We start from the raw sequence: 47,807 nt of genomic DNA on the forward strand, positions 1-47,807 counted from the left end.
ATTGTGAGCCATTAGCTCAGTTGGTAGAGCACCTGACTTTTAATCAGGGTGTCCCAGGTTCGAGTCCTGGATGGCTCACCATTTATTTTTATTGTGCGGGAGTGGCGGAACTGGCAGACGCACCAGACTTAGGATCTGGCGGTTTTAACCGTGGGGGTTCAAGTCCCTTCTCCCGCACCAAGCGGAAGTGGCTCAGTGGTAGAGCATCGCCTTGCCAAGGCGAGGGTCGCGGGTTCGAATCCCGTCTTCCGCTCCAGTTTTTTAAATTTTTATTTATTTTGCTGAATTAGTGCCAAGACAAGACTTCGGTCATATTAGGTCTATTCGGCAACCCTGGTTATAAATTGAACCCCAACCGGGGTTTACCTGTATTTATATATAATTTTGCAGGAAAAGAAGAGTTTTTAGCGAAATAGTAGTTATCTTCCAGTCCCAGGTTAAAATGGAGTGGTACTTCTGGGAAAACTAGGACATATAATAAACAAATTCGAAGGATTGAGGTGGTAGTATAAATGAAATCAAAGCTGGAAAAAATAGAGAAGAATCGCGCCTTAATGGAAGTAGAAGTCGAACCGGAAGAACTAGATAAAGCTTTGTGGCAAGCTTATCGTAAAGTAGTCAAAAAGGTGAATATACCCGGTTTCCGTAAAGGAAAGGCTCCCCGACGTTTGGTAGAAAATTATGTAGGAAAGGAAACCCTCCTGCAGGAAGCTTTGGAGATAGTTATTCCCCAGGCGTATACAGAAGCTGTAAATGAAACCCAGATAGAGCCTATTGACTATCCTCGGTTGGAGGTAGTTCAGGCTGAAGAGGGGAAGCCGTTAATTTTTAAAGCTGAGGTAGATGTAAAACCGGAAGTTCGCCTAGGCCAGTATAAAGGTTTGGAAGTTGAAAAAGAAGAGGTAAAAATTGAAGAGGAAGATGTACAGCGTTATCTGGAAAATATGCAGCAGCGTTATGCTAAACTGGTCTCGGTGAATGACGGGGCGGTAGAAGAGGGTGATGTAGTAACTATTGATTTTGAAGGTTTTATTGAAGGCAAACCGTTTGAAGGGGGGCAAGGGGAAGATTTTACGCTTGAAATAGGAACGGGATTTTTTATCCCTGGGTTTGCCGAGCAATTAGTAGGAGCAAAAGTTGACGAAGAAAGGGAAATTAACGTTACTTTCCCTAGCGATCATCCAAATAAAGACTTGGCGGGCAAAGAAGCTGTTTTTAAAGTTTTGGTGAAAGAAATTAAAAGGAAAGAGTTGAGTCCTCTCGACGATGAGTTTGCTAAAGATGTAAGTGAATTCGAGACCTTGGAGGAATTAAAAAACGATATTAGGAATAAACTGAAAGCAACGGCAGAGCAGAGAGCTGAAGAGGAGTTCCGCCGTAGGGTAGTCGAAAAAGCGGTGGAAGCAGCAGAAGTGGAAATACCGGAAATACTGATTAAGCGGCAGCTGGAAAGTATAATTCAAGAAATTGAACGAAATTTAAAATACCAGGGACTTACTTTAGATAAGTACCTGGAGATGTCCAATCTTACCTTAGAAAAATTGCAGGAAAAATACCGTGATCAGGCTGTAAAAAGAGTTAAATCGGATTTGGTATTGGAAGCCATTGCTAAGGCAGAAAAAATTGAGGTTACCGAAGAAGATGTAGACGAGGCTGTTACCCGGCTGGCAGAAAGTTATAAACAAGATCCCAAGGCTGTTAAAGCGACTTTAGCAGCTCAGGATAATTTGCAGGACCTTAAGTACAATTTGCTTCTGAAAAAAACCGTGGACTTCTTGGTGAACAGTGTTAAAAGTGCCTGATAACGGGGAAGGATATAAGAGAGAGGTGGGCAAGGATGAGTACTTTAGTTCCTATAGTAGTAGAGCAGACTAACCGCGGAGAAAGGGCCTATGATATTTACTCCCGTCTGCTGAAAGATCGCATTATCTTTATAGGCAGTGCTATAGACGACCATATTGCTAACTTGGTTATTGCACAAATGCTTTTCTTGGAAGCTGAAGATCCGGAAAAAGATATTCACCTGTACATCAACAGTCCTGGTGGATCTATTACAGCAGGAATGGCTATATTTGATACCATGCAGTACATTAAACCCGATGTTTCTACTATTTGTGTAGGCCTGGCAGCAAGTATGGGAGCGTTCTTGCTGGCGGCAGGCACTAAGGGAAAGCGATACGCTTTACCTCATAGCGAGATAATGATACACCAACCTATTGGCGGCACCCAAGGACAGGCAGTGGACATTGAAATCCATGCTAAGCGAATTATACGGGTGCGGGATACGCTGAACAAGATTCTATCGGATATCACTGGGAAACCGTTGGAAGTAATCCAAAAAGATACGGACCGGGACTTCTTTATGTCGGCCGAAGAAGCAAAAGAATACGGCCTGGTTGATGAGGTGATATCCCGGAGAGATGCTCCCTTAAATAAGAAATAGTGGGGTGAAACCATGTATAAATATACTGACGATAAAGGGCAGTTGAAATGCTCTTTCTGTGGAAAGTTGCAGGATCAGGTGAAGAAACTGGTAGCTGGCCCCGGCGTGTATATATGCGATGAGTGTATTGAACTGTGTAATGAAATAATTGAGGAAGAACTTAACGAGGACATCAGTTTGGATATAGGAGATATTCCTAAGCCTAAAGAAATTCGTGAAATTCTGGATCAATATGTTATTGGCCAGGAAGAGGCTAAAAAGACTCTATCGGTTGCGGTCTACAATCATTATAAAAGAATAAACATGGGCATGAAAATTGATGACGTGGAACTGCAGAAGAGCAACATTATCATGCTGGGACCGACCGGTAGTGGTAAAACCTTGTTGGCCCAGACCTTGGCGCGCATTTTAAATGTTCCTTTCGCTATAGCAGATGCTACTTCTCTTACCGAAGCCGGGTATGTAGGAGAGGACGTAGAAAACATTCTCTTGAAGCTTATTCAAGCTGCCGATTATGATATAGAAAAAGCAGAAAAGGGCATAGTTTACATCGATGAAATCGATAAAATCGCCCGCAAATCTGAGAACCCATCTATTACCCGGGATGTTTCAGGAGAAGGGGTACAACAGGCTTTATTAAAAATCCTGGAAGGTACCATAGCCAGTGTTCCCCCGCAGGGCGGTCGTAAGCACCCTCATCAGGAGTTTATCCAGTTGGATACTACTAATATTTTATTCATATGCGGTGGGGCATTCGAGGGAATAGATAAAATAATTCAAAATCGTATTGGTAAGAAGTCCATGGGATTTGGAGCTGAAATTGGAAGCAAGAAGGATGAAAACTTGGGAGAGGTATTGAAGCATATCTTGCCCCAGGACTTGTTGAAGTATGGTTTAATACCGGAATTTGTAGGTAGACTGCCGGTGATTGTAACTTTAAACCCACTGGACGAGGATGCATTGGTACGTATTTTGACGGAACCTCGCAATGCGCTGGTCAAGCAGTACAGTAAGCTGTTTGAGTTGGACGGAGTCACTTTAGAATTCAAGGAGGACGCTCTCCGGGCCATAGCTCAGGAAGCAATTAAGCGTAATACGGGAGCTCGTGGACTAAGGGCTATCATGGAGGAAATAATGCTTGATGTAATGTATGACTTACCATCCCGTAGGGATGTGACCAAGTGTATCATAACTAAAGATGTAGTATTGAAGAAAGAAGAACCTCTGTTAGTAACTGTAGATCGGAAGAAAAAAGAAGAATCCGCTTAAATGACAGGGCAACCTGTCGTTTTTTTCTTTGTTGATTAATTCAATAAATATCCCCCAATAGAATAGAAAAACGTTTCAAGGTAATACTATAACAAGATGATTTCGGGAACTGTGAAAGGAGTTGGCAGGTTACGTGTTAGATTACGCTGCCGGTATTGGGGGATTTCTTGGTTTTGTTCAGATTTTCTTCGCCATCGTTATTGGCCTGTATTTTTGGAATTTGCTTAAAACTCAACATGTCAATAAAATAGCGGTCGATAAAGAATCTAAAAAAGAGTTGGAAAAACTTCAGAAACTGCGAAAGATTGCTCTTACAGAACCTCTTTCTGAAAAAACCAGGCCGACCAAGTTTGAAGAAATTATCGGGCAGGATGAAGGTCTTAAAGTGTTGCGGGCGGCCCTTTGCGGCCCTAACCCTCAGCATGTAATCATTTACGGGCCACCAGGGGTAGGAAAGACAGCAGCTGCCCGCTTGGTCTTAGAGGAGGCGAAAAAGAATCCTAAATCACCTTTTAGAGAAGATGCTAAGTTTGTGGAGATAGACGGGGCCACGGCACGTTTTGACGAAAGGGGTATTGCCGATCCATTGATCGGATCAGTCCATGACCCTATTTATCAGGGAGCCGGTCCCTTAGGTATGGCCGGAATTCCTCAACCCAAGCCCGGTGCCGTGACCAAAGCTCACGGAGGAGTATTGTTCATAGATGAAATTGGAGAACTTCATCCTATTCAAATAAACAAACTTCTTAAGGTTTTAGAGGATCGGAAAGTAATCCTGGAAAGTGCTTATTACAGCTCCGAAGATACAAATATTCCCAACCATATACATGATATCTTTCAAAATGGTCTACCGGCTGATTTCCGGTTAATAGGGGCAACTACCAGGATGCCGGAAGAGATACCCCCGGCTATTCGCTCACGGTGTATGGAAGTGTTTTTTCGCTCCCTGCGGCCGGAAGAGATTGCTATCATAGCCCGTAACGCGGCGGATAAGATGGAGTTTTCCATCGAAGATAAAGGTGTAGAAGTAATTAGTAAATATGCTACCAACGGACGTGAGGCGGTGAATATTGTTCAAATTGCCGGTGGGATAGCTCTGACTCAAGGTAGAAGTTATATAAGCACCGAAGACATCGAGTGGGTTGTTAACAGTGGCCAGTACTTGCCTAGGCCAGATAAAAAGATTCCCAGCCAACCTCAGGTTGGATTAGTCAACGGGCTAGCTGTTTATGGCCCTAACATGGGTACGTTGGTAGAACTGGAAGCCTCGGTAATACCGGTAGCCAAGGGAAGAGGGCAGGTAGTGGTTACTGGTGTGGTAGAAGAAGAAGAAATGGGTGGTAGTAGCGGCAGAAAGATGCGACGGAAAAGTATGGCCAAAGAATCGGTAGAAAATGTGATTACAGTACTGCGTCGTCATTTCGACGTTGACCCCAGGGATTATGATATTCACATCAATTTCCCCGGCGGTATTCCCATTGACGGTCCGTCAGCAGGGGTCGCCATAGCTACTGCTATTTATTCGGCAATAACCGATGTTCCGGTGGACAACACAGTAGCCATGACCGGGGAAATTTCTATCCGGGGTAACGTGAAACCGGTAGGAGGTATAGTGGCCAAAGTAGAAGCCGCCCGGCTGGCGGGTGTGAAAAAAGTAATCATTCCCCAAGAGAACTGGCAGGAAATTTTTCGTGAATTAAATGACATCGAAGTAATGCCAGTAGAGAATTTAGAAAAAGCAATTAAACATGCTTTGGTACCCAAAGAGAAAAAGGTTGCCTCCGGTACACTTTCCGGTCAGGTTGACTTATTTACTGCTTCAAGGCTATAATGAAATAAAAAGAGCCCTGTAAAAGGGCTCTTCTTCCATGTGAAGGAGAAAGTATGGAGGGCAAGTGAGCTCGTGCGGCAAGTTGATATAAGAGCGATATAGATGGAGGTGTACGAATGAAAGGAACGGCTGAGTCGCCGCTACGAACGATTCCTTTGTTACCCCTGCGGGGGGTTCTGGTATTTCCGTATATGGTCATTCATCTGGATGTAGGGCGGGAGCGTTCAGTTAAGGCTATTGACCAGGCTATGATTGAAGATAGACAGATATTCCTGGTGATGCAAAAAGAGGCGCAGACTGATGAGCCTACTGAAGAGGACATTTACCGCATAGGTACTATAGCTGAGATCAAGCAACTTCTAAAATTACCCGGTGGAACTATCAGAGTATTAGTAGAAGGGGTCAAGAGAGCTAGAATCAAAAAATATTTGGCTTATGATCCCTATATCAAAGTGGAAGTCGAAGAGCATGTAGAAGACACGGAAATCACTCCGGAGATAGAAGCTCTAATGCGGAACTTGGTGAACCACTTTGAACAATATGTTAAAGTGAGTAAGAAAATACCGCCGGAGACAGTAGTTTCGGTAGTTACTCTTGAGGAACCGGCGCGTCTGGCTGATGTTATTGCCTCTCACCTAGCCTTAAAGCTTACCGATAGACAAGCAGTGCTAGAAGCCCTTGATGTCAAGGAACGGTTGGAGCTTTTAGCCCGCATATTGAGTAAGGAAATGGAAATTCTCGAGTTGGAACGCAAAATCAACATGCGGGTACGTAAACAGATGGAAAAAACCCAGAAAGAATATTATTTGAGGGAACAGTTGAAGGCCATTCAAAAGGAGTTAGGAGAAAAGGACGAAAGGGTTGCGGAAGGAGAGGAACTGCGGGAACGGATTAGAAAAGCAAAGTTGCCGAAAGATATCCGGCAGAAGGCGCTGAAAGAAGTTGAACGACTGGAAAAGATGCCACCTATGGTAGCTGAGGCTACAGTGGTAAGAAATTACCTTGACTGGTTACTGGCTCTTCCTTGGAATAAAGAAACCAGAGACCGGTTAGATATAGGCGTTGCCGAAGAGATCTTAGACGAAGACCACTACGGGCTCCGGGAAGTGAAAGATAGAATTCTGGAGTACCTGGCCATAAGGAAACTTGCCAAGAAGATGAAAGGCCCTATTCTGTGCTTTGTAGGGCCTCCAGGAGTGGGCAAAACGTCTTTGGCCAAATCTATTGCTCGAGCCTTGCAGCGTAAATTTGTCCGCATGTCCTTGGGCGGGGTGCGGGACGAAGCAGAAATTCGGGGTCACCGCCGTACCTACGTGGGAGCAATGCCGGGAAGAATTATTCAGGGGATACGGCAGGCAGGTTCCAAGAATCCGGTATTTCTGCTGGATGAGATTGACAAAATGAGTATGGATTTCCGCGGAGATCCCTCGGCGGCTCTACTGGAAGTACTAGATCCGGAACAAAATAGCAGTTTTAGTGACCATTATATTGAGGTGCCTTTCGACCTTTCTAAAGTACTGTTCATTACAACGGCCAATGTTCAATATTCTATTCCCCGTCCCCTACTGGACCGGATGGAAGTAATTTATATCTCAGGGTACACAGAGGAAGAAAAAGTAAAAATAGCCCAAAACTATTTATTGCCCAAACAGCTTAAAGAACATGGACTAAAATCTAAACAACTGCAACTGTCGGAAAATGCTATCCGGAGGATAATACGGGAATATACTCGGGAAGCAGGAGTAAGGAATCTAGAAAGACAAATTGCTACCATCTGTCGTAAGACCGCTAGGGACATTGTGGCGGGGAAGACAGAACGGGTTACGGTTAACATGAAAAACCTAGAAAGTTTCTTGGGTATACCTCGTTATCGTTATGGAGCAGCAGAAAAGGAAAATGAAGTAGGAGTGGCTACTGGACTTGCCTGGACCCAAACCGGGGGCGACGTTCTCAGTGTGGAGGCTACTATTCTGAAAGGTAAAGGTGGTCTTACTTTGACCGGCAAACTGGGGGAGGTAATGAAAGAATCGGCTCAAGCTGGTTTCAGCTACATTCGTTCCAAAGCTGGCGACCTAAATATAGAAGAGGGTTTTCATGAGAAATACGATATTCACATTCATGTTCCCGAGGGAGCTATTCCTAAAGATGGACCTTCGGCGGGAATTACTATGGCTACAGCGTTGGCTTCCGCCCTGACTGGCCGGCCGGTTCGAAGAGATGTGGCTATGACGGGTGAGATAACCTTACGAGGCAGGGTACTGCCGGTAGGAGGAATCAAAGAGAAGGTGCTGGCTGCTCACCGGGCCGGAATTAAAACTATTATCTTACCCCGTGAGAATGAGAAACAGTTGGAAGAAATTCCGCCGCATGTCAGGAGGAAATTGCGCTTTGTTCTGGTAGAGCATATGGATGAAGTTTTATCAACAGCTTTGGTGCAGGAGGAAGCATGAGGATACAGCAGGCTGAATTTGTTACTTCGGCCATGCGACGGGAACAGCTTCCCCGGGAAGAACTCCCGGAAATAGCCCTGGTAGGCCGGTCCAACGTTGGCAAATCATCGCTAATTAATAAAATATGTAACCGCACCGGGTTGGCCCGGGTAAGTCGGCATCCGGGAAGAACGAGGACCATTAATTTTTACCGTATTAATAGAGCCTTTTTTCTGGTTGATCTACCCGGGTACGGTTTTGCCAGGGTTTCGGACCAAATGAAACGACAATGGGCCGGAACCATCGAAAGTTATCTAAAAAACCGTTCTGTTTTACGGGCGGTGTTGCACATAGTGGATATACGTCATCCACCGACGGAGGATGACGTGCAGATGTACCACTGGCTTAAACATTATAATTACTCTACTCTAATAGTTGCTACGAAAGCGGACAAAATCAGCAAGGGGAAATGGCCTCAATATATCTCCCAAATTCGGCGTATCCTTGTGGTTAAGGAAGAAGATAAAATAATACCTTTTTCGGCCAAAACCGGCCAGGGGAAGCAAGAAATATTGCGGGAACTGGCAAAGTACGCCGGTTTACCCCACTAACTACGATAACCACCCTTTTCTCTCCTGTTGGTTGACCAGGTTGGTAACGCCGGGAATAATTCAGTTTTTCCGGCGTATTTTGTTAAAGAGAGGAATTTGAGTCGGAGGAGGGGTAAAAGGGTGGGGAAGAGAAATTACGGTGCGGTTTTATATGGGTTCGCTATTACCTTCCTTATTTTAGTAGTCGGTATTTTGCTGAGTGTTATCTTCGTTTTCTTAACTTCCAGTCGTTTAGTTTATGTCGCGAATTACTGGAAACTGGTAACTTTTATTAGCCTGATAGCTGGAGGGACGGTGGCCGGGTGGCAGGATGCCCGTAATGGTTTTTTAAACGGCAGTAGAGTAGGGATGGTATATGCTTTCTTATCAATACTGGTCACCGCCATATTTATACCCCAAATCCTATCCTTCAGAGGCATTTTATGGAGATTAGTTTATGTACTCATTTTGAGCGGTACGGCAGGAATAATTGGTGCCAATTTCCGGATAATTTCACGACATAAAAGTAAATTTAGTCCGGTTAAAAGTAAATATAATAATTAAAATTTTTCTGAAAAAAAGGAAAATTAAATTCTACAGCGAAAGTAAAATCATTAATAATTTTAATTGAATATTTTAACGAAGAAGATTGATAACAGGTGGTGTAATTTTGGTGAACTTGGTTGAAGAAGTATTAGCAGGTCATCGCCGGGCCATTGCTAAAGCAATTACCTTGGTAGAGAATGGAGCGGAGAGTAAAGAGAGTTTATTAGGACAACTTTATGCCTACACTGGGAAGGCTTATGTTATTGGTGTTACCGGCTCCCCCGGCGCAGGCAAGAGCTCGCTGGTGGACCAGTTCACAGGAGAGTTGAGGAAAAGAGGTTTAACGGTAGGGGTAATAGCTGTTGATCCCACCAGCCCGTTCAGTGGAGGAGCTTTGTTAGGAGACCGCATCCGGATGCAGTCTCATGTGCTTGACGATGGAGTGTTCATCCGCAGTATGGGAACTAGAGGAAGTTTGGGAGGGCTTTCTCGGGCTACCAAAGAAGCAATCAAGATTTTAGATGCGGCCGGAAAAGACATCATTTTGGTGGAAACTGTAGGAGTGGGACAATCGGAACTCGACATAATGAATGCGGCGGATACTACCATCGTGGTGTTAACTCCCGGAGCGGGAGATATTATTCAAACTTTAAAGGCGGGCATAATGGAGATTGCCGATATCTTTGTAGTTAACAAGGCCGACCTGGAGGGAGCTCAGAGAACCATTACGGAAGTGGAATCCATGTTAGATTTAGATAATGACCCTGAGTGGCGGCCTCCGGTAGTACCTGTGATTTCCCTTTACGGAAAAGGAATTAGAGAATTATATGACGCGGTTCAGTCTCACCGGAAGTACTTAGAGGAGAGCGGGAAATTGCGAGAACTGAGGGAAAACCGTATGCGTTCCGAAGTAATAGAAATTGTTTTGGAAGAATTGAAAAAACTGATAACCGAACGTTTCAAGGTTGCCGGCGAGTTTGAGGACCTGCTCAGCCAGGTAGTTGAAAGAAAGGTCGATCCTTACGCTGCTTCCAGAAAGATATTAAGAGAAATTACCCAACGAACTTCCTCGCTAACAGGATCGGTGTAGTAAGTTTTAAGACAGGGAGGCGAGAGAATATGAGTGAAACTCTAATTATGGAAGCCCGAAATAAAGCTGGAAACTATTTCAGAGAGGGATATAATTGCGCCGAATCTATCTTTTTAACCTTTAGGGAGCTCTTGATGCCTGAATTGGATGCTAACCTGGTGAAACTGGCTTCTGGTTTAGGCGGAGGGCTGGGCCATGCCGGTTGCAGTTGCGGAGCTCTCACCGGTTCGGTTGTGGTACTGGGATTGCTGAGAGGCCGGACTTCTACAGATATGGCGGGGCGGGATGCAATTTATGAATTATCCCGGGAGTTTCATGACCGGTTTAAAGAAAATTTTGGGAAAACCTGCTGTCGGGTTTTGAACCCTTATGAATATGATACTAAAGAGCATTTGCGCCACTGCTTGAAGATAACCGGAAACACCAGTAAACTGCTTATGGCTTTCCTGCTGGAAAAACAAATCGTTTCAACTGAAAATCACTTATCTTAAGGGTTGATAAATTTAGGCATCCTGGTTTGTATTTTTATTGTTTAGGAGAAAATAAAGCATGGGGTGAAAAACTCATGCTTTATTTTGTTCCCAAATTGGTCCTTATGAACCGGCAAGCCCTTGAGTATCCTATGGGTAGTAGATTGATGAAGTGCTTGCAAAAAGAAGGTATCCAGATAAGATTGTTCGATAAAAAGGTTCCTGTTATATCTCGTGGTTCTTTTACCAAAGACTTTTTCTTTGCTAAACAAACTATGGTTGTTACAGTCTGGCGAAGGCGAGAATTTCAAACGTGTAGGCCGTCGGCTCATTACCAACTCCCCCTAGTTTCCGGCTGCCCAGGAATATGTGAATATTGTTATTTGAACACAAATCTCGGGCGGAGACCGTTTATAAAGGTCTATGTGAACTTGGAAGAAATTTTTGCCCGGGCTGAACAATACATTAAGGAGAGAAAACCGGAACTTACCCTTTTTGAAGGTGCTGCTACTTCCGATCCTGTAGCCGTTGAAAGATGGACCGGTTCTCTTCAAAAGGCGATAGAGTACTTTGCCCGCTTTGAAGAGGCGCGGTTTCGCTTTGTAACTAAATTTATTGACATAGACAGCCTGCTGGGGGTAGAACATAAAGGCCATACTGAAATTAGATTCAGTATAAATTGTGATTATGTAGTCGAACGGTTTGAAAAGTTAGTTCCTTCCAATCGAGAAAGGCTTGAAGCGGCTAGAAAAGTAATGGAAGCTGGCTACCCTACAGGGTTTCTGATCGGACCAATTATGATTTTTGATAGGTGGCGCGAGGAATATGGAAAGTTGTTTGAAATGCTGAAGGAATATATGCCAAGAGATACCTCGCTTACGTTTGAACTCATTACTCACCGCTTTACTCCCCGGGCCAAGACTATAATCCGGCAGGTATACCCGAGAACGGAAGTGCCTTTAGATGAAAGTAAGCGAAAGTTTAAGTTCGGGCAGTTCGGCTACGGAAAATATATTTATATGGACGATGACATGACTGAACTCAAAGATTATTTCTCAAGTCAAATAACTAGAGTCTTTCCAAAAGCGAAGATACTTTACTTCGTATAGTTCGCCAACAAATGTCAATGAGGTTGACAGAAATAGTACGGGCAGAGTATTATATTTAATAAATTAATAATTGACGATATTGTAATAAAGTCCCTAAAATTTAAGGCGTTGAAGGGGAGGAGTATCCTGGATACCCCCAACAGAGAGAGAAACTCGTAGGCTGAGAGGTTTCTCAGGAAATGGTTCCAGGAGAAGGTCGCCCCGGAGTCGTTAAGCTGAAAGGTACAGTAAGCTTAACCGGGTAGCCCGTTATAGCTTTAGAGAGTCCTACGCCTTCGGTTCGATCGTATGCGTAGGAAACTAGGGTGGTACCACGGAAGAGCTTCTTCCGTCCTTAGGGGGGAAGAAGCTTTTATTTTTTGGTTGAAAAGATACAGAGGCTGAAATGGGGGGTAGAAAGTAGTGCAGGAAATTTCGAAAACCTATGACCCGAAAAAAGTAGAAGAGAAATGGTATCACTACTGGAATGAACGGAATTACTTTTATGCTCCGGTAGATGAGGAGAAAGAGCCTTTTTGCATCGTGATGCCGCCACCTAACGTTACCGGTTCCCTGCACTTGGGACATGCTCTGGACAATACGTTGCAGGATATTTTAATTCGCTGGAGGCGGATGCAGGGATACAACGCCTTGTGGGTGCCGGGAACTGACCACGCAGGAATTGCCACCCAGGCCCGAGTGGAAGAGGAGTTAGCCAAAGAAGGATTAAGCAAATATGATTTAGGCCGGGAAAAGTTTCTGGAAAGAGTTTGGGACTGGAAACACCAGTACGGAAATAAAATCACCAGCCAATTGCGCCTGCTGGGATCTTCTTGCGACTGGAGTCGCGAAAGGTTCACCATGGACGAAGGCTGTTCCCGAGCGGTACGAGAAGTTTTTGTGCGTTTGTATAAAAAAGGATTGATTTACCGGGGCAATTATATTATTAACTGGTGTCCGAAATGCCAAACTACTATTTCGGACATTGAAGTGGAACACCAGGAGCGGGAAGGCAATCTCTGGCATATTCGTTACCCGGTAAAAGACAGTGATGAATACATTGTAGTTGCTACTACCCGTCCGGAAACTATGCTGGGGGATACAGCCGTTGCCGTTCACCCGGAGGATGAAAGGTACCAACACCTGATTGGTCGTTCTGTTATATTGCCAGTGGTCGGCCGGGAAATCCCCATTATTGCTGATGAGTACGTGGATCCGGAATTCGGTTCCGGTGCAGTTAAGATTACGCCGGCCCATGATCCTAACGACTTTGAAATTGCCTTAAGGCACAACTTACCTTTTGTCGTGGTGATTGATAAGAATGCCCGCATGACGAAAGAAGCCGGCAAGTACCAGGGGATGGAGCGCTATGAATGCCGCAAGCAGCTGCTGGAACAGCTTAAAGAAGAAGGTTTCTTGGTCAATGTGGAAGATTATAGCCACGCAGTAGGACAGTGTTACCGTTGCGATACAATTATCGAACCGCTGGTTTCGGAACAATGGTTTGTCAAGATGAAACCGCTGGCAGAACCGGCTATCCGGGCGGTAAAAGAAGGAAGAATACGTTTTGTGCCGGAACGTTTCACCAAAATTTACCTTAACTGGATGGAGAATATCCGAGACTGGTGCATATCGCGCCAATTGTGGTGGGGTCACCGTATCCCCGTATGGTACTGCCAGGAGTGCGGAGAAATTATTTGTGAAACCGTAGATCCTGATAAGTGTTCTAAATGTGGCAGTTCGGAATTAGTACAGGACCCTGACGTTTTGGATACCTGGTTCAGCTCTGCTCTATGGCCTTTTTCTACTTTGGGTTGGCCTGAAAGAACTCCCGAGTTAAACTATTTCTACCCTACCAACGTTCTGGTAACAGGGAGGGACATAATCTTTTTCTGGGTGGCCCGGATGATTTTTATGTCCCTGGAATTTATGAAAGAGGTACCCTTCCGGGAGGTATTTATTCACGGGCTGGTGCTTGACGCTCAGGGACGTAAGATGAGCAAGTCGTTAGGTAACGGTGTCGACCCTATTGAAGTTATTGACCAGTACGGGGCGGACACGCTGCGTTTCATGCTGGTTACGGGTAATACTCCGGGCAATGATTTGCGCTTCCATTTTGAAAGACTGGAAGGAGTTCGCAACTTCTGCAATAAAATTTGGAATGCCTCCCGCTTTGCCGTTATGAACCTTAGCGACTATGAAGAACCAGAAGAAGTATCCCGGGAATATACCTTGGCGGACCGCTGGATTTTAAGTCGTTATTCTAGGACGGTCAAAGAAGTGACGCGTCTTTTGGAAAAGTATGAACTAGGGGAAGCTGCCCGCATTCTCTACGAATTTATCTGGACTGAGTTTTGTGACTGGTATATAGAACTGATTAAACCCCGCTTGTACGGTAAGGAAAGCCCGGAATCCAGGAGAACTGCGCAGTATGTACTTAATTATGTTTTAGGCGGGACTATGAGACTTCTTCATCCCTTCATGCCGTTCATTACGGAAGAAATTTGGCACCACCTACCTCAAGATCGAGAGAGCATTATGATAGCATCTTGGCCTGAAGACGAGCCTGAGAGGGAGGACAGAGAAGCGGAGCAGAAAATGGAACTGCTCATGAACGTAATTCGTGCCGTGCGAAATCTCCGCAGTGAAATGAACGTGCCGCCGAACCGGCAGGCAGAAGTGATCTTGGCAGCTAACAGCGCAGAGGCCTTGAAAATATTGGAGGAGGGTATGAGCTATCTAAAGAACTTAGCCAACGCTGCGCCGGTAACCCTCCGGGAGAGGATAGAGGAAAAACCAGCAAAAGCTGCTACTGCGGTTGAAAACGGGATAGAAATCTTCATGCCTCTGGAAGGGCTTATCGATATAGACCGGGAGGTAGAACGTTTAGAGAAAGAGTTGGCAGAAGTGAAACAGGAATTGGAAAGAGTTAAGAAGAAGTTAAGCAACGAAGGTTTCCTGTCCAAGGCGCCGCGGGAGATAGTTGACAAAGAAAAAGCTAAGAAACTAGAATTTGAAAGAAAACAACAGATACTCGAACAGCGGTTAAGCATGTTGAAGGGTTAGAACCTAAAGGGAGAGGGAAAAAGCATTGAACTACCGGGAGTCCTTAGAGTACTTACAGCATCTTACTAAATTTGGTTTTAATTTTGGTCTTGATCGCATAAAACATTTACTGTATATGTTAGGAGATCCTCATAAAAGTTTAAGAGTAATTCATGTAGGAGGAACCAACGGGAAGGGGTCTACCGTAGCTATGATTGCCAAAGTATTGGAAGAAGAAGGCTACCGGGTAGGCACCTTCACCTCTCCACACCTACATTCTTATTGCGAGCGAGTCCAGATTAACGGAGTGCAAATTGCTCCCGAAAGGTTTGCCGAGATTATAACCAGGCTTAGACCTCTTCTGGACCGGATGGTGGTGGAAGGGCACGAACACCCGACGGAATTTGAAGTTATTACTGCCCTTGGTTTTCTGTACTTTTTTGAAGAAAAAGTGGATTTTGTGGTACTTGAAGTAGGGCTAGGGGGAGCTATAGATTCCACCAATGTAGTGGTCCCTTTAGTGAGTGTCATTACCAACGTTGGGATGGATCATATGGATTATCTAGGCAGTACGATAGAAGAGATTGCGCGGGTTAAGGCAGGTATTATCAAGGAGAAAGGATATGTAGTGACGGCAGCCGAGAATAAGGAAGCCCTAAAGGTTATCAGCGATGTCTGTCGGGAAAAAGAGGCCCGGCTCATTCGGGTCGGTAAAGAGGTTACCTTGGAAGAAATTGAATGCAATTTAACCGGGCAGCGCTTTCATGTCCGGGGGATGCGACAGGAGTACCGGGACCTTTTTATACCTCTTTTGGGAAGGCACCAATTGACTAATGCAGCTACAGCGATAGCCGCCCTGGAAGCGCTGGGATTTCATCATATTGTTATTTCCGAACGAGCTATTAAATCCGGACTGGCTAAGACCTCCTGGCCAGCTCGGTTGGAGATCTTAAGCAGAACCCCATTGATTTTGATTGACGCTGCCCATAATGTCGACGGCGCTTTATCCCTGCGCCGGGCCTTGACCGAACTTTTTCCATACCGTCGTTTAATATTGGTTATGGGTATGCTAGCTGACAAAGAGAGGGAAAAGGTGATAGGTTTACTGGCACCGTTGGCGCAGGCGGTGGTGGTCACGAGGCCTAACAGCCCCCGGGCGGGGGACTGGGAATACCTGGCTGAGGAGGTAAAGAAGATAGTCCGGGACGTTTACATGTTTCCCTCGATAACGGAGGCCGTTGATAGAGCCTTACAGTTGGCTCTGCCGGAAGATCTGATTTGTATTACCGGTTCCTTTTACATGGTGGCAGAAGCGAGAGAATATTTGTTGAGAAATTTAGGAAAGGGTAGTAATATCCGGTTGTAAGAAATTTCATGAGAAAAAGAGGATTTTGCTGGTATTTATCGTACTTATTTAGGAAAGGCTCTTGTAGTATTTTGTAGAATTTGGGAGCTAATGTCAGAAGCAGCCTGGGGTAGTTGAGGAAGAAATCGAGGAGGAAAATTGAGTAGGGGAGGAATTCCTGTGAAGACGCTTAAAATACCGGAAGCAGCTATAATGCGCCTATCTGTGTACTCGCGTTATCTTTCACAATTGGACCGCCGGGGCGTTGTTACTGTTTCTTCTAACGACATAGCCGAGGGAGTAGGTGTAAGTCCGGCGCAAGTACGGAAAGACTTAGCCTACTTCGGGGAGTTTGGTACTCGCGGAGTGGGTTATAATGTTAAGGATCTTCATCGCCATATTATGAAAATACTGGGACTAAACTATCAGTGGCCGGTTATTATTGTAGGAGCAGGAAATTTGGGTACGGCTCTCTGTATGTATGCCGGTTTCAGGGAACGGGGTTTCAATATAGTTGGTATTTTTGATAATGATCCTAACAAAATAGGCCACCGGTTGAACAACGTGGAAGTATACCCCATGAGCCGGTTGAAGGAGGTAGTTGAGGAAGAAGACGTGAAAATTGGCATCATAGCTGTTCCCGCCGATCATGCCCAGGAAGTGTCCAATCTCTTGGTAGAAGCGGGGGTTAAAGCGATTTTGAATTTTGCTCCTAAGGTTCTTAATGTACCTGCAGAAGTAGAATTAAGAAATGTTGACCTGTCGGTGAACTTGGAAATACTTACTTTCAATTTGAGCTATCGTCGAAAATATTATTAACAATGGCGCCGTGGGGGGCGCTTTTTTTATAAGTAGCACCCAAAGGCAGGAATTTTGTTATGCCATAAGGAAACGATAGCTACTAGGGTAGCTTACCTTAGGAAAGGAGGTGCACCCGGTTAACCCGGGAATTATCTTGCAGATAGTTCTAGCTTCGGCTTCCCCACGCCGGCAGGAGCTTTTAAAGCAAATCGGCCTTGATTTTAGAGTAATGCCGAGCCATGTGACCGAGGATAAAGAATTGCTCGGAACGCCGTCAGAATTGGCATGTCAACTGGCTATGGCTAAGGCTTTATCGGTCGGTGAACAGCTACGTGATAGTCTGGTTTTGGGGGCAGACACTCTGGTGGTACACCGGGGTACTGTTCTGGGTAAACCCCGTACCAAGGAGGAGGCGGCAAGAATGTTGTTGCAACTGCAGGGAGACATGCATGAGGTTATCACCGGAGTGGCTTTAATACATTTGGAGAGCCGCAAAAAATCAATTTTTCATGTTACTACCAGAGTTTTTTTCAAACCCCTTACGGAAAGAGAAATTTGGGCATATGTAGCTTCTGGAGAACCGATGGATAAAGCGGGAGGCTATGGGATACAGGGTTTGGGTGCGGCGTTGGTAGAGAAGATTGAAGGATGTTATTTTAACGTAGTAGGGTTACCCTTAGGGCGACTGGTAGAGGAATTTAAAAAATTCGGAGTTTATGTTTTAAAATAGACGGAGGGAAGCTGATGGTCGAGGAATTGGATTATCGGTTGACTATAAAAGAATTGCCGGAGGAGTTGCGTCCCAGAGAACGTATGCTACAGGTAGGTCCGCAGGCCCTTTCTAATGCCGAACTGCTGGCCATTTTAATCCGCACCGGATCTGCCCGAGAGACTGCTTTGGATTTGGCTCAGAAATTACTCTGTAGGCCGAACGGCCTCCGCTATTTGGTCGAAGCTTCCATCGAAGAACTCAGCAGTATTAAGGGAATGGGATTGGCGAAAGCGGCCCAGATCAAAGCAGCGGTAGAGCTGGGGCGAAGGCTAGCTACTTCTAGTTCGGAGTTAAGACCGTGTATACGTTCTCCCGAAGATGTAATCAGGCTGGTTATGGAAGAAATGCGCTATCTTGACCGAGAGCATTTTCGAGCTATTTCTTTAAACACCAAGAATCAGGTTATTGCCATGGACACTGTATCTGTAGGCAGCCTCAATTCTTCGATTGTTCATCCCCGGGAACTTTTTAAAGAGGCTATCCGACGCAGTGCTGCTGCTCTGGTATTGGTCCATAATCATCCCAGCGGTGATCCCACTCCCAGTCAAGAGGATATTGACGTCACTCGCCGTTTGGCGGAAGCGGGCCAAATTTTGGGTATCAAGGTTCTTGATCATGTGATTATCGGGGACGGAAAATATCTGAGCATGAAAGAAAAAGGCTTAATTTAAGGGTTGTGGGGCGGAAAATGTTTCCCTTGCTAGGAATTTTGTCGCTGTAATATAATGTTGGTATAGGACATGAGGAGGAAAAACGGACATGATTTTTGCTAAAGATTTGGGAATAGATTTAGGTACAGCCAATACTTTAGTACATGTTAAGGGCAAGGGAATAGTTTTGCAAGAACCTTCAGTAGTTGCTATCCGGCAGGATACTCATGAAGTACTTGCCGTAGGAGAAGAAGCAAAACGCATGATCGGAAGGACCCCGGGGAATATTGTCGCTATTCGTCCTATGAAGGACGGCGTAATTGCCGATTTTGACATAACCCAAAGCATGTTGCGCTATTTTATTAATAAAGCTTTACGCCGTAGAACCTTCTTATTTAAGCCTCGGGTAGTGGTATGCGTACCTACCGGGGTTACGGCGGTAGAAGAGCGGGCGGTACGGGAAGCTGCCCGTCAGGCAGGAGCCAAGGAAGCATATTTAATTGAAGAGCCCATGGCTGCGGCTATCGGGGCCGGTCTGCCTGTTCATGAACCCACGGGGAATATGGTAGTAGACATAGGTGGTGGTACAACAGAGGTTGCTATCATCTCTTTGGGCGGCATTGTGACCAGCAAGTCAATTCGAATTGGCGGCGATGAAATGGATGAAGCTATAGTTCAGCATATAAAACGAACTTATAATTTGATGATAGGAGAGAGAACTGCGGAGGAAATAAAGATAACTATCGGAGCAGCCTTTTTTGGAGATTCGGAAGCAGATCAAGAAAGAAGGCATAAAACTTATGAGGTTAGAGGGAGAGACTTGGTTACAGGCTTACCCAAGACTATCAGCATAACGGCGGAAGAAGTTAAAGAGGCCTTGTCTGAACCTGTTACTAGTATCTTAGATGCCATCAAGATATGTTTGGAGAAAACCCCCCCTGAACTGGCGGCTGATATTATGGATAGAGGTATTGTTATGGCTGGAGGAGGCTCTTTGCTATGGGGGTTGGATCGGCTGGTAAGTGAAGTAACGGGTATGCCAGTACATCTGGCGGAAGACCCTTTAGCTGCCGTAGCCAATGGAACCGGTAAGGCGTTGGAAAATATTGAAGTTTTGAGGAAGGTGTTAATCCCTACTGCTCGTAAATGGGGATAGAAAGGCGTGGTCTATTTGCCCCGTTTTAGTTCGATGAGAAATCTGTTGGCAGGAGTACTACTGATAATACTGGTTTTTTCAATCATGAGATGGACTTCTGTAGAACGACCTGCTTTGACTTACGTCGAGGTTTTGGTCCGAGATTTATTAGCCCCGCTGCAAAGCGGGGCTACGACTGTTTCCCACAAGATTAACGAGTTCTTTGTTTATTTCAAACGGGTTAAAGCCTTGGAATTGGAAAACCAGCGGCTGAAGAAGGAAATTGGCCAACTGCGAATTTTAAACTCCCGTCTGCAGGAATACCGTTTGGAAAATATTCGGTTGAGGGAACTGCTGAAATTAAAGGAAACTTCCAGCCGGCAGTTTGATTATATCAGTGCGCGGGTCATTGGTCGGGAATTAAAGAAATGGTACCATACGATCACCGTTGACCGGGGGCTGCGAGACGGAGTAACTAAGGATATGCCGGTCGTAACTTATCAGGGGCTGGTAGGTCGGGTGGTAGCAGTCAGTCAAAATACGGCGGAGGTCCTGCTGTTGCTGGATCGAGAAGGAGCAGTTGGAGCTATGATCCAACTTACCCGGACACCGGGAGTTGTAGAGGGTTTGGGAGATGACAGCGGAATGCTGCAAATGATTCATCTACCTTTTGATGCTCCCGTTCGGCCCAACCAGACGGTAATAACTTCAGGGCTGGGGGGCATCTTCCCCAAGGGACTGAGAATCGGGTATGTGACCGAGGTTATACCTTTGCCTAATCAGTTGATGAAAAAGGCCATGGTTCGCCCCTTTGTAGATTTTGACCGCCTGGAGGAAGTTATGATTATCAACAGGGTGTACGAAGGAGACTAAAGGTGCGAGTGATTTTGTTAATTGTTCTGGGTGTCGTGTCTATAGTTTTAGAAACTTCGCTGCTTAATTACTTAGCTGTCTTTGGTGCTAAGCCGGATATTCTATTGCTTATAATAGTGTTTATGGCCATTTTTTATGGATCAAAGACCGGAACTTACATAGGAGTTATTTACGGCTTGATGGAAGATCTTGTAATAGGCAGATATATTGGCTTAAATGCCTTGGTCCGGGCATTCACCGGGTATCTCATTGGCCTGGGAGAAAAAAAGTTTTATAAAGACAACTTGTTGGTTCCATTTGTAGCTCTTTTTTTAGCTACGGTTGTAAACGAAACCCTTTGCCTGTTGCTACGGAGTTTGGTGAGCGCAAGGGTAGAATTTCCCGGGGGCTATTACTTACTGGGTCAGGCTTTATATAACAGTTTTCTGGGGCTTATCCTTTATGGGAAATTTTACGCTTCGGCTACCCGGGGATGGCTGAAAGGTCTTAACACCAAATGATAAAAGGGGAAAAATTTATGGCTGATAAAGCAATAGAAAGAAAACTTACGGTTTACCTAATTTTGATAATTTTGATGTTTATATTTCTGGTAGCCCGTTTGTTTTTTTTGCAGGTAGTACAAGCCCAAGAATTTGAAATGCAATCAAGAGAAAATCGGATACGCTCGCTACGAATTCCAGCTCGACGAGGGGATATATTGGATCGGAATGGGCAGGTATTGGCTACCAGCAAACCGGTTTTTTCGGTTTCCATTTCCAGCAGCCTTCGAGGAGAAGAACAGGAAGAAGTGATAAGAAGGCTGGTAGAGATACTCAATGATCCCAAGATTACCGTAGAAACGGTGAAGGCAAAGGTGAAGGAACACCGTCCCCGCTATGAACCGGTGGAAATAAAGCGGATACCTTGGGGAACCGAGGCTTGGGAAGTTATAACCCGCATAGAGGAACGCAGGGCTGAGTTACCGGGAGTCATTATTGAAGCAGCACCCATGCGCTATTATCCTAACGGTTCGTTGGCCGGTCACATTTTGGGTTTCATCGGCCAGATAAATGAACAGGAACTGGAGACCTACCGTGAGTACAATTACGAGTTAAACGATAAAATAGGTAAGACGGGGCTGGAAAAAGTATTTGAATTGTGGAAAGATGAACCGAGAATAATCGGCCTGAGAGGAAGAAAAGGGTTCCGACAGGTGGAAGTTAATGTTAGAGATCAGATTGTACGGGAATTGCCCGGTGCCATAGCCCCGGTCCCCGGAGATAGTCTGATTTTGACTTTAGATATTGATCTCCAGCGGGTTCTGGAAGACGCTATGGATGAGGTTATTGCCGATATAAAAGAGGAGAATCCCAAGGCTGGTGCGGGAGCTGCCGTGGTGTTAGATGTTCGTACTGGGGCTATTTTAGCCATGGCCAGCAAGCCGGAAATGAATCCTAATGATTTTGTAGATGGTTCGTACCAGGAGAAGAAGAGTTACTATAACGATCCTAAATTAAGGCCGGCTTTTAACCGTGTCGTCCAGGGGACTTACCCTCCAGGGTCCACTTTCAAACCAATTACTGCTATGGCTGCCCTGGAAGCGGGCCTTGATCCTTCTTTTACCGTCAACTGTACCGGACGTTACTGGCGTCCCCCTTATATTAAATGCTGGAAACCCCACGGGATAGTTAATTTGTACCAGGCTATCGCTGTATCCTGTAACACTTATTTTCAGGAGGCCGGATATCGTACGGGTATTGATAAGATTGTTCAAGTGGCCCAAGAATTCGGGTTAGGTAGCAAGACAGGTGTCCAGGGAATATTAGGTGAAGAGGCAGGAATTTTGCCCAGCCCGCAATGGAAGGAAGAAGTAGTTGCCCGTACTATTCAACAACGTTTTCAAGAACGAAGAAAAAAATTAGAAGAAGTATACACTCAAAAATTAATGCAGGCAACTACCTATGAGGAGCGGGACAGAATTTTGGAGGAACAAGAGCAGAGAATGCGGCAACTGAATTTGGAATATCAGATTCAGTTGAATTGGGAAAAAAAATGGCACCCCTACGATACCTTTAATACAGCTATCGGACAAGGGGCCAACAGTTATACTGTTATCCAACTGGCCAATTATGTAGCCACTTTGGCCAATGGTGGCAATCGGTGGAGGCCGTATTTAGTGCATCAAATAGTTTCTCCGGAGGGGAAGGTTATCAAAACTTTTGAACCTGAACTGTTGGGACAGGTTTCTGTATCTCCGGAAACCATGGCTCATGTACGACGCGGCATGCGCGCTGTGACAGAACCGGGGGGAACAGCTTATTTCCTGTTTAAGGATTTTCCACCAGAACTGGCTGTGGCAGCCAAGACAGGGACGGCTCAGACCGGGCGCTCGGGCGATGATCCGAAAAAAGATTTCCATGGTTTATTTATAGCTTTTGCTCCGGCTGATGCTCCTGAAATTGCGTTCGCTGGAATAATTGAATACGGGGGAAACGGTAGCAGCTCAGCAGGAAAAGTTGCCCGGGCGGTTTTTGCCGAGTATTTTGGATTGCAGTTAGAAGAAAATGTAATGACCTCTGATGTTGTTTCCGAATAAATCCGGATCATTGACGATCCGGACTTTTTGACGCCGGGAGCAGGATTTAAAAGGTTTGCGTAGAACTTTCTAATAGTTAATTTTTCCCGTTTTAGGTAATAAAGGAAAGTTATTAAGGGTTGGCGAGTAGCTCCTTGGGAGGAGATTGAGGTGAAAGAGTTATACGGGCAACAGGAATTAGGAGGACTATCTGTCAAAAAAGAATCCTATGAAATCAGGACTGAAGATTATGTTACAGAATACGATACTATTTTGGTTCAGCGTACTCTGCGCTCCGGTCAGAGTATCCATTATCCGGGACATGTGGTCATAATGGGAGATGTTAACCCGGGAGCAGAAGTAGTGGCAGCAGGTAATATCGTGGTGATGGGCTCGCTCAGGGGTATGGCTCATGCCGGTGCAGCAGGTAACGAAAGAGCGATGGTTATCGCTTTCCGGTTGAAACCAACTCAGTTGCGCATAGCCAATCATATTACCCGAGCGCCCGATGGAGAAGAAAAATTAGAACCAACGCAACCGGAGGTGGCAAGGATTAAAGGCGGAAACGTCGTAATAGAAAGATACTTCCCTGGCGGCGAACGGCAATCAGGATAAATTACTCGATCTAAATTAAGAGTAAGAGGAGGAACCTGCATGGGCAAAGTAATAGTGATCACGTCAGGCAAAGGTGGCGTAGGCAAAACCACTACCACGGCCAATATCGGTACCGGTTTGGCCAGTTTAGGGGAGAAGGTAGTTTTAGTTGATACCGATATCGGGTTAAGAAATTTGGATGTTGTTTTAGGGCTGGAAAACCGTATAGTTTATGATCTGGTCGATGTGGTTAACGGTCACTGCCGGTTGAAACAGGCGCTAATTAAGGACAAGAGATTTGATGAAAATCTGTTTTTACTTCCGGCGGCTCAAACCAAAGATAAAACGGCGGTTACGGCGGACCAGATGAAAGAACTTTGTCAAGCATTGCGGGAGGAATTCGACTACGTGATTATTGACTGTCCGGCTGGTATTGAGCAGGGATTCAAAAATGCTATAGCCGGAGCGGAAGAAGCTATTGTAGTTACTACGCCTGAAGTTTCAGCGGTGAGAGATGCCGATCGTATTATTGGCCTTCTGGAAGCTGCAGAACTACGGAACCCCAAGTTAATCATCAACCGTATACGTCCAGATATGGTTAAAAAAGGTGATATGATGGATATCGATGATATGATAGAAATTCTGGCTGTAGATCTCTTGGGGGTTGTTCCAGAGGACGAGACCATTGTTGTTTCTACCAACCGGGGAGAGCCGGCAGTTTTGGACAATCATTCTCGAGCAGGTCAGGCTTATCGCAATATTGCCCGACGGATTAAAGGGGAACAGGTGCCCTTGATGAATCTTGAAGCAGAGCAAGGTTTTATGGCTCGTTTGAAAAAGCTGATCGGCATGAAATGATAATTTGATGAGAGGGGGCGAAGATGTTGCTTGAATTCCTGCAGCGCTTTTTTGGACGGGATACAGCTAATTCCAGCAAACAAGTTGCAAAGGAACGGTTACGGTTGGTTTTGGTACATGACCGCACTAGTATGTCTCCGCATATTCTGGAAGCATTAAAAGAGGATTTGATAAAAGTTATTTCCAACTATATGGAAATAGATGAAAAGTCGTTGGAAGTCAGTCTTAACCGGGAAGCGGATTCAGTGGCACTGGTAGCAAATATACCTGTTATTCGCTTAAAACGAAGTCCCAACAATTAAGCTTTGGGCAATTTCTTCACAGGGCCTGTTTCTTAGAACAGGTTATTTTTTTTTGTAAAACCGTATTTTACTTATAAAAAGGTTAGTTTTGGTTAATAGGCAAAAGGGATCCCTTGTAGTATAATGAAAGCGGAAGGGGAGACCGATGCTTGAGCGGAGATTGCTGCGCAATCTGGATTATTTGTTCATAGGCAACATCATTTTTATTTTAGCGGCCAGCCTGGTAGTTTTAACTAGTGCTTCCTCGAACGTAACCAGCGACCCTTTATATTTTGTTAAGAAACAACTGGTATGGATAATATTTGGAATTTTCGCGGCGGGAGTAATGGCGGCGATAAATTATGCTCAACTGGTGAACTATACGCGGTTTCTATATGTAGCCAATCTATTAATGCTTCTGGCGGTATTGTTTATCGGAAAAGAGGCCAAGGGAGCGGAACGCTGGATCCAGCTCGGCCCTTTTCTTTTCCAGCCTTCGGAATTTTCTAAAATAATACTCATTGTTACTCTGGCTCATTTCCTTGAACAGAGAAAAGGCAAATTAGAGCGTTTAAGAGATCTTCTCCCGGCTTTTGTCCATGTAGGTATTCCGATGCTTTTCATTATGAAGCAGCCCGATTTAGGGACTTCTCTGGTACTGATGGCTATTCTGTTTGGCATGTTATATATAGCCGGGGCCCGGCCTGCTTTGCTGATTGGTATAATAGCCGCCGGTATAGCGGTAATTTTGTTGGCCTTATTTCTTCACTATCAATTTGGTTTACCCATTCCGTTAAAAGATTATCAATTGATGCGCTTAGTGGTTTTTTTGAACCCCTATAATGACGGGCAAGGGGGACGCGGTGCCGGTTACCATATTATTCAGTCTCAGGTAGCCATCGGCTCGGGCCATATTTGGGGTAAGGGATGGAACCGAGGTTCTCAAGTGCAACTTAACTTCTTACCAGAACACCATACGGATTTTATTTTTTCAGTTGTAGGCGAGGAATTCGGTTTTATAGGAGCGGTCTTTCTGCTGTCGCTGTATTTTTCCCTCCTTTACCGGGCCATGAAAATTGCTTTAAACGCTAAAGATGTCTTCGGTGTTCTGCTGGTGACGGGTGTAGTATCTATGTTTGCTTTTCACATCCTGGTTAATGTGGGCATGACTATAGGCGTGATGCCTATTACCGGTTTACCTCTCCCCTTATTCAGTTATGGAGGGAGTTCCATGCTGACCAATATGCTTGCCTTAGGTCTCGTTTTAAGCGTGAATTTACGAAGGCAGAAAATAGTGTTTTAGATTTTGAGCCAACGGAAAGTTGGTTCTTTTTTTATCAGTCATATTCCCATAGATTTATTAATATATCTAGTACAAAGCTTGCATGTCCAGGGAGGGTAACCGGTGAAAAATAATTGGGGGCGGGGGGGAAGACAAAAATGGCGATTGAATTTGTTTTTAAGCCGGCGAAGGTTGAAGCGAATCGCAGGAACAATCATTTTCTTCCTTATAGTGTTTACTATCTTTGGTATTGAACATCCTGCACTCAAAGAATTTCAACGGGCGGTGAAATTTTATTTGACTTCACCGGCAGCCGACTGGGGGCCCTGGTTCGAGCAGGTGGCCAGCCGAAAAGTGTGGCAGGATAGCTTTGAAGAAAAAGTGTTCCAGGTTATGACTTCTTTAAACAAGGATGAGGATATGATACCCGTGCCCGTTTCAGGAGAGACTGTTCGCGCCTTTGGCTGGGTGGAAGTCAAAGGACACCCTCGTTTTCACCAGGGAATAGATATTAAAACTCGTGTCGGGGTTCCGGTGAGAGCAGTTTTGCCAGGACGGGTACTTAAAGTTGATAACCATCCGGCTATGGGCCGTCGGATAGAAATAATGCATGAGAACGGTCTCAAGACTATTTATGCAGGTCTGGGAGAAATATTGGTAGGCCGCGGCGACCGGGTAAAAAAGGGGCAGATAATTGCCAAAACATCATGGGCAGAAGAAAAAGAATTTACCAATATACATTTTGAAGTGCGCAAGAATGATCGGCCTATTGACCCGGTAATTTTACTAATAGGAACCGGTGCGAAAATATAATTTCAGGGATTTCTTTAGATTGCTCTGAAACCTCAGGGTAATTTTATAACTATAACATTTAAAGGAAATTATAAGGCGGTTGTCGAAAGAACAAAGCAGAATAACGGGTATAAACGGCGGCAATTTATTCCAATACTAACGGTAAAAAATCGAGGGGGTAACAAATGAGGGATTGGGTTACGGAAAAGATTCTGCCAAAGGTAGAAAAACCGACGCGCTATCTTGGGACCGAGTGGAACGCAGTACATAAGCCTTGGGACGATGTAGCCGTAAAGATGGCTTTTGCCTTTCCCGATGTTTATGAGGTAGGCATGTCGCATTTAGGCCTCCGCATTCTCTACGGCTTGGTGAATGAGCAAAAGGACATGCTCATGGAGCGGGTTTTCGCTCCTTGGGTGGATATGGAGGAAATGCTTCGCCAATACAATTTGCCTTTGTTTACCTTGGAATCCTACCGTCCTTTGTCCGAATTTGATGTGGTTGGATTTACTCTCCAATATGAAATGAGTTACACCAATGTCCTCAATATGCTGAACTTGGCAGGCATCCCGTTGCGGTCAATTGACCGAACTTCGAAACATCCCTTGATCATAGCAGGAGGCCCATGTGCTTTAAATCCAGAACCACTGGCGGACTTTATTGACATTTTTCTTTTGGGAGAAAGCGAGGAACTACTGCTTGAAGTACTGGCGGTTATTAAGAAAAATAAGAAAAACGGCCTGAGAGCTGACCGGGACCGAGTTATGGAAGAAGTAGTCAAGATACCCGGTGTCTACGTTCCGGCCTTTTACGATGTAACTTATCAGGAGGGAAAGTTCAAGAAAATTGAGCCTAACCGGCCGGGGGTTCCGAAACGGATTAAAAAAAGAGTGGTAGCCGATCTGGACAAAGCGTACTTTCCCACAAATCCCATAGTTCCGTTCATGGAAATCGTACATGACCGGATAATGCTGGAGGTTTTGCGGGGTTGTACTCGCGGCTGTCGTTTTTGCCAGGCCGGTATAATTTACCGACCGGTGAGGGAGAGAAGCCCACAGACGCTTTTAAAACAAGCAGAAGAACTGGTGCGGAAGACAGGACATGACGAAATTTCCCTTACTTCTCTCAGTACGACGGATTACAGTTGCATAGAACCTTTGATAAATAGGCTGGTTAATATTTACGGGGAACAGGGAGTAGGTATTTCTCTGCCTTCCCTTAGAGCAGATGCGTTTTCGGTAGGTTTGGCTGAGGAAATTCAACGGGTCCGAAAGACAGGGCTCACTTTTGCTCCTGAGGCAGGAACCCAGCGTTTACGCGATGTGATTAACAAAGGCGTGACTGAAGAAGCTCTCCTAGAAGCCGCCCAGGCAGCTTTTAGCGCCGGCTGGACCAGTATTAAACTTTACTTTATGATTGGGTTGCCTACCGAAACGGAGAAGGACCTGGAAGGGATTGCCGAATTGGCCCGGAAAGTAGTGGAATTGGGCCAAAAGACACTGAAAGAACAGGGTGTCCGAAAGAGAGTGAAAGTTACCGTTAGTGTTTCTTCTTTTGTTCCTAAACCTCACACTCCGTTACAGTGGGAACCTCAAGATGAAATCGAGGTGCTGAAGAAAAAGCAATCTTACTTAAAATCACTTCTCCGGGACCGGCATATAACTTACAATTGGCATGCGGCAGAAGTAAGCTTTCTGGAAGCCGTTTTCGCCAAAGGTGACCGCCAGCTTGGAAAAGTTCTGGAAGCTGCTTGGCGAAAAGGATGTAAATTCGATAGCTGGACGGAGCATTTCCGCTTTCAGAGCTGGCTTGATGCTTTTAAAGAATGTAATGTAGACCCTGGGTTTTATGCGCATAGGAAAATAAAATATGATGAAGTTCTTCCTTGGGATCATATTGACGTAGGGGTTACCAAGAAGTACCTGATACGGGAACATCAGAAGGCCCTCCGAGGAGAAATTACAGGAGACTGCCGTTTTGTTAACTGCCCCGGTTGTGGAATCTGCTCCCGGTTTGGGGTGGCTGTCGTTCAGAAGGGTGGGGACACGAGAAATGCAGCGGTTAAGAATAGAATTTACTAAAGAAAAACTAGCCAAATTTTTATCTCATTTGGAACTGCTTAAAGTATTCGAAAGGGCTATGAGACGAGGAGCCATCCCCTTAAGTTTCACCCGGGGTTTCCATCCCCATCCTCGAATATCCTTTGGGCCGGCCTTGGCTGTTGGGATAACTAGTTCTCGGGAATACATGGATGTCGAACTAAAACGTAGAATTCCAGTGTCGCAATTTAAAGAGAAGCTGCAGCAGCAGCTGCCGCAAGGAATAGTCGTACGAAAAGTTGAGGAAATTCCTTTAAAGGCTACGGCATTAATGGCCGTCATCAACTGTGCTGTTTATCAGGTCCGAGGCGAAGTAGATAAGCTATTGACAGAAAAAGAATTTGAAGAGGCGATAAAAAGTTTATTGGCCCGGAATTATATTCCGGTGGAAAGGGAGACGAAAAAGGGTGTTAAACGTAAAAATATTAGAGAAGGGATTTACTGTCTAACCGGCAGTCTTGTCAATCGCTGTTTCAATGTCCACATGAAGGTAGCAACGGGTAGCGGCGATAACGTTCGGCCTGAAGAAGTGGTGCATGCCCTCGCTCAGGAACTGGAAGGTAAGGCACAATTGTCTGTTCTCAGCATCCACCGGGAGGCCCTATACGTTAAAGAGGGAGATAACTATCTATCTCCAATGGAGGTAGTCTGAATTTGTGAGGAGATGACCTGCATGTATAAGGAGATCCTTATACAGGTTGATGAAGACGAAACTGCTGTAGCAGTGTTAGAAAATCATCTGTTAGTAGAAATTTACCTGGAACGTTCCCTTAACCAGCGATTGGTGGGTAACATTTACAAAGGTAAGGTTGAAAATGTTTTACCGGGAATGCAGGCGGCTTTTGTAGATATTGGTCTGGATAAGAATGCCTTCCTGTTCGTAGAAGATGCCCTTCCGGCCCGTGGTAACTCGGAGGGCGGTATGGAAGGGCGACCGGTCCCTTCCATTGATGATGTATTGAAAGTCGGACAAGAAGTAATAGTGCAGATTTCCAAGGAGCCTATTGGCACCAAGGGCGCTCGGGTTACTACTCGCGTCACTTTGCCGGGACGCTACGTGGTCCTGATGCCTACGGTTGACTACGTAGGTATTTCCCGGCGTATAGAGGATGAGGCAGAAAGGGAACGACTTAAAGGACTGGCCCAAAAAGTAAAACCGGAGAATATGGGAGTAATCGTCCGTACCGTGGCCGACGGGATGACTACCGATGCGCTGAAGAGCGACGTAGAAGCGCTCGTTGCCTTGTGGAAAAAGATACAAAATAAGGCTCATCACAGTCCCGCTCCGAGCTTAATTCATAAAGACCTGGGACTGCTCCAGCGGATATTGAGGGATTTGTTTACCGAAAATGTTGACCGTTTGCTTCTGAATAGCCGTTACGCTTACGAGAAGGTTATGGATATTTTAGACATTATTGCCCCGCATTTAAAAAACAAAGTACATTTGATGGAAAATAGGGATTTATTTAATGCTTATAACGTCACTGCTCAGATAGAACAGGCCTTGAAAAGAAAAGTTTGGCTAAAATGTGGCGGCTATATTGTAATAGACCAGACGGAGGCTCTTACAGCTATTGATGTTAACACCGGTAAGTTTGTAGGGAGCACCAATTTGGCCGATACAGTCCTAAAAACTAATCTGGAGGCAGCGGTGGAAATTGCCCGGCAACTGCGTCTACGCAATATAGGAGGAATTATTATTATTGATTTTATAGATATGGAGTCCGCTGCCCACCAGGAAATGGTATTAAAAACCCTGGAGGAAGAATTGCGCAAAGACAAAACAAAAACCAATGTTCTCGGCCTAACCCAATTGGGGTTGGTGGAGTTAACCCGCAAAAAATCGCGGCAGGGGTTACACAGTGTATTGTTAAAGAACTGTCCTTATTGTGACGGAAAAGGGAAAGTGCTATCGGACGAGACAGTAAGCCTGCGGGTGAAAAAAGAGATTAAAGAACTGGCGCAGAAAACGGAAGCACCGGCGATTTTGGTCGAAGTCAACCCAACAGTAGCTTCTCTTCTGATTGGTCCGGGTGGAAGCCATTTGAGGGAATTAGAAAAAAAGATTGATAAGCGGTTGCTAATCAAGGGTGAAGAAACGCTTCACATTGAAGAAGTTCAGATCAAACCTCTGTATGATGAGGGAGAAATAGATAAACTAGCCGTACCGGTAGAAGTCGGACAGAGGCTGAAGGTGAAAATAGAAAGTCCTCATTCCAGCAATATAAATGATGGCATCGCCCGGGTGCATGGATTCGTAGTGGATGTGGCTGGAGCAGCTCCCTTGATCGGCCAGCAGGTAGAGGTAGAGGTTACTAAAGTATTTCGCACCTGGGCAAGAGCGCGATTAGTTTCGGAATTAGATTGAGATAAAACTTGCAGGTAATTGGAAATATGATGTAAAATCTTAACTAAATACATAAAACATTTAAGAAGGAGGAACTAGTAAATGGCCAAGTTGTATTACGACCACGATGCCGATTTATCGATGCTGAAGGGTAAAAAGATTGCGGTCATGGGCTATGGGAGCCAGGGCCATGCTCAGGCTCAAAACTTGAAAGACAGTGGCTTGGATGTAGTAGTAGGCTTGCGAAAGGGCAGTAAGTCCTGGGATCAGGCACTGGCGGACGGTTTAGAAGTTACCACGGTGGCAGAGGCAGCCGCTCAAGCAGATGTGATTCAAATTCTAGTACCTGATGAAGTGCAGGGAACGGTTTATCAACAGGAAATTGCAGAAAATTTAAAAGAGGGCGACATACTGGTATTTTCCCATGGCTTTAACATTGTATATTCGCAGATTGTTCCACCGGAGAATATTGATGTAATTTTAGTTGCTCCTAAGAGTCCGGGCCATCTATTGCGTAGGATGTACCAACAAGGTATGGGGGTACCAGGATTGCTGGCCGTTCACCAGGACTATTCCGGTAAGGCAAAAGATTATGCCCTTGCTTATGCAAAGGGAATTGGTTGTACTAGAGCTGGGGTAATCGAAACGACTTTTAAAGAGGAAACGGAAACCGATTTATTCGGCGAACAGACGGTACTTTGCGGCGGAGTGTCCCATTTAATTATGGCGGGATTTGAAACACTAGTGGAAGCGGGGTACCAGCCGGAAATTGCATATTTTGAATGCCTGCATGAGTTGAAACTGATTGTTGATTTGATGTACGAAGGTGGAATTAGTATGATGCGTTATTCGGTAAGTGATACCGCTCAGTGGGGAGACATGACGGTAGGTCCTCGCATCATAAATGAAGCGACCAAACAAGAAATGAAAAAGGTGTTGGCGGAAATTCAAAGCGGCAAGTTTGCCAAGGAATGGATCTTAGAAAACAGAGCGGGGCGTCCTATGTTTAATAGCCTGGCGAAAAAGGGCAAAGAACACCCCATTGAAAAAGTGGGTGCGGAGTTGCGTAAAATGATGCCCTGGCTACAAAAATAGTTCATGTATAAAAACCCTTCTGCTTAGCAGGAAGGGTTTCTTTTTTTAAAATTCGAAAGCCACTAACCTTGACAGTTTAGGACGGTTATGATAGACTTTACGATTGTAGGTGTGTCTTTAAAACCGCTCAACGGGGGCTGAAAAAGCTGTAAAAGCTGCCCGGCGTTGGCGAGTATTTAGACGGGGAGGTAATGTAATTGTACGCTATCATTGAGACAGGTGGTAAGCAGTACCGGGTGAAGGAAGGAGACGTATTAAGAGTCGAAAAATTAAACGTCCCGGAAGGAGAAACACTGGAAATTAATCAAGTTTTGGCGGTAGGAGAGGGAGATGAATTTCAGGTAGGTACACCGGTAGTTCCTGGTGCAAAAGTAACCCTTAAAGTATTAGAACACGGGAAGGGGAAAAAGATTATTGTCTTCAAATATAAACCTAAGAAGAATTATCGCCGTAAGCAAGGGCACCGGCAACCGTATTCTAAAGTGCGGGTAGAAAAGATTCAAATAGAAAAATGATTATAATAGAATTTGAAGAAAATAATAAAAACCAAATCACATCTTTTCGGATCAAAGGCCATGCCAATTATGGCCCTTATGGGCAAGATATTGTTTGTGCCGCTGTTTCAGTTTTGGCCCAAACAGCAGTGATTGGACTTGAAAATTACCTGTCCCAACCGGTGGAAGTGGATATTGAAGACGGGTTGCTGGAATGCCGCTTGCCGACCAATCTCTTGCCCGCGGAAAGGGAAAAGGCTGATGTGATTCTTGAAACCATGTATCTAGGATTAATTTCTACCATGGAAGCATACGGCGACTATCTTCAGGTTAAAAGAGGAGGTGAAAAAAATGATTAAAATGAACCTGCAGTTGTTTGCTCACAAAAAAGGTGTGGGAAGCTCACGTAATGGTCGAGATAGTGAAGCCAAGAGACTGGGAATTAAAAAGCACGAGGGCCAGATGGTGAAGGCTGGAAATATCATTGTCAGACAAAGGGGTACTAAGATTCATCCGGGGCATAATGTTGGAATAGGAAAGGACGACACTATTTTTGCTTTGATTGATGGTTATGTAAAGTTTGAACGAAAAGGTAAAGACAAGAAACAGGTCAGTGTATATGCAGCGATTTAAGCGACCCCCCCTGGTAGATGCCAGGGGGTTTATTGTAACAGGGGGAGAAAAAATGATTTATATAGGAGTTATTGGAGCTTCTACCTGTTCTCCGGAAGAAGCTGAGACGGCACGTCAGGTTGGACGGGAAATTGCTCGCCGAGGAGCCGTGCTTATCTGCGGCGGCCGGGGTGGAGTTATGGAAGCTGCAGCCAGAGGGGCACGAGAAGCGGGAGGAATAGCTATAGGTATACTTCCTGGCAACAACCGGAAGGAAGGCAATTGTTACCTTCATATAGCTATTGCTACAGGATTAGGTGATGCTCGCAATGCCGTTATAGCCAGAACTTGCGATGTTTTGATTGCCATATCCGGTGGTTACGGGACTCTATCGGAAATAGGGCTTGGTCTGAAAATGGGGAAACCAGTGGTAGGACTCAATACCTGGCAGTTATTTAAAGAAGATAAGTGTATCGAGGATATAATTATTGCTCATTCGCCTCAAGAAGCGGTTGAAAAAGCCATTACGGCAGTTGGAAAGCTTAACCAGGGAATGGAGTGAACTTTAAGGAGTGTTAATTTATGGAGAAATCATGTATTGGGAAGGATTTGGCTATTGCCAATTTGGTTAAACTGTTGCGGATACAGAAACATGATTACCTGAATCAACTTCAAGTAATTCAAGGAATGCTCCAATTAAACAAGGCTGACCGCGCTTTAGGGTACATAAAGGAAGTAACCAGGGAAATCCAACGTACAGGCACGGTCATGCGATTGGCGGATCCGGTTTTAGTTGCTTTACTACTATCTTATGTCAGGCAGGCAATGGAAAAAGAAATCAAGACTACTGTAATGGCAGAAACAGATATGCGCCAGCCGGGAATACCGAGTGATGCTCTTTATCAGCTGGTAGAGGTTACCTGGAATTCTTTCATCCGGATGCTGGCGGAGGGTACGGAAAGCAAGAGCTTGTCACTTTCAATAAAAGAGGACGATAAAAATTATGTATTCGACTATTGCCTTTCCTTCTCCGGTCTGTCGCTGGCAATGGTGAAAGAAGGCATAGATCCGGTGAAGTCTTTGGTGTCTAGTACAGGTTGCGATTTTTCTGTAGAAATAAAAGGGGAAAGTTGCCGGATTACTGTTGAACTGCCTAGAAAGCCCGGATAGATAGGCAGTACCTGACCATACTAGAAAAAGGCAATATGATATAAGGTATAAAGGGGATGCCATATGTTCTACGATAAAGCGAAAATTTATGTCAAAGGTGGCGACGGGGGCAACGGTATAGTCGCCTTTCGTCGGGAGAAATATGTTCCAGAAGGAGGCCCCAGCGGTGGGGATGGTGGCCGGGGCGGTGACGTGATTTTAGAAGCTGACCCTGCTTTACGTACGTTAGTTGATTTCAAGTACAAGCGGCATTATAAAGCAGAGAGGGGCGGGCACGGTCAGGGTAAGAACAAACATGGAAAAAATGGAGAAGATTTGCTTATTCGAGTTCCTTTAGGAACGCTGGTTCGAGATGCGGATACGGGAGAAGTTTTAGCGGATCTGGTAGAGCCCGGTCAAAAAGTTATAGTAGCCAAAGGGGGAAGGGGAGGCAGGGGCAATGCCCGTTTTGCTACTTCAAGAAACCGGGTGCCGACCTTTGCCGAAAAAGGTGAACCAGGCGAAGAGCGTTGGTTGGAGTTAGAGTTAAAACTGTTGGCCGACGTTGGGCTGATAGGGTTTCCTAATGTAGGCAAGTCTACCTTAATTTCGCGAATTTCAGCGGCCCGTCCTAAGATCGCCGACTATCCTTTTACCACCCTGGTTCCCAATTTGGGTGTCGTCCGGGTTGATGATGAAAGAAGCTTTGTGGTTGCCGATATTCCAGGTCTTGTAGAGGGAGCTCATGCAGGAATAGGTCTTGGGCATCAGTTCTTACGGCATGTAGAACGTACTCGCCTTCTAGTACATGTTTTAGACGCGGCTCAAGTTGAGGGAAGGGATCTTATCGAGGATTATAAGACCGTTAATCGTGAATTGCAGTTGTATAAACCGGAACTGGCCAGCCGTTATCAGATTATTGCTGCCAACAAAATGGATCTGCCTGGTGCCGAAGAGAACCTGGCGCGTCTAAGGCGAGCACTGGGGGAAAATTACGAAATATTTCCTATTTCCGCCGCAACGGGAGAAGGGATAGATCAGCTAACATACCGTATAGCCGAACTTTTGGAAACCTTGGAAGAGGAGCAGCCTGAGCATGAAATATTAAATGAACACAGACGTTTGGTTAAGGTCGAGAGGGCGGAAGAATTTGAGGTTAGGCAGGAGAACGGAATATTTGTAGTTAAAGGTAAAGAAATAGAGCGCCGTCTGGCTATGACCGATTTGGAAAATGAAGCTGCCGTCAAGCGTTTCCAGCATTTTCTGATTCGGATAGGAGTGGAAGACGCCTTGCGGGCTAAAGGAATCAAGCCAGGCGATACGGTTCGCATTGGAGACGTTGAGTTTGAATTTCAGTAATATGGTTCTTTATTTAAATTTTATTATAAGATATGATATAATAATCCTGCGTATTTCCTAAAGGAGGTGCGACACTAACTTTTTAAGTTAGTGTACCTTATGCTTACCGGGAAACAAAGACGATTTTTGCGGGCTATGGGGACCGGACTTGATCCTATTCTTCAGGTAGGCAAAGGCGGCATTACCGAAGCCCTGCTCAAACAGGTTGACGAAGCGTTAGAAGCAAGAGAGTTAATTAAGATACGAATCCTGCCTAACAGTGGAAGAGAACCCAAAGAAGTAGGTAAGAATTTGGCTGTCCAGACCGGGGCAGAGCTGGTCCAGGTAATTGGCCGCAATCTTCTGCTGTACCGCCGTTCGCAGAAAAAGCCAACTATTGAGCTGCCTTAGAGAAAGGTGGGGACTGATGGCGGTCCAAAGTTATGTTAAACGGCTGCAGCAAACTAATCGCTTGGTGGTGAAAGTAGGAACCAGTTCTTTGACCCATTCTACAGGCAAGCTTAACTTATTTCAATTGGAAAAAATAGTGCGACAGGTAGCCGATATTGCCAATCAGGGCAAAGAGATAGTGTTGGTTACTTCCGGAGCGGTTGGAGCAGGCATGGGGAAATTAGGCTTTAGAGAAAAGCCGCGAACTATTCCGGATAAGCAAGCTGCAGCGGCTGTAGGGCAGGGAATTCTTCTCCATATGTACGAGAAACTATTTGCCGAATACGGTCATACGGTTGCCCAAGTTCTTTTGACCCGGGAGGATTTGGCGGATCGAAAGAGATACTTAAATGCCAGGAATGCTCTGGCTACCCTGTTGCATTACCGCGTTATTCCGATTGTGAATGAAAACGATACCATAGCGGTAGAGGAAATTCGTTTAGGGGATAATGATACATTGGCAGCGTTAGTGGCAGGGCTGGTAGACGCGGATCTCCTTATGCTTTTGACCGATACGGATGGATTTTATACCGCCGATCCTCAGAAAGATCCTGATGCGAAATTGCTTACCATTATTGAAGATATAAGCGCTGATTTGGAAAAAGTGGCCGAAGGAGCCGGTTCCACTTTCGGTACCGGCGGAATGGAAACCAAGTTACATGCGGCAAAAATTTCCATGAATTTTGGTATCCCCATGATCATTGCTAACGGGTTTAAAGAAGGTGTTATCTGGCGTAACCTGCAGGGAGAAATTACCGGTACTTTATTTATACCCCGGGAAACGAAATTACACTCTAAAAAACGTTGGATTGCTTATGGTTCGGATATTCAGGGGGCAATACACGTGGATGCCGGTGCTGCGCATGCCATTTTAGAAGCCGGGAAGAGTTTGCTACCCATAGGAGTGGTTCGGGTAGAGGGTAATTTTGAGCCTGGAAATGTAGTTAGCGTTATATCTCCCGAAGGTGTGGAAATAGCTCGAGGAATAGTTAACTATTCGTCACAGGATATTGATAAGATAAAGGGTCGGCGCACGAGTGAAATTGCTGAAGTGTTGGGGCATAAGGATTATGATGAAGTAATTCACCGCAATAATTTGACGGTGAAAATATAAATTAATATCCTACAGTTTTAGAGGGATGGGGAGGAGAAAAATGAATAAAATGAACGTTCAGGCTGAAGTCCAATTGAAAGGACAAAAGGCTAAGGAAGCAGCTCGTAAACTTGCTTCTCTTCCTACCGATGTGAAAAATAAAGCTCTGTTAAACATGGCCAAATTATTGGAAGAAAGAACGGAAGAAATCATCGCTGCCAACGAAATTGATATGGACGCTGCCCGGAAAAAGAATCTGTCTAAAGCTCTATTGGACCGGCTGTTGCTTACCCCTGAACGTATCAGCGATATGGCTGAAGGGCTGCGCGCTTTGGTGGCTTTACCTGATCCGGTAGGCGAAATAATATCTATGTGGACAAGACCTAACGGCCTCCAGATAGGTAAAATGAGAGTCCCCTTGGGAGTTGTAGGTATCATTTATGAAGCCCGTCCGAATGTTACTGTAGACGCGGCGGGATTGTGTTTAAAAACGGGCAATGCAGTAATTTTAAGGGGTGGTTCGGAAGCTATCAATTCAAATACGGCTATTGTGCGGATTATCAGCCAAGCTGCGGAAAATGCCGGTGTTCCGGAAGGAGCTATCCAGTTAATTGAAACAACTGACAGGGAAGCTGTTAATGTGATGTTAAAAGCAAATGATTTTCTTGATGTTCTTATTCCTCGAGGGGGAGCCGGTCTTATCCAGACGGTGGTTAACAATGCTACCGTACCTGTAATTGAAACGGGTGTTGGTAACTGTCACGTGTACGTTGATGATGAGGCCGACTTGGAGATGGCTACCGACATTGTGGTAAATGCCAAAACACAAAGGCCTGGGGTCTGCAATGCTATGGAAACGCTCTTAGTCCATGAGGCTGTTGCCGAAAAGTTTCTGCCGATGGTAGCTCGGCGCTTAGAGGAAGCGGGAGTAGAACTGAGGGGGTGCGAAAAAACCCGAAGAATATTAACTCAGATTCAGGTAGCTACCAAAGAGGATTGGGCTACCGAATACCTGGATCTCATTTTGGCGATTAAGGTAGTCAAGGATATGCAGGAAGCTATAGAACATATTCATAATTACGGAACAAAACATTCGGAGGCTATTGTTACAAATAATTATCAACGGGCGCGAGATTTCCTGCAGTCGGTAGACGCTGCTGCCGTGTACGTAAATGCTTCTACAAGGTTTACTGACGGTTACCAATATGGTTTCGGAGCAGAAATAGGTATAAGTACCCAGAAGCTTCATGCCAGAGGGCCTATGGGTCCCAAAGAGCTTACTACTTTTAAATATATTATTTTTGGGAATGGGCAGATCCGTACCTAATGAATACAGTATATATCAGCCGTCTGTGTTGAAACGGGCGGCTTTTTTGTATATAATTAATGGTAAATATTATTTTCAGAATTTTCAAATAATTATACATGGAGGTGAATTTTAAAATGAAATGTATTCGCTGTGAATTTTGCGGCGCTGAATTGGCTCAACAGGTTTGCACCTTGGTACTTGCCGAGGAACCCGATCCTCAGGAGTTTTGCTGGTGTGTATGTGACACTTGCCGGGAGGATTTTCAAAAAAGAACCATGAGAGTTCTTCTCGACAAGGGGTCCTAGCTCATGTGAACCTCCTCTAAAGGAGGTTCTCTTTCTTTATAAAAAATTGCGGCACTTCAATCATGTTTGGTAAAATAGTGAAAAAAATATGGAGGAGAGTTAGTATTCATGGCAGCAAAATTAGGTATTATGGGTGGCACTTTTGACCCGATACATTATGGACATTTGGTTGCGGCTGAAGCCGTTCGCTATAAGTTCGGGTTAGATAAGGTAATATTTGTTCCTTCTGGTCGTCCGCCGCATAAGAAAGGACAAATTATCACGGAATCCCGACACCGATATCTAATGACTGTGTTGGCGGTAGCTACCAATCCCTTTTTTGAAGTTTCTCGAACTGAAATAGAACGCAAAGGATATTCCTATGCCATTGATACCGTTCGTCAATTCCAACGGATTTATCCTAAACACAAAATTTTTTTTATTACCGGGGCCGATGCTATCTTGCAGATTCTTACCTGGAAAAACGTAGACGAACTTGTACGTTTGTGCCAATTTGTAGCGGTTACCCGCCCGGGATTTAATCTTGGGGAAGTTCAAACGAATTTATCCCTTCTACCGGAAGAATACAGGAGAGTTATTCATTTTATGGAAGTACCTGCCCTGGCCATTTCTTCTACAGATATAAGAAGACGGGTAAAGACCGGAGAGCCCATAAAATACCTTTTGCCGGAACCGGTTGAGTATTATATCTATAAAAATAATTTGTATAAGGAAGAACCGTGAGAATAATCCGCACATAAAAAATTGGTGAATAGTTGAAAATTATACTTGAACGGTTACGTTTAAAAGGTTAAAGGAAGGTTTCGGCTCTGGGCGGTTTTACGTTGCATTGACTAAAAAGAGAGATGGGGTGTAAACTTTAATTAAAAATGAATGAATACTCATTCAGCATCAGGGAAAGGGGCGATAAGGATGGGTAGACATTATCCGTGGGAAGCCAGTTATCCGGCTCCACTTCGCTACCATCTGGACTATCCAAATATTCCGCTGTACGAATTTGCCGACCGGGGAGCTGTCGATTTTCCCGAACGACCGGCTTTGATTTTTTACGGGCAGCGGATAAGCTATGGAGAGTTTGGCAAGTTAACCACCCGGCTTGCCAACGCCCTGAAGAATTTGGGGGTACGGCAAGGTGACCGAGTTGCGGTCATGGGACCAAACTGTCCGCAATGGGTTATAGCCTTTTTCGGAACTCTGAAGGCTGGCGGTATAGTGGTTCAAACCAATCCCATGTCGGTCGAACGGGAGCTAGAAAACCTACTTAATAATGCCGGGGTGGAGACTATTTTTGTTTATGAACCGCTGTACCTACGGATCAAAGCCGTAGCGGGGACCACGCCGTTAAAACGGGTGATAGTATTCAATTTCAGGCCGGTATCGAGCCCGCCGGAAGAAGGAGTCCTTGTTTTTGATGAACTGCTCCGGCAAGGGTCGGAGACTGTACCAGGGATACCGGTAGACCCTAAGGAAGACCTGGCAGTACTCCAGTATACCGGAGGCACCACGGGAATTCCTAAAGGAGTTATGCTCACTCATTTCAACCTGGTCGCTAATGTTCAACAAACGGCTGAATTTTTAAAACCGGCGGTTGAGGATCCCGGCTTGGAGTGCATGCTGACCGCCCTTCCGCTGTTCCATGTCTATGGCATGACCGTGGCCATGAACGTAGCTTTTGCTTTAAGTTGTCCTCAGGTGCTGTTGCCCAAATTTGAAGTTGAGGAAGTGTTGGAAACGATTAAGAGTTATCGGATAACACTGTTTCCCGGAGCACCGACAATGTACGTGGCCATTATAAATTACCCTGAAGTGCGGAAGTACAACCTTAGTTCTATCAAGGCCTGTATCAGCGGCTCAGCGCCGTTGCCGGTGCAAGTACAACGGCAGTTTGAGGAACTGACCGGAGGGATGCTGGTAGAGGGCTACGGTTTGTCCGAGGCTTCACCGGTAACCCACTGCAACCCGATTATCGGGAAGCGCAAGTATGGCAGTATTGGTTTGCCTTTTCCCGATACCGAAGTCAAAATCATGGATGTGGAAACCGGCACCAAAGAACTTTCTCCTGGTCAGGAGGGAGAATTGGTGATCAAGGGTCCCCAGGTAATGAAGGGATACTGGAATAATCCTGAGGAGACGGCTGTGGTTTTACGAGAGGGCTGGCTCTACACCGGGGATATTGCCAAAATGGACGAAGAAGGTTACTTCTACATTGTGGATCGGAAGAAAGACTTGATCATTGCCAGTGGGTTTAACATCTATCCGCGAGAAGTGGAGGAAGTTTTATATGAGCACACCGCAGTACAGGAAGCAGCTGTAATAGGGGTGCCGGATGTTTACCGGGGAGAAACGGTCAAGGCTTTCATAGTGTTAAAGGAGGGAGCGTCGGCTACTGAAGATGAGATAATTCAGTTTTGCCGGAGTAGGCTGGCGGCCTATAAAGTGCCGCGGCTGGTGGAATTCAGGACGAGTTTACCTAAAACTGCGGCGGGGAAAATTTTGCGTCGTCTAATCAGGGAAGAAGAGTATCGGAAACTCAAGGAGGGGCAAAGCAATGGGCTACGCAATTAGGAAGGCGGCAGTACTGGGAGCCGGAGTGATGGGGAGCACTATTGCTGCCCACCTGGCCAACGTCGGTATTCAATCCTACCTGCTGGATATTGTTCCGCCAAAACTGACTCCTGAAGAAAAAGAAAAAGGTCTAACTTTGGAAAGCACTGAGGTTAGAAACCGACTGGCTCGAGAGGCAAAGGAGCGGCTGGTTAAGTTTAATCCTGCTCCTTTGTATCTGCCAGAAAGGGTCCAGTTGATCACTCCCGGTAATTTGGAGGATAACTTGGATTGGCTGGCCGAGGTAGATTGGATTATTGAGGTGGTGGTGGAAAACCTGGCCGTTAAGAGGGAACTTCTACAAAAGGTGGCCAAATACCGCCGGCCAGGCACTATTGTCAGTTCTAACACCTCCGGTCTGTCCATCAACCAGATGGTGGAAGGGATGTCGGAGGAATTCCGAGAGCATTTTCTGGGTACGCATTTTTTCAATCCGCCTCGTTACATGCGCTTGCTGGAGATCATTCCGGGGCGGGATACCCGGGCGGAAGTGATCGAATTTATGCTTGATTTTGGACGGCGGGTTCTCGGCAAAGGGGTGGTTTTGGCTAAAGATACCCCCAATTTCATCGCCAACCGTATCGGTGTTTTTGCCATGGCGGCGGCTGTGCGGGCTATGGTTGAGGACGATCTTAGTATCGAAGAGGTGGATGCCTTAACCGGCCCGGTTTTGGGAAGACCCAAGAGTGCTAGCTTCCGCACGTTGGATTTGGTGGGCCTGGACGTGTTTATGCATGTAGCCCAAAATATTGCCAAATCCGTTTCGGACCCGAAAGAAAAAGAAATGTTTAAACTTCCAGAGTTTATGAAAACGATGGTTGATCGTACCTGGTTGGGAGCAAAAACGGGGCAAGGGTTTTATAAGAAAGTTAAAACGCCGGAAAAGCAGATCCTGGTATTGGATTACCACACTATGGAGTACCGTCCCCAAAGCAAAGTTAAGCTGGCCAGCCTGGAGGCTGCCAAAGCAGTACCCGATTTGCCCGGCAGAATCAAAACGCTGGTTTTTGCCAATGACCGCGCCGGTCAGTTTGCTTGGAAGAGCGTGAAACACGTACTGCTTTACGCTGCGGAAAAGGTCAGGGAAATTGCTGACGATATTATTTCGGTGGACCGGGCTATGAAATGGGGGTTCAACTGGGAACTTGGGCCCTTCGAACTCTGGGATGCTCTTGGCGTAGCCAAGGTGGTCGAGCGTTTGGAACAAGAAGGAGAAAAAGTTCCGGAGGTAATTCGCCAGCTTCTTGACAGTGGAAAACATTCCTTCTATACGGTCCAAAACGGGTACCGGTATTACTATGATTTTAAGACTGGAGAGTATTTGGAAGAAGAACGACCAGTTGATGTAATCTATTTGCCTAGTCTGAAAGCACAAAACCGGTTGGTTCGGTCGAATCCCGGAGCCAGTTTAGTTGACATAGGAGACGGTATTCTTTGTCTGGAGTTTCATTCGCGCAACAATGCTATCGGTGCTGATATTGTTGAAATGATTCGACAGGCGGTTGAAGAGGTGGAAAAAAATTATGCGGGATTAGTTATCGGCAACCATGGCCGTAACTTTTCGGTGGGAGCCAATCTACTGCTTCTTCTGCTGGAGGCCCAGGACGGAAACTGGGATGAGTTAGAATTGATGGTCCGAGAATTTCAACAAGCAGGGATGGCGTTAAAATACTGCCGGAAACCGGTGGTTGCGGCTCCTTTCCGTATGACGGTTGGCGGAGGGTGTGAGATCTGTCTTCACGCTGACCGGATTCAAGCCCATGCCGAAACGTACCTGGGTTTGGTGGAAATAGGTGTAGGTCTGCTCCCGGCGGGCGGAGGAACTAAAGAAATGTTGTTGCGCGCCATCGAAAACGTTCCGTATGACCCGAAGGCGCGTGGACCGCGGGCTGATCTGCAGCCTATGGTGGCCCGGGCTTTTGAAACCATTGTCATGGCTAAAGTTTCAACCAGTGCTGAGGAAGCTAAAAAACTGGGTTATTTGAGACCGGCCGACCAGATAACGCTGAATGAAGACCGTCTGATATACGATGCCAAACAAACTGCCCTGGCCATGGCAACTGCGGGCTATCAGCCTCCAATGCCACGAAAATTTCCGGTATTAGGTACCGATGGTTACGCTGCCCTGGAACTTATGATCTATACGATGAAAGAAGGTCGATTTGTAACTGAATATGATGCTCATATCGCACGGAAAATTGCCTACGTAATATCGGGCGGAGATGTAGTTCCTTATACCATGGTCGATGAGCAGTACATTCTGGATTTAGAACGAGAAGCCTTCTTAAGTCTTCTCGGGGAGCCTAAAACGCAGGAACGTATTCAGCATATGTTAGCTAAGGGTAAGCCATTGCGAAATTAAGGAGGGGATTTTATGAGGGAAGCTGTTATTGTTAGTGCTGTTCGCACAGCGGTAGGTAAAGCCCCTAAAGGAACTTTGCGCTATACACGCCCGGAAGAGATGGCGGCAGTAGTATTACAGGAAGCAGTACGCAGGGTGCCTGGCCTTGAACCAAAAGAGATCGATGACGTTATTATGGGATGTGCTTTTCCGGAAGGGGAGCAGGGTATGAATCTGGCCCGAATAGTTGTACTCCGGGCCGGATTCCCGGATACAGTTCCTGGAGTAACGGTAAATCGTTTTTGTGCTTCGGGTCTGGAGGCTATTGCGTTGGCTGCGTCGCGAATAGCCACTGAATTAGCAGAAGTGGTAGTAGCAGGTGGAGTTGAAAGTATGAGCATGGTACCTATGGGCGGTAATAAACCAGCTCCCAATCCATATCTTATGGAACATTTGCCGCAGGCTTATATGTCGATGGGATTGACTGCAGAAAATGTGGCCGAACGTTATGGAATCAGCCGGGAGGACCAAGATTCTTTCGCCTTGGCAAGTCACCAGAAAGCTTATGCAGCTATTACAGAAGGCCGTTTTCGCGAAGAAATTGTTCCCCTGAAGGTAAGCTGGAAAGAATGGGTAGAAGGCCAGGGAGTTATAAGCCATGAAACTACTTTTGATACAGACGAGGGCGTACGGCCCGATACGTCTATGGAAGCTTTATCTAAATTAAAACCGGTATTTCGCGCTAACGGCACGGTTACTGCAGGTAATTCTTCCCAGACCAGTGACGGTGCTGCTGCCGTAGTTCTAATGAGTAGATCTAAGGCCGAAGCTTTAGGGATTAAACCTATGGCCGTGTTCAGGAGCTACGCCGTAGGTGGAGTGCCGCCGGAGGTTATGGGTATCGGACCGGTCGTTGCTATTCCCAAAGCTCTGCAGTATGCCGGTCTGCGCCTGCATGAGGTCGATTTGATCGAACTAAACGAGGCCTTTGCTGCCCAGTCCCTGGCGGTTATCCGGGAATTAGGAATAGATCCCGACCGAGTAAATGTTAACGGAGGCGCCATTGCTTTGGGGCACCCGCTGGGGTGTACCGGTGCCAAACTTACGGTTACCTTGTTATACGAACTGGCTCGGCGTGGGGGACGGTACGGGCTGGTTAGTATGTGTATCGGCGGCGGCATGGGAGCAGCCGGTGTTTTCGAAAGGGAAAATTAAAACAACGAAAACAAACTTCGAAAGGAGTGCAATAGGATGGTAAAAGGCGGGGAATTCTTAATCAAACCAGTCAATCCGTCAGAAATTTTTACCCCGGAGGATTTATCCGAAGAGCATCGCCTGGTGGCTCAAACCGTAGCTGATTTTACGGAAAATACAGTGGTACCTCATATGGAGGAACTGGAAGAACAAAAGGAAGGTCTGATGCGGCAGCTTCTGGAGCAGGCAGGTGAATTGGGACTTTTAGGCACAGATGTTCCAGAGGAATACGGTGGCGAGGGGATGGATAAAATTTGTTCCATCCTCATTGCCGAAAATATTGCTGCTGGTGGTTCATTCGCCGTTGCTCATGGAGCTCATACCGGAATCGGTACATTACCTATCGTTTTTTTCGGTAATGAAGAGCAGAAGAAAAGGTATCTACCTGACCTGGCTTCCGGCCGGAAGATAGCGGCCTATGCGCTCACTGAACCCGGGGCCGGATCCGATGCCTTGTCTGCGAAAACCAAGGCAGTGCTCAGCGAGGACGGAAGATACTATATTCTCAACGGGACTAAGCAGTTTATTACTAATGCCGGTCTGGCAGACGTTTTTGTGACATACGCCAAAATTGACGGTGATAAATTTACCGCCTTTATTGTGGACCGAGATACGGAAGGGCTTTCGTTGGGGGCCGAAGAAAAGAAAATGGGTATAAAAGGGTCCTCTACGCGGAGTCTGATTTTTGAGGATGCAAAAGTGCCAGTGGAAAATGTGTTGGGGCAAATCGGCCGCGGGCATGTAGTGGCCTTCAACATTCTCAACTTGGGGCGTTTCAAACTGGCTGCCGGTTGTGTTGGTTCTGCAAAACTCGCTTTTAGCCATGCAGTCAAGTATGCTCTGGAACGGCAACAGTTTGGTCGGCCCATCGCTCACTTCGGCCTCATTCAGGAAAAGATTGGGCGGATGGCAGCCAAGATATATGCTGCCGAGAGTATGGTCTACCGTACGGCAGGACTGGTAGAAAAAATGCTGGCGGAAACTCAGGACGGCAATGTTGCTCAAGCGCTTCAGGAGTACGCGGTGGAATGTTCGATCAACAAGGTACATGCTTCGGAGGCACTGGATTATGTTGCAGATGAAGCGGTGCAAATTTTTGGCGGTTACGGCTATACTAAAGAATATCCGGTTGAACAAATATACCGTGATTCCAGGATTAACCGCATTTTTGAAGGAACGAATGAAATTAACCGTCTGTTAATTCCGGGAACCTTACTCCGCCGGGCCCAAAAGGGAGAACTGGCTCTGCTGGCAGCCGCTCAGCAATTGGCCAAGGAAATTATGCAACCGAAATTATCCATGTCGAATGACAGCGACCCCATGAAGACAGTTCAAGATCTGGTGGACAGAAGCAAAAAAATCTTCCTGCAGGTTGGTGGCCTGGCGGTTCAAAAGTATATGGATAAAATTCAGGAACAGCAGGAAATTTTGGGCATGTTGAGCGATATTTGCATTGAAACTTATGCAATGGAAAGTGCTGTCGGGCGGGCTTTTAAGGCAATGGCCGAACAAAAAGCGGAGGGGATTAAATCTCTTCTGGCACAGGTGTATGTGTATGAAACTTTCCCGAGAGTTGAATTGCGGGCGCGAGAAGCTCTGTCAGCCATGCTGGCCGGCGATGAACTGCAGACACAACTATCAGTACTTAAACGTTTTGCCCGGTACCGGCCGGTTAATCTGGTCGGTATACGGCGACAGATAGCACAACGCCTTTTGGAAGCAGGTAAATATACCGTGTGAACACGAAAAAACATTTACTATATGCCTGTTCAGGATTATAATAATGAGCGGCAGGTACATCCGGTTACCTGCTGCATCTAATTTTTTTAAAGTCAGGCGGGATATATGGTGGGCAATAAGTCAGGTGACAAATACGGGTTAATCCTGGAGGCAGCGGTCAAGGTTTTTGCTGAAAACGGTTACCACAACTCTCAGGTAAGTAAAATTGCTAGCGAGGCTGGAGTTGCGGACGGTACCATTTATTTGTATTTTCAAAATAAAAAGGATATACTAATTTCCCTCTTCCGGGAGAAAATGGGTAATTTTATCGAACAGGTTAAGCGAGAACTGGAGGAACTGAGCGATCCGGTGGCTAAACTTAAGCGGCTAATTGAACTTCATTTTAGCCATCTCGAAGCGGATAAGAACCTGGCAACGGTAATTCAGATACAGTTGCGTCAGTCCGATCCGGAAATCCGCTCTGCCATCACAGGTCCGCTTAAGGAGTATTTTCGGTTGATGGAAGAGATCCTGGCCGAAGGGAAGGCCTCCGGTTGTTTCTACCCGGACATTGACGTCCGGTTGGCCCGGTCGATGATCTTCGGTACGCTGGACGAAGTAGCTACCTGCTGGGTACTGTCGCGTCGTGACTACCGGCTATCGGATCAGGTAGAAGAAGTGTTTCGTCTGCTGGTCCGCGGTCTTGCGGTGAATTCAAAACTTCCTTCTGGTTGACAGGTGCTGAGGATGGGGCTATAATGTTTATGTAGCCATTAAAGAATTGTGTCGGAGTGGCGGAATCGGCAGACGCGCACGTTTGAGGGGCGTGTGGTGAACACCGTGCGGGTTCAAGTCCCGCC

44 protein-coding genes, 3 tRNA genes and 1 other annotated feature are annotated in these 47,807 nt (G+C 45.7%); all 47 genes read left to right on the plus strand.

Features of this window, described 5'->3' with window-relative positions; genetic code table 11:
* The first annotated feature begins 5 nt into the window (after positions 1-5).
* The 47 genes from KKC1_RS10790 (at position 6) to fadR (ending at position 47,682) form a co-directional block, all read left to right on the plus strand.
* Positions 6-81, plus strand: a tRNA-Lys gene (locus tag KKC1_RS10790).
* Positions 82-95: 14 nt separating this feature from the next.
* Positions 96-180: transfer RNA gene (locus KKC1_RS10795), tRNA-Leu, on the plus strand.
* A gap of 1 nt (position 181) precedes the next feature.
* Positions 182-256 (plus strand) — tRNA-Gly (locus KKC1_RS10800).
* A gap of 256 nt (positions 257-512) precedes the next feature.
* Entirely contained in the window at positions 513-1,802 is a 1,290-nt protein-coding gene (tig, locus tag KKC1_RS10805; protein ID WP_088554470.1) for a trigger factor, read from the plus strand.
* 35 nt (positions 1,803-1,837) lie between these two features.
* The gene (clpP, locus tag KKC1_RS10810) at positions 1,838-2,443 is read left to right on the plus strand and encodes an ATP-dependent Clp endopeptidase proteolytic subunit ClpP (protein ID WP_088554471.1); all 606 of its coding nucleotides are present in this window, start codon (positions 1,838-1,840) and stop codon (positions 2,441-2,443) included.
* A 12-nt stretch (positions 2,444-2,455) separates the two neighbouring features.
* Positions 2,456-3,712 carry an ATP-dependent Clp protease ATP-binding subunit ClpX gene (gene clpX, locus KKC1_RS10815; protein WP_088554472.1) on the plus strand — a complete coding sequence of 419 codons (1,257 nt, stop codon included), beginning with the start codon at positions 2,456-2,458 and terminating at the stop codon, positions 3,710-3,712.
* Between the two features lie 133 nt (positions 3,713-3,845).
* Complete coding sequence (gene lonB / locus KKC1_RS10820; protein WP_088554473.1) at positions 3,846-5,543, plus strand: ATP-dependent protease LonB; 1,698 nt, start codon at positions 3,846-3,848, stop codon at positions 5,541-5,543.
* 116 nt (positions 5,544-5,659) lie between these two features.
* Positions 5,660-7,993, plus strand: a complete 2,334-nt coding sequence (gene lon / locus KKC1_RS10825; protein ID WP_088554474.1) for an endopeptidase La — start codon at positions 5,660-5,662, stop codon at positions 7,991-7,993.
* On the plus strand, positions 7,990-8,583 hold the full coding sequence (gene yihA, locus KKC1_RS10830; protein WP_088554475.1) for a ribosome biogenesis GTP-binding protein YihA/YsxC: 594 nt from the start codon (positions 7,990-7,992) through the stop codon (positions 8,581-8,583). Before lon ends, yihA begins: the two co-directional genes overlap by 4 nt.
* 120 nt (positions 8,584-8,703) lie before the next feature.
* Positions 8,704-9,126, plus strand: coding sequence for a TIGR04086 family membrane protein (locus tag KKC1_RS10835; protein WP_192868203.1), 423 nt, complete (start codon positions 8,704-8,706; stop codon positions 9,124-9,126).
* 103 nt (positions 9,127-9,229) lie between these two features.
* On the plus strand, positions 9,230-10,198 hold the full coding sequence (meaB, locus tag KKC1_RS10840) for a methylmalonyl Co-A mutase-associated GTPase MeaB (protein ID WP_088554540.1): 969 nt from the start codon (positions 9,230-9,232) through the stop codon (positions 10,196-10,198).
* Positions 10,199-10,227: 29 nt separating this feature from the next.
* Positions 10,228-10,689, plus strand: a complete 462-nt coding sequence (locus KKC1_RS10845; RefSeq protein ID WP_088554477.1) for a C-GCAxxG-C-C family protein — start codon at positions 10,228-10,230, stop codon at positions 10,687-10,689.
* 74 nt (positions 10,690-10,763) lie between these two features.
* A complete protein-coding gene (splB, locus tag KKC1_RS10850; RefSeq protein WP_088554478.1) occupies positions 10,764-11,777 on the plus strand; it encodes a spore photoproduct lyase in 1,014 nt (337 codons plus the stop codon).
* 99 nt (positions 11,778-11,876) lie between these two features.
* Positions 11,877-12,116, plus strand: a binding site (T-box leader).
* Positions 12,117-12,179: 63 nt separating this feature from the next.
* Positions 12,180-14,822: a valine--tRNA ligase gene (locus KKC1_RS10855; protein ID WP_088554479.1), complete on the plus strand. Its 2,643-nt coding sequence runs from the start codon at positions 12,180-12,182 to the stop codon at positions 14,820-14,822.
* A 25-nt stretch (positions 14,823-14,847) separates the two neighbouring features.
* Positions 14,848-16,167: a bifunctional folylpolyglutamate synthase/dihydrofolate synthase gene (locus KKC1_RS10860; RefSeq protein ID WP_088554480.1), complete on the plus strand. Its 1,320-nt coding sequence runs from the start codon at positions 14,848-14,850 to the stop codon at positions 16,165-16,167.
* A 159-nt stretch (positions 16,168-16,326) separates the two neighbouring features.
* Entirely contained in the window at positions 16,327-16,965 is a 639-nt protein-coding gene (locus KKC1_RS10865; protein ID WP_088554481.1) for a redox-sensing transcriptional repressor Rex, read from the plus strand.
* 109 nt (positions 16,966-17,074) lie between these two features.
* A complete protein-coding gene (locus KKC1_RS10870; protein ID WP_238134284.1) occupies positions 17,075-17,677 on the plus strand; it encodes a Maf family protein in 603 nt (200 codons plus the stop codon).
* 26 nt (positions 17,678-17,703) lie between these two features.
* The gene (gene radC, locus KKC1_RS10875; protein ID WP_088554542.1) at positions 17,704-18,390 is read left to right on the plus strand and encodes a RadC family protein; all 687 of its coding nucleotides are present in this window, start codon (positions 17,704-17,706) and stop codon (positions 18,388-18,390) included.
* Between the two features lie 88 nt (positions 18,391-18,478).
* On the plus strand, positions 18,479-19,525 hold the full coding sequence (locus KKC1_RS10880) for a rod shape-determining protein (RefSeq protein ID WP_088554482.1): 1,047 nt from the start codon (positions 18,479-18,481) through the stop codon (positions 19,523-19,525).
* A gap of 84 nt (positions 19,526-19,609) precedes the next feature.
* A complete protein-coding gene (gene mreC / locus KKC1_RS10885) occupies positions 19,610-20,377 on the plus strand; it encodes a rod shape-determining protein MreC (protein WP_238134285.1) in 768 nt (255 codons plus the stop codon).
* Positions 20,378-20,379: 2 nt separating this feature from the next.
* Entirely contained in the window at positions 20,380-20,877 is a 498-nt protein-coding gene (gene mreD / locus KKC1_RS10890; RefSeq protein WP_088554484.1) for a rod shape-determining protein MreD, read from the plus strand.
* A gap of 17 nt (positions 20,878-20,894) precedes the next feature.
* Complete coding sequence (mrdA, locus tag KKC1_RS10895; RefSeq protein WP_192868204.1) at positions 20,895-22,952, plus strand: penicillin-binding protein 2; 2,058 nt, start codon at positions 20,895-20,897, stop codon at positions 22,950-22,952.
* A 213-nt stretch (positions 22,953-23,165) separates the two neighbouring features.
* Positions 23,166-23,546 carry a septum site-determining protein MinC gene (gene minC / locus KKC1_RS10900; RefSeq protein WP_202820050.1) on the plus strand — a complete coding sequence of 127 codons (381 nt, stop codon included), beginning with the start codon at positions 23,166-23,168 and terminating at the stop codon, positions 23,544-23,546.
* A gap of 39 nt (positions 23,547-23,585) precedes the next feature.
* On the plus strand, positions 23,586-24,383 hold the full coding sequence (gene minD / locus KKC1_RS10905; protein WP_088554487.1) for a septum site-determining protein MinD: 798 nt from the start codon (positions 23,586-23,588) through the stop codon (positions 24,381-24,383).
* A gap of 26 nt (positions 24,384-24,409) precedes the next feature.
* Complete coding sequence (gene minE / locus KKC1_RS10910) at positions 24,410-24,685, plus strand: cell division topological specificity factor MinE (RefSeq protein WP_088554543.1); 276 nt, start codon at positions 24,410-24,412, stop codon at positions 24,683-24,685.
* Between the two features lie 145 nt (positions 24,686-24,830).
* Positions 24,831-25,967: a rod shape-determining protein RodA gene (gene rodA, locus KKC1_RS10915; protein WP_088554488.1), complete on the plus strand. Its 1,137-nt coding sequence runs from the start codon at positions 24,831-24,833 to the stop codon at positions 25,965-25,967.
* A 102-nt stretch (positions 25,968-26,069) separates the two neighbouring features.
* Positions 26,070-26,759, plus strand: coding sequence for a M23 family metallopeptidase (locus tag KKC1_RS10920; RefSeq protein ID WP_088554489.1), 690 nt, complete (start codon positions 26,070-26,072; stop codon positions 26,757-26,759).
* A 164-nt stretch (positions 26,760-26,923) separates the two neighbouring features.
* Entirely contained in the window at positions 26,924-28,819 is a 1,896-nt protein-coding gene (locus KKC1_RS10925; RefSeq protein WP_088554490.1) for a TIGR03960 family B12-binding radical SAM protein, read from the plus strand.
* Positions 28,791-29,489: a TIGR03936 family radical SAM-associated protein gene (locus KKC1_RS10930; protein ID WP_088554491.1), complete on the plus strand. Its 699-nt coding sequence runs from the start codon at positions 28,791-28,793 to the stop codon at positions 29,487-29,489. Before KKC1_RS10925 ends, KKC1_RS10930 begins: the two co-directional genes overlap by 29 nt.
* A 21-nt stretch (positions 29,490-29,510) precedes the next feature.
* The gene (locus tag KKC1_RS10935) at positions 29,511-31,205 is read left to right on the plus strand and encodes an Rne/Rng family ribonuclease (RefSeq protein WP_088554492.1); all 1,695 of its coding nucleotides are present in this window, start codon (positions 29,511-29,513) and stop codon (positions 31,203-31,205) included.
* 81 nt (positions 31,206-31,286) lie between these two features.
* Positions 31,287-32,279 (plus strand): ketol-acid reductoisomerase, encoded by a 993-nt coding sequence (gene ilvC / locus KKC1_RS10940; protein WP_088554493.1) that lies wholly within the window; start codon positions 31,287-31,289, stop codon positions 32,277-32,279.
* 197 nt (positions 32,280-32,476) lie between these two features.
* Positions 32,477-32,794: a 50S ribosomal protein L21 gene (gene rplU, locus KKC1_RS10945; protein ID WP_088554494.1), complete on the plus strand. Its 318-nt coding sequence runs from the start codon at positions 32,477-32,479 to the stop codon at positions 32,792-32,794.
* Positions 32,791-33,132, plus strand: a complete 342-nt coding sequence (locus tag KKC1_RS10950) for a ribosomal-processing cysteine protease Prp (RefSeq protein WP_088554495.1) — start codon at positions 32,791-32,793, stop codon at positions 33,130-33,132. Before rplU ends, KKC1_RS10950 begins: the two co-directional genes overlap by 4 nt.
* Positions 33,125-33,406, plus strand: coding sequence for a 50S ribosomal protein L27 (gene rpmA / locus KKC1_RS10955; protein WP_192868206.1), 282 nt, complete (start codon positions 33,125-33,127; stop codon positions 33,404-33,406). The genes KKC1_RS10950 and rpmA overlap by 8 nt, the downstream gene beginning before the upstream one ends.
* 52 nt (positions 33,407-33,458) lie before the next feature.
* Positions 33,459-33,947 carry a TIGR00725 family protein gene (locus tag KKC1_RS10960; protein ID WP_088554496.1) on the plus strand — a complete coding sequence of 163 codons (489 nt, stop codon included), beginning with the start codon at positions 33,459-33,461 and terminating at the stop codon, positions 33,945-33,947.
* Positions 33,948-33,967: 20 nt separating this feature from the next.
* Entirely contained in the window at positions 33,968-34,555 is a 588-nt protein-coding gene (locus KKC1_RS10965) for a sensor histidine kinase (protein ID WP_088554497.1), read from the plus strand.
* A 63-nt stretch (positions 34,556-34,618) separates the two neighbouring features.
* The gene (obgE, locus tag KKC1_RS10970; RefSeq protein ID WP_088554498.1) at positions 34,619-35,893 is read left to right on the plus strand and encodes a GTPase ObgE; all 1,275 of its coding nucleotides are present in this window, start codon (positions 34,619-34,621) and stop codon (positions 35,891-35,893) included.
* A gap of 99 nt (positions 35,894-35,992) precedes the next feature.
* Positions 35,993-36,283, plus strand: a complete 291-nt coding sequence (gene yhbY, locus KKC1_RS10975) for a ribosome assembly RNA-binding protein YhbY (protein WP_088554499.1) — start codon at positions 35,993-35,995, stop codon at positions 36,281-36,283.
* 16 nt (positions 36,284-36,299) lie between these two features.
* Positions 36,300-37,436, plus strand: a complete 1,137-nt coding sequence (gene proB / locus KKC1_RS10980; protein ID WP_088554500.1) for a glutamate 5-kinase — start codon at positions 36,300-36,302, stop codon at positions 37,434-37,436.
* 49 nt (positions 37,437-37,485) lie between these two features.
* Complete coding sequence (locus tag KKC1_RS10985) at positions 37,486-38,742, plus strand: glutamate-5-semialdehyde dehydrogenase (protein ID WP_088554545.1); 1,257 nt, start codon at positions 37,486-37,488, stop codon at positions 38,740-38,742.
* A 116-nt stretch (positions 38,743-38,858) separates the two neighbouring features.
* A complete protein-coding gene (locus tag KKC1_RS16330) occupies positions 38,859-39,029 on the plus strand; it encodes a hypothetical protein (RefSeq protein ID WP_192868207.1) in 171 nt (56 codons plus the stop codon).
* Positions 39,030-39,137: 108 nt separating this feature from the next.
* Entirely contained in the window at positions 39,138-39,752 is a 615-nt protein-coding gene (nadD, locus tag KKC1_RS10990; protein ID WP_088554501.1) for a nicotinate-nucleotide adenylyltransferase, read from the plus strand.
* 189 nt (positions 39,753-39,941) lie between these two features.
* Positions 39,942-41,594, plus strand: coding sequence for a long-chain-fatty-acid--CoA ligase (locus KKC1_RS10995; protein ID WP_202820047.1), 1,653 nt, complete (start codon positions 39,942-39,944; stop codon positions 41,592-41,594).
* A complete protein-coding gene (locus tag KKC1_RS11000) occupies positions 41,578-43,995 on the plus strand; it encodes a 3-hydroxyacyl-CoA dehydrogenase/enoyl-CoA hydratase family protein (RefSeq protein ID WP_088554503.1) in 2,418 nt (805 codons plus the stop codon). Before KKC1_RS10995 ends, KKC1_RS11000 begins: the two co-directional genes overlap by 17 nt.
* A gap of 12 nt (positions 43,996-44,007) precedes the next feature.
* Positions 44,008-45,189, plus strand: coding sequence for a thiolase family protein (locus tag KKC1_RS11005; RefSeq protein ID WP_088554504.1), 1,182 nt, complete (start codon positions 44,008-44,010; stop codon positions 45,187-45,189).
* 36 nt (positions 45,190-45,225) lie between these two features.
* Positions 45,226-46,968: an acyl-CoA dehydrogenase family protein gene (locus tag KKC1_RS11010; RefSeq protein WP_088554505.1), complete on the plus strand. Its 1,743-nt coding sequence runs from the start codon at positions 45,226-45,228 to the stop codon at positions 46,966-46,968.
* Positions 46,969-47,073: 105 nt separating this feature from the next.
* Complete coding sequence (fadR, locus tag KKC1_RS11015) at positions 47,074-47,682, plus strand: fatty acid metabolism transcriptional regulator FadR (RefSeq protein ID WP_088554506.1); 609 nt, start codon at positions 47,074-47,076, stop codon at positions 47,680-47,682.
* The last annotated feature ends 125 nt before the right edge of the window (positions 47,683-47,807 follow it).

The organism is Calderihabitans maritimus (assembly GCF_002207765.1).
GTDB lineage: Bacteria > Bacillota > KKC1 > Calderihabitantales > Calderihabitantaceae > Calderihabitans > Calderihabitans maritimus.

Coding starts and splice junctions, on each gene's coding strand:
- tig (WP_088554470.1), top strand. CDS start 513: ATGAAATCAAAGCTGGAAAAAATAGAGAAGAATCGCGCCTTAATGGAA.
- clpP (WP_088554471.1), top strand. CDS start 1,838: ATGAGTACTTTAGTTCCTATAGTAGTAGAGCAGACTAACCGCGGAGAA.
- clpX (WP_088554472.1), top strand. CDS start 2,456: ATGTATAAATATACTGACGATAAAGGGCAGTTGAAATGCTCTTTCTGT.
- lon (WP_088554474.1), top strand. CDS start 5,660: ATGAAAGGAACGGCTGAGTCGCCGCTACGAACGATTCCTTTGTTACCC.
- yihA (WP_088554475.1), top strand. CDS start 7,990: ATGAGGATACAGCAGGCTGAATTTGTTACTTCGGCCATGCGACGGGAA.
- KKC1_RS10845 (WP_088554477.1), top strand. CDS start 10,228: ATGAGTGAAACTCTAATTATGGAAGCCCGAAATAAAGCTGGAAACTAT.
- splB (WP_088554478.1), top strand. CDS start 10,764: ATGCTTTATTTTGTTCCCAAATTGGTCCTTATGAACCGGCAAGCCCTT.
- KKC1_RS10880 (WP_088554482.1), top strand. CDS start 18,479: ATGATTTTTGCTAAAGATTTGGGAATAGATTTAGGTACAGCCAATACT.
- mreC (WP_238134285.1), top strand. CDS start 19,610: ATGAGATGGACTTCTGTAGAACGACCTGCTTTGACTTACGTCGAGGTT.
- mrdA (WP_192868204.1), top strand. CDS start 20,895: ATGGCTGATAAAGCAATAGAAAGAAAACTTACGGTTTACCTAATTTTG.
- minD (WP_088554487.1), top strand. CDS start 23,586: ATGGGCAAAGTAATAGTGATCACGTCAGGCAAAGGTGGCGTAGGCAAA.
- rodA (WP_088554488.1), top strand. CDS start 24,831: ATGCTTGAGCGGAGATTGCTGCGCAATCTGGATTATTTGTTCATAGGC.
- KKC1_RS10925 (WP_088554490.1), top strand. CDS start 26,924: ATGAGGGATTGGGTTACGGAAAAGATTCTGCCAAAGGTAGAAAAACCG.
- KKC1_RS10930 (WP_088554491.1), top strand. CDS start 28,791: ATGCAGCGGTTAAGAATAGAATTTACTAAAGAAAAACTAGCCAAATTT.
- KKC1_RS10935 (WP_088554492.1), top strand. CDS start 29,511: ATGTATAAGGAGATCCTTATACAGGTTGATGAAGACGAAACTGCTGTA.
- ilvC (WP_088554493.1), top strand. CDS start 31,287: ATGGCCAAGTTGTATTACGACCACGATGCCGATTTATCGATGCTGAAG.
- KKC1_RS10950 (WP_088554495.1), top strand. CDS start 32,791: ATGATTATAATAGAATTTGAAGAAAATAATAAAAACCAAATCACATCT.
- rpmA (WP_192868206.1), top strand. CDS start 33,125: ATGATTAAAATGAACCTGCAGTTGTTTGCTCACAAAAAAGGTGTGGGA.
- KKC1_RS10960 (WP_088554496.1), top strand. CDS start 33,459: ATGATTTATATAGGAGTTATTGGAGCTTCTACCTGTTCTCCGGAAGAA.
- KKC1_RS10965 (WP_088554497.1), top strand. CDS start 33,968: ATGGAGAAATCATGTATTGGGAAGGATTTGGCTATTGCCAATTTGGTT.
- obgE (WP_088554498.1), top strand. CDS start 34,619: ATGTTCTACGATAAAGCGAAAATTTATGTCAAAGGTGGCGACGGGGGC.
- yhbY (WP_088554499.1), top strand. CDS start 35,993: ATGCTTACCGGGAAACAAAGACGATTTTTGCGGGCTATGGGGACCGGA.
- proB (WP_088554500.1), top strand. CDS start 36,300: ATGGCGGTCCAAAGTTATGTTAAACGGCTGCAGCAAACTAATCGCTTG.
- KKC1_RS10985 (WP_088554545.1), top strand. CDS start 37,486: ATGAACGTTCAGGCTGAAGTCCAATTGAAAGGACAAAAGGCTAAGGAA.
- KKC1_RS16330 (WP_192868207.1), top strand. CDS start 38,859: ATGAAATGTATTCGCTGTGAATTTTGCGGCGCTGAATTGGCTCAACAG.
- nadD (WP_088554501.1), top strand. CDS start 39,138: ATGGCAGCAAAATTAGGTATTATGGGTGGCACTTTTGACCCGATACAT.
- KKC1_RS10995 (WP_202820047.1), top strand. CDS start 39,942: ATGGGTAGACATTATCCGTGGGAAGCCAGTTATCCGGCTCCACTTCGC.
- KKC1_RS11000 (WP_088554503.1), top strand. CDS start 41,578: ATGGGCTACGCAATTAGGAAGGCGGCAGTACTGGGAGCCGGAGTGATG.
- KKC1_RS11005 (WP_088554504.1), top strand. CDS start 44,008: ATGAGGGAAGCTGTTATTGTTAGTGCTGTTCGCACAGCGGTAGGTAAA.
- KKC1_RS11010 (WP_088554505.1), top strand. CDS start 45,226: ATGGTAAAAGGCGGGGAATTCTTAATCAAACCAGTCAATCCGTCAGAA.
- fadR (WP_088554506.1), top strand. CDS start 47,074: ATGGTGGGCAATAAGTCAGGTGACAAATACGGGTTAATCCTGGAGGCA.